Origin of the sequence: Nitrospirillum bahiense, assembly GCF_007828025.1 — a bacterium.
GTDB lineage: Bacteria > Pseudomonadota > Alphaproteobacteria > Azospirillales > Azospirillaceae > Nitrospirillum > Nitrospirillum amazonense.
This window is the reverse complement of record NZ_VITO01000013.1, coordinates 145,529-200,257: the sequence shown is the minus strand read 5'-3', so window position 1 is coordinate 200,257 and position 54,729 is coordinate 145,529. Positions and strand designations below refer to the sequence as shown.

Here is a 54,729-nt window from a genome sequence, read left to right as displayed (position 1 = left end):
ACTACATCGTGAAGCCGTTCAACGCCGAAACGCTGAAAAAGAAGATCGAGAGCGTCCTCGGCACGCTGGAGTAACCCGCATGGGCCAGAAGACGGGTGTGGTTGAAACGGCGGCCATCACGGCCGCCGATTACACGGCCATTGAGGCCGAGCTGCTGAACGATCCGCGGACCCGCGCCTTTCTGGAAAAGCGCGACGCCCACATGCGGAATCTGGGCGCCTCGGCGGGCGGTGACCTGCTGGGCGCGTTACGGGCCGAGGTCGGCAAGCTGCAGTCCATGAGCCATCAGCTGAGCGACGGCAGCATCGCCATCGCCGGCCAGCATCCGCACATGCACATGATGCGGCAGGAACTGCGGCAGCTGTCCTCGCACATCGAGCAGACCAAGCAGGAAATCGCCCAGATGGTGCCCAAGGATTCGGCCAACAGCCGTATCCTGGCCGCCACCTCGGAGCTGGACGCCATCGTCACCGCCACGGAACGGGCGACCAGCGACATCCTGTCCGCCGCAGAGGCCATCCAGGCCACCACCGAACGTCTGGCCCGCACCGGCCACATCGACGTGATCGAAATCGCCACCGATATCGAAAACCACGTCATGTCCATTCTGCTGGCCTGCAGCTTCCAGGACATCACCGGCCAGCGCACCACCAAGGTGGTGAACACGCTGCGCTATATCGAGCATCGCGTGGCCGCGATGATCGGCATCTGGGGGGTGGAAGGCAACGGCGACCCGATGATGTCCACCAAGCCCGGCGACACCCGCCCGGACGCCCACCTGCTGAATGGCCCGGCCCTGACGGACGTCAGCCAGGACAACATCGACGCCCTGTTCAACGCCACCGGTGGCGAGGCGCCCAAGCCGGCCAAGCCCGCTGGTCCCAGCAGCCAATCGGACATCGACGCCCTGTTTGATTGAGATTGCCGCCGCAGAGCGGCACGCCAGCGCCTGAACGTGTTGAAAGCGGTCCCTCAAAGGCCGCTTTCGCATTTTCGGGCCTTGCGATTTCATCGCCTTGGGCACACCCTGCGACTTGACCATTTGGTCAGGTTATGGCGGTGTCCCCATGCCACCCTGGTGGTATCGCCCTATCCCACCTTCCGCATCCCCGGATCAGGAGACGCCGACGGCCATGACCGCCCCCCCGCCCGCCCCGGCCCCCACACCGGCCCCCTCTGCGGCCCCCACTGCGGCCGTGCCTGAGCTGTTCGCCGCCGCCGCGGCCGCGCGCGGCCATGCCCATGCGCCCTATTCCCGTTTCCTGGTGGGGGCGGCCCTGCGCACGCCGGACGGCGCCGTCTTCGCCGGCGGCAATGTGGAGAACGCGGCCTATCCGCAGGGCCAGTGCGCGGAGGCCAGCGCCATCGGCGCCATGGTGGCGGGCGGAAAGAAGCGCATCGCCGAGATCGTGGTCATCGGCGCGCCGGCCGACCCGTCCGCCGACACGTCGGGCCTGTGCACACCCTGCGGCGGCTGCCGCCAGCGCCTGCGCGAATTCTCCACCCCCGACACCCTGATCCATGTGGCCGGGCTGGAGGGGGTGCGCGCCACCTTCACCATGGACCAGCTGCTGCCCTTCTCCTTTGGGCCGGACAACCTCAGTTTCTAATCTGGTAGCGCCATGACCGATCCCCAGTCGCCAGAAGGACAGGCCCTGGCCCGCCGCGCCCTGCCGCTGCTGGACCTGACCAGCCTGAACGAGGAAGAGGACGAGGCCACGACCGACGCGCTGTGCGCCCGGGCGGTCAGCCCCGCCGGCCGCGTGGCCGCCGTCTGCCTGTGGCCCAGCTTCGTCCCCCAGGCGCGCGCGCGGCTGGCCGGAACGGGGGTGCGCATCGCCACGGTCGTGAACTTCCCCGGCGGCAGCCTGTCACCGGAAAAGGTGGCGGAGCAGACATTGGCCGCCCTGGCCGACGGCGCCGACGAGATCGACGTGGTCATCCCCTATCACAGCATCATGCACTACCCCAACAGCACCCAGCCGGATGAGGTGCTGGCCGCCACGCGCGAGGCGGCGGGCGACGCCGTCATGAAGGTCATCCTGGAAACCGGCAGCCTGGCCAAGCCCGTCTTCATCGAAAAGGCGGTGGAGATCGCCGTGCGCAACGGTGCCGATTTCCTGAAGACCTCCACCGGCAAGGTGCAGATCGGCGCCACCCTGGGGGCCGCCCGCATCATGCTGGAGGCCTGCCGCGACAGCCTGACGCCCGACGACGACGGCAATCCCCGCCGGCCCGTGGGCTTCAAGGCCTCCGGCGGCATCCGCGACCTGGACGGGGCGCGGGACTATCTGGCGCTGGCCGACAAGATCTGCGGTCCCGGCTGGGTCAGCCCCGCCACCTTCCGCTTCGGCGCCTCGGGCCTGCTGGATGCCCTGCTGGCAGCCCTGGGCCAGGGCGACGGCCGGCCGGCGGCCACCAGCGGGTACTGAGCCCCCTTTCATCGACCTTCCGCGCCGCCCCTCCGGCGGACGCCCCCATACGCGAACGGACCATTCCATGCTTCCCCAAGAAATCATCCGCCAGAAGCGTGACGGCGGCCGCCTGGCCGCCGCGGACATCACCGACTTCGTGCGCGGCCTGACCGACGGCCGCGTCACCGAGGGCCAGGCCGCCGCCTTCGCCATGGCCGTCTATTTCCAAGGGCTGGAGATGGAGGAGCGCGTGGCCCTGACCCGCGCCATGACCCAGTCCGGCACGGTGATGGAATGGCGGTCGCAGAACCTGCCCGGCCCCATCCTGGACAAGCATTCCACCGGCGGCGTGGGCGACAAGGTCAGCCTGCTGCTGGCGCCCCTGGTGGCGGCCTGCGGCGGCTTCGTGCCCATGCTGTCCGGCCGGGGCCTGGGCCACACCGGCGGCACCTTCGACAAGATGGAAAGCATTCCCGGCTATGTCGTGCAGCCGGATCTGGAGAGGCTGCGCCAGGTGGTGCGCGAGGTCGGCTGCGCCGTCATCGGCGCCACCTCCGACCTGGCGCCGGCCGACCGGCGCCTCTATTCCATCCGCGACGTGACCGCGACGGTGGAAAGCATTGACCTCATCACCGCCAGCATCCTGTCCAAGAAGCTGGCCGCGGGGCTGGACGGCCTGGTCATGGACGTGAAGTTCGGCAGCGGCGCCTTCATGGCCAAGTACGATGACGCCCAGGCCCTGGCCCGCAGCATCGCCAGCGTGGCGCGCGGCGCCGGCCTGCCCACCGTGTCGCTGCTGACCGACATGAACGAGGTGCTGGGCACCACCGCCGGCAACGCGGTGGAGGTGGCGGAGTGCGTGGCCATCCTGAAGGGCGAGGCGCCGGAGGCCCGCCTGTGGGAAGTGACGCGGGAGCTGACGGCCGAGCTGGTGCTGCTGGGCGGTCTGGCCGCGGACCTGGATGAGGCGCGGGCCAAGGTGGACCGGGCCCTGGCCGACGGCAGCGCCGCCGACCGCTTCAGCCGCATGGTGACCGCCCTGGGGGGCCCGGCCGACTTCCTGGAGCGGTCCGACACCTATCTGGCCGCGGCACCGGTGGTGCGCGACATCCATGCGGCGGAAGCGGGCACCGTCATCGCCGTGGATACCCGCGCCGTCGGCATCGCCGTGGTGGCCCTGGGCGGCGGCCGCACCCGGCCGCAGGACGGCGTGGACCATCGCGTCGGCTTCACCGGCATCGTGGGATTGGGCGACCAGGTCGATCCAACCGGCCGGCCGCTGGCCCGCGTGCACGCCGCCACCGAGGCGGACGCCGATGCCGCCGTGGCGGCTTTGCGCCAGGCCTTCACCCTGGGCGCCGGACCGGCCACGCGCGGCCCCACGGTGACGGAACGCATCGTCGGCTGACCACCTGGCCGATGCCCCGTCCATCATTGGCTAAAGCGGGCGCCGCCCGGTGGCACCCATGTATCAGGGGGCGTGACCGTCCCCTGATTTCAGAACTCGCCGACGGGGAATACCAGCGGGTCTTGGCGGCTTGACCGCCACTATCGGGGGCATCCTTTCGGATCCGGCCGCCTGTTCTCGCATTTATTGCATTCTTGACGGTAAACGGCCATGATTCGCCCGCGTCGTTGGGCTGTCGGAATGACTACCCGCGACTCGCCCCCTGGTCCCCTGAGACGCCGGCCCGCCGGCCCTCGCCGCCTTGAAGTCCGCCGCCCCCATGGCCACCGATCTCAGCAAGATCCAGACCCTGCTGGTTGATGCCGACCTGAACACCCGGCGCATCCTGCGCGCCATGCTGGCCCGCATGGGCATGGACAAGGTGACGGAACACGCCAACCTGACCGACGCCGCCGGCAGCCCGGCCACCATAGACCTGGTCATCCTGGACGCCGACCAGGCGGAGGGGGCCGCCCTGCGCTGGATCCACGCCATCCGCCACGGCCTGACGACGCTGAACCCCTTCGTGGGCGCCATCGTCATGACCTGGAACCCCACCCAGCAGATGATGATCCGCTTCGCCGGTTCCGGCGCGGACGACATCCTGGTGAAGCCTTATTCGCCCAAGCAGGTGCAGGACCGGCTGGTCAACCTGATCGAGAACCGCAAGAAGTTCGTCGTCACCAGCGACTATATCGGGCCGGACCGCCGCCGCAGCCCCCGCGAGGGACAGGTGGTGCAGCTGATCGACGTGCCCAACCCCCTGCGCCTGAAGTGCACGGGGGAGTTCGACCGCGTGAACATCCATGAGCTGACGGCCCACGCCGCCCAGGTCATCGATTCGGAAAAGGTCATCCGCCACGGCTTCCAGGTGGCGTTCCTGGTTGAATTCGCCCTGCCCGGCCTGTCGGTGCACCCGCCGGAAAAGCGCGCCATGGACCACGCCCTGCGGGCGGCCCATGTGCTGGAAGACCTGGAGCGGCGCCTGCCCCCGGGGGAGCTGCGGCTGGAGGCCACCACCCACATACGCCGCATGGAAAACCTGCTGGGCATCCTGAAGACGCGCGGCGCCCTGCCCGCCGACGAGGTGGAGGCGCTGCGCCGCGAGGCCCACGCCCTGATGGGGCTGACCAGCCGGGTGGACGATCCGGAAAAGCGTATGAACGAGGTGCTGGCCGCCGTCGTCGGCTATCGCACCCGGCTGGACCAGCTGACCCTGGCCAAGACCACCGAGGCGGCGGCCTCTGCCGGCGGCGCCGGCGCGTAAGCCCCCTGCGGCCCCCGAGATCCCCTGCGGCATAAGCCCGCCGGGATCCAAGCCGGTGGCGCCCCTGGGCCCACCCACGCTATGGTTGCCGCCCGCCCCATCCCCGAGCCCGTCCCCGAAGCCCATGGCCCCGCACGACCACGACCATCCCAAGTCCGCCCCGGCGCAAGGCCATGACCATGGACATGAACACGGCCATGATCATGGCTGTACGGGGCATGACCATGGGCACGGCCATCATGACCACGGCCCCGGCGTGCATGATCATCAAGGCCATGATCACGGTCACGATGATGGACATGGCCACGACCATGACGGCCATGATCATGACCACCATGGCCACAGCCATGGGCTGGGCGGCCACCACCACGCCGCCCCGGCCGACGCCGGCACGGCCTTCGCCATCGGCATCGCCCTGAACCTGGCCTATGTCGGGGCGGAGGCATTCTACGGCTTCGTCAGCAACTCGCTGGCCCTGCTGGCCGACGCCGGCCACAACCTGTCCGACGTGCTGGGCCTGGCCGCCAGCTGGGTGGCGGTGATCCTGGCGCGGCGCCGGCCGTCCAGCCGCTACACCTATGGCCTGGGCGGCAGCTCCATCCTGGCGGCGCTGGCCAACGCGGTGGCGCTGTTGCTGGTCACCGGCGGCATCGCCTGGGAAGCGGTGCGCCGCTTCAGCGAACCAGAGCCCGCCGCCCCCACCATCATGATGTGGGTCGCGGCCGGCGGCATCCTGGTCAACGGCGGCACGGCCCTGCTGTTCATGCGCGGGTCGGAGCATGACCTGAACCTGCGCGGCGCCTTCCTGCACCTGGCGTCCGACGCCCTGGTCACGCTGGGCGTGGTCATCGCCGGCGCGTTGATCCTGTGGACGGGATGGAACTGGCTGGACCCGGTCATCAGCCTGGTGATCAGCGTGGTCATCGTGCTGGGCACCTGGTCGCTGCTGCGCGAATCGCTGAACCTGGCCCTGGACGCCGTGCCCGCCGGGGTGGACCTTGCCGCCGTGCGCGCCTACCTGGCGGCCCTGCCCGGCGTGGCCGAGGTGCACGACCTGCACGTCTGGGCGCTCAGCACCACCGACACGGCCCTGACCGCGCACCTGGTGCGCCCCGACAATCGCGACGGCGACCAACTGCTGGCGCAAGTCTGCCGCGAGTTGAAAACCCGCTTCCGCATCAACCACGCCACCGTGCAAGTGGAAACCGGCCACGGCGAACCCTGCGCCTTGGCGCCGGACAGCGTGGTGTGACGTGTTGCTTATAAAGAGCTATGGGCTGTAAAGGGCTTAATTGCGGCCAACTTCAGACACACCGATCGAAACACTGTGTGTGTGCCCGCTATCTTGGACGTATTCCTTCATGCTGATCCAGCAGGACCGCTGAATAAACCCGACATCCATTTTCTTTCCGCTTTTATATACAAACTCCAAGTGCCCCATAGATTTATAATTTTCATTGAAATTCACAGATAGACCTCTGAAAGACTCCCAATCCATCGCATAGAACTGTGGCCAGAAACGAAAAACTAGGCCGTCGTCCTCAAATTGCATCCCTTGCGTATTGCCCTTTTCTTGCCCGTCGAAGGCATCACGCATCGGCACGAACAAAATGCTCCCTTGCCGAGCGCACTCCGCTGACTGAATATATTTATGATAAAATAAGGGTCGCAAAGTTCCCCACAACACTGCCAAAATAAAAAGGAGAATAACAGACGCACCGAAGACTCGGGCCATCCTGAAATTAGACATCGGCACTCACTTATGATTCCTCATGGCACGACGCCTTGGTCGTGCCGCCAGCCTCGCACAGCATGCCGGTCGAGGATCTGAAGTTGCCGCCGGCCACGCGGCGCATGCTGACGCCGTTGCTGAACTGCACCCAGCTGCCGGCGCCCCAATGGGCGGTGATGCCGTTGGAGAAGGACAGGTTGCCATCGGGCAGGCGGGAGACCACCACGCCGTTGTCGTAGTGGATGACGCCCTTCTCCTCCGTCGCCGACAGGCCGTTGGTGCATTCCACCACCACTTGGTCCTTCTGCTCGCAGAAGAACGGGGTCTTGCCGCCGGTCAGAACCAGGGCGTAGACGGCGACCTCAAGGACGGTCATGGGGCCTCTTGCGGGAAGAAAAGGGGTGGACGCGCCATTTTCCGCCCAACCCCGTTTTCCGTCAATTTCAGCCCATCAAATTCAGCCCATCAAATTCAGGAAGCCCGGGTGGCCACGATGAACAGCCGGCGGAAGGGGAACAGCGTGCGGCCGTCGGCGCGGCGCGGGTAGGCGGCCGCCAGGGCGGCGCGGTAACGCTCCATGAAATCCGCCAGTTCGGCCCCCTGCAGCGTTTCCAGCACCGGCAGCATGGCGGTGGCCTTGGTCCATTCCAGGACGGGGTCGGGGCCATCGAGAACGTGCAGATACTCCGTCTCCCACACATCCACGTGGGCGGCGATGGGGGCCAGCCAGTCGTAATACTGGGCGGGGTCGTGCACCGGCGCCTCGCGCAGCTTGCCCGCCAGCGCCGCCGCCCAGGGGCCATCCTCCGCCACCTGGCGCAGCAGGGTGTGGGAGGGGGAGGCGAAGTTGCGCGGCATCTGCACCGCCATCACCCCGCCGGGCGCCACACCCCTGAGCAGGCGGGGGAACAGGGTCCCGTGCCCCTCCACCCACTGCAGGGCGGCGTTGGAAAACAGCACATCCACCGGCGCCTTGGGTGTCCAGTGGCGGATGTCGCCCAGTTCCCAGGCGACACGGGTGTCCAGCAGCGCGGCGCGTCCCAGCATGGCGGATGAGCTGTCGATGCCGGCCACCTCCGCCGCCGACCAGCGGTTGGCCAGCGCCATGGTCAGCTTGCCCGCGCCGCAGCCCAAATCCACCACGGTGGCGGGCTTGCACGGCGGCAAGGCCGCGATGAGGTCATGCCCCGGGCGGGCGCGCGCCGCCTCGAACAATCCATACTGCGCGGGATCCCAGGCCATGGGCGGCCCTCCTTCTTCTTGGTGTCTCTCTTATTAAGTGGGGCCCAATCGCCGAAACGCGACTCATCGGATCGCGACTCAGGCACCCCGCCGCCAATGGCGAATCGCCACCGGCACCAGGGCCAGCAGCACCAGCAGGACCAGGGGCCCGCCCACCTCGGGCCGCAGCACCAGCCCCAGGCCCGGCCGCTCCCCCGCCGCCAGCAGCGCCGGCAGCCGCGCGCCCAGCAAGGCATAGAGGAATTGCGGGGGATAGGCGCCAAGCCCCGTGCCGATGATGAAGATGGGGACCGGCATGCGAATCGCCGCCGCCAGCACGTTGATGGCGGAAAACGGCATGATCGGCAGCAGGCGCAGCACCAGGATGACGGCCCAGGGCCGGTCCGCGACCGGCCTCAGCCAGCCGGGCAGCCGCCTCGCCATCCCACCCACGCCGGCCCGGCGCAGGGCCAGGAAGACCAAGGTGCCGCCAAGGGTGCCGCCCGCCACGGAGAGCAGCGCGCCCAGGCCGGCACCGAAGGCATAACCCGCCGCCAGGCTGACCACCGTGGCCGCCGGCAGGGACAAGGCCGCCACGCCCAGCGCCACGCCGAACACCGCCGCCGCGGCCCAGGCGGGATGGCCGGCGACCAGGGCGGAGAGATCGCCCAAGCGCCCGGTCAAAGCCTCTACCGTCAACCAGTGGTGCCCGCCGGCCGCCAACACCACAATAAGTCCCGCCAGCAAAAGGCCAAGGGGCGCCAGCCGCCCTATCCAAGACATCAGCGGGCGGGCTGGACGGCCGGCGCCAGAGCTTTCATAATCGTCGGACGCCCTCTCCACAGGCAATGCGGCCATCCTTTCGACGTGGAACAGGCGCATTGACTCTGCGCCGGGCCGCCACTATACAACGCCCTTCCATTTTCCAGTTTTATATCCGGAGTATCAGTCGTGAAGCGTACGTTCCAGCCGAGCAAGCTCGTGCGTGCCCGCCGCCATGGCTTCCGCGCCCGCATGGCGACCCCCGGCGGTCGCAAGGTGCTGGCCCGCCGTCGCGCCCAGGGCCGCAAGCGTCTCTCCGCCTAAGGCAGGGAGATGGCGCCCCGGCGCATAGCCGTGGTGGGGCGCCTCTTGAAACGGTCGGAGTTTCTGGCCGTTGCCGGGGCGCGCCGTAAATGGGCAACCCCCGGCCTGATTTTGCAAGCCCGTGCCCACGACGATCGCCAGCGGCCAGCCGCCGGCGACGTTTTGGTGCGCGTGGGCTTCACCGCCAGCAAGAAGGTCGGCAACGCCGTCAAGCGCAACCGCGCCCGGCGACGCCTCCGCGCGGCCGTCCGTGCCGTGCTGGCCCTTCATGGCAAGCCCAACACCGATTTCGTCGTCATCGCGCGCAGCGAAACCGTCACCCGGCGCTACGCCGATCTGTTGGCTGACCTGATCCTGGCCTTGAAAAAGCTGGGCGCCTGGACCGAGGGCGCCCAGGCTTTCGTTGTGCCCGCAGGTCAGCCAGCCTCGCCGGATGCCGGCCCGGCGGCATCATGAGCCCGCTGGCCCGCGCCCTGCGCCTGCCCATCCATCTCTACCGGCTGTTGCTGGCGCCCCTGCTGGGCCCGCGCTGCCGGTTCGAGCCCAGTTGTTCGGCCTACGCGCTGGAGGCTTTGGCCGTGCACGGCGGGGTGAAGGGCGGCTGGCTGGCGGCGCGGCGCATCGCCCGCTGCCATCCCTGGAGCGACGGGGGACTGGATCCGGTGCCGCCAGCGAACCATATGCCGCCCGAATCATCGCATTTCCGGCGTCATTCGCCTGACATTCAATGCTGCCATATGGACGGGGGACGCGCGGCCCGTTAGGGTCCTGCCGCCGTTTGTTTCCAGAGTTGCCGCCGTGGCCGGCCCGGGTCGTGTGGGAAGTGAATACATGAGCGATCAGAAGAACCTGTTCATTACCATCGGCCTGTCGGCCGCCATCCTTCTGGGCTTCCACTTCTTCTATGAGGCGCCGCGCCAGCGCGCCCTGCAGGAGGCGAAGGCCAAGCAGGAAGCGGCGCAAGCCCTGGCCGCCCCGCCAGCCCCCGGGGCCGCGCCCACGGGCGCGCCGGGCGCCGTCGCCGCCGGCGGCGTGGCCGACGCCCTGCGCGACCGCGCCACGGTGCTGGGCGAAGGGCAGCGCATCACCATCCGCACCCCCCGCCTGGCCGGCAGCCTGAACCTGCGCGGCGGCCGCTTCGACGACCTCAGCCTGCAGGACTACCGCGAGACGGTGGACAAGAGCAGCCCGGCCGTCACCCTGCTGTCGCCCAGCGGCGCCCCCGGCGCCTTCTTCGCCGAATACGGCTGGACCGCCAACGGCGCCGCCGTTCCGGGCCCCACCACCGAGTGGCAGGCCGCCGACCAGGGTGAGCTGACGCCCGAGCATCCCGTCACCCTGCGCTGGGACAACGGCCAGGGCCTGACGTTCGAGCGCACGGTGGCGGTCGATGCCAACTACATGTTCAGCATCACCCAGAAGGTGACGAACAACGGCGCCGCCGCCGTCACCCTTTACCCCTACGCCCGCATCGCGCGGGCAAGCCACCCGACGCTGGTCGGTTCCTACATGCTGCACGAAGGCCCCATTGGCCTGATGGACGGCACGCTGAAGGAGATCAGCTACAAGGACGTGGCGGGCGAGACCTCCAAGTCCTTCGACACCAAGGGCGGCTGGCTGGGCATCACCGACAAGTACTGGCTGGTCAGCCTGGTGCCGGACCAGGCCAAGAGCCTGACGGCCCATGTCACCCACCAGGAGAAGGGTGACCTGTACCAGACCGACTATGCCGAGCCGTCGGTGACGCTGGAGGCCGGGCAGAGCACAGAGGGCACCGAACGCCTGTTCGCCGGCGCCAAGGAGATGAAGCTGCTGGACAGCTACCAGGATGACCAGCACATCCCGCTGTTCAACCGGGCCATCGACTTCGGCCACCTGTGGTTCCTGACCATGCCGTTCTCGCTGGCGCTGGACTTCTTCGGCCGCCTGCTGGGCAACTTCGGCCTGGGCATCATGCTGTTCACCATCTGCCTGCGCACGCTGATGTTCCCGCTGGCGCAGAAGCAGTTCCGCAGCGCCGCCAAGATGAAGAAGCTGCAGCCGCAGGTGGAGGCCATCCGCAAGCGCGCCGGCGACGACAAGCAGAAGGCGTCCATCGAGATGATGGCGCTGTACAAGAAGGAAGGCGCCAACCCCATGACGGGCTGCCTGCCCGTCCTGGTCCAGATGCCCATCTTCTGGTCGTTGTATAAGGTGCTGTCGGTCACCATCGAGATGCGGCACGCGCCCTTCTTCGGCTGGATCCACGACCTGTCGGCGCCCGATCCGACCAGCCTGTTCAACCTGTTCGGCCTGCTGCCCTTCACCCCGCCCACCTTCCTGCACCTGGGCGTCTGGCCCATCCTGCTGGGCTGCACCATGTTCCTGCTGCAGAAGATGACGCCCACCCCGGGCATGGATCCGACGCAGCAGAAGGTGATGATGACCATGCCCCTGGTCTTCACCTGGATGATGGGCTCCCTGCCCGCCGGCCTGGTGATCTACTATGTGTGGTCCAACCTGTTCAGCGTGACGCAGCAGTACGTGCTGATGCGCCGCATGGGTGTGAAGCCGACTTAAAGGCGCCCTCAAGCGCCGGGCGGCCGCATCCGCGGCCTTGGCTTCCTCGCTCCGCCCTGCGGTACGCGCTCCGGCGGACGCACTCGCGGCCTACAACGGCATGCGGCGTGGCCGCACACCGTTGATGTAAGACCTGTTTTCATACCGCCGGGGGCATGGGACAAGGTTCCATGCCCCCGCGCCATTTCCAGATCGTGAGAGAGTACGGCCCATGGCCATCCAGTTGCCCCCCCTGCCCGCACTGACCCCCATCTCGCCCGAGGCGCTGGAGCGGGGGCGCCTGCTGTTCGCCAAGGAGTGCGAATTCAAGTGGGGCGCCTCGGCCAAGGACAACCTGCCGCCGCAAGGCTTGCCGGAGGTGGCCTTCGCCGGCCGGTCCAACGTGGGCAAGTCCAGTCTGGTGAACGCCCTGACCGGCCGCAAGACCCTGGCCCGCACCTCCCACACGCCGGGCCGAACCCAGCAGCTGAACTTCTTCGACCTGGGCGACCGGCTGTCGCTGGTGGACATGCCGGGCTACGGCTACGCCAAGGAGAGCAAGGACAAGGTGGAGGCGTGGAACGAATTCGTGCGCGCCTACCTGAAGGGCCGGGTGACCCTGCGCCGCTGCTGCCTGTTGATCGACAGCCGCCACGGCTTCAAGCCCATCGACATGGAAGTCATGGGCATGCTGGACAACGCCGCCGTCGTCTACCAGGTGGTCCTGACCAAGACCGACAAGCTGACCCGCCTGGCCCTGAACCACGTGCATGCCGCCACCCAGGCCGCCATCAAGAAGCACCCGGCCGCCCATCCCGAAGTGCTGTTCACCAGCAGCGAGACGGGCCAGGGCGTGCCGGAACTGCGGGCCAGCCTGGCGGCTTTAGCCAATCCGTAACACGCACGAACGGCCGGCACCGCTATGCTGGTCCCCATCGCCGCACCGGCCGTAACGGGGGATTGCCCCAGGGCCGGGTCGGGTATAGATACGAACCGCCCTTCCATCCCGTGACACGGATCCCGAGCCGATGACCGCTGCCACCGCCGCTTCCTCCTCCCTGGCCGCCTCCCGCGAGGAATGGCTGGGCAAGGCCCTGACCCTGTCGGAAGCGCTGCCTTATATGCGCCGCTACGCCGGCCAGACCTTCGTCGTGAAGTATGGCGGCCACGCCATGGGCGACGAGCGCCTGGGCGAGATGTTCGCCCGCGACATCGTGTTGCTGAAGCAGGTGGGCATCAACCCCATCGTGGTGCACGGCGGTGGGCCGCAGATCGGCCAGATGCTGGACCGGCTGAAGATCAAGTCGGAATTCATCGACGGCCTGCGTGTCACCGACAAGGAGACGGTCGAGATCGTCGAGATGGTGCTGTCCGGCTCCATCAACAAGCAGCTGGTGCAGCTGATCAACGACCAGGGCGGCCAGGCCATCGGGCTGTCGGGCAAGGACGGCAACCTGATCGAGGCCCGCAAGGTCATGCGGACCAAGCGCGACCCCGACAGCAACATCGAGCGGGTGCTGGACCTGGGCTTCGTGGGTGATCCCTTCAACGTCAACCCGGGCATGATCCGCCGCATCCAGGACGCCGGCCTGATTCCCGTCATCGCCCCCATCGGCTTCGGCCCGCATGGCGAGACCTTCAACATCAATGCAGACACCGCCGCCGGCGCCGTGGCCGCCGCCATGAACGCCAAGCGCCTGCTGCTGCTGACCGACGTGGCCGGCGTGCTGACCAAGGACAAGGACCTGATCCCCGAGCTGTCGGTGGAACAGGCCAAGACCCTGATCACCGACGGCACCGCCAGCGGCGGCATGATCCCCAAGATCGAGACCTGCATCCAGGCGGTGGAAAAGGGCGTCGACGCCGCCGTCATCCTGGACGGCCGCGTGCCCCACGCGATCCTGATGGAAATCTTCACCGAGGGCGGCGCCGGAACGCTCATCGGGCACAAGTAAGCGCCGCGCAGGCCCTTGAAACGCAAGACGCCGGGTGGAGTGATCCGCCCGGCGTTTTCATTTGGAACAACATGGGTCAGGCCGTCACCTGGCTCCAGAACGACGCCTTGCGGCCATGGTCCTTGCGCACGCGCAAGGCGTAGGTGGTGTGGTTATCCAGGTCGGCATAGGTCTCGATGCGCGGCGCCAGGGCACCGAGACGGGCCAGGTACCGCGCGCCATGGCCGTAAGCGGCCGAGACACCGCGACCCAGGATGTCGTCCAGCAGCACACGATACAGAACGGTCGCCGCCAGGGGGAAGCCGTCCTCCAGCGCCACCGCCGCGTCGGAAAGCACGTCGTAGTAGGCGCCCCTCCACTCGCCACGCCGGGCAAAGACCAGGCTGGCCGCCAGGTCAAGGCGGGGCCAGCGGACGAAAAAGTCCAGCGCCCTGTGCGGATCCTTGCAGGCGGCAACGACGGCGAACGCCCGGTCCAACTCATCGAATTCCTGGAAGTCATCCAGCTTATTGATGTAATCGCGCAGGAGGCCGGCATCCAACGTGGCCTCGAAGCCCCGCCATCGCAGCGCCTGGGCAGCGGCGCGATCCTTCATGGCGTCCAGGATTTTGGCTTCCAACCGAATCTTGTCGGGGTGGAAGCCTCGCCGCTGCAGGGTACCGGCCATCAGCTCAGCCGTGGTCGCCACGATCAGCCGGTTGGGCTTGTCCTCGGTGCGAATCCATCTCAGCGCGTCCTCGTGCCGTCCCGCCGCCAGCAACCGCTCGGCCAGGCGCATGGGATTCTGACGCCACGACGGCAGTTGCGCCTCCAGCGCCATCACCGCGTCCATGTCGCCCCGGGCTTCGGCCAAGGCCTGGCGCACCTCCAGGGGCGCCGACCGGTCCCCGCGCATCTTGGCCAGCGCCGCTTCCCAATCCTTGCGCTGGGGGTCGGACAGCAGGGGCGCCAGGGCCAGGGCGACGCGCAGGAACAAGGAATAATCGTCTGATTCCAGCGCGGCGGTCAGCCACTCGGCAATCTGGGCCCGCTCCACCGGCTTCAGCCGCTCCAGCAGGCCATTCGCGGACTCCGCCGCCTCCCAATAGAGGTTGCCCATGCGTCCGCCGGAATCGGCGGTGCGCTCCAGCACATCCTCCTGCGTCCCCAGGAAACGCAACAGGCGGTTGACCGCGGCGAAGGCGTCCGCTGGCGCCAGTTCCTTGACGATGGTGTCCACCGTGGCCTGAAGGTCGGCGACGAAGGCCTTTTCCTTTTCCCAGGGGATCAAGGACTGCGCCCGCTCCAGCGCGCCCAGGCGGCGATCGATCAGCTTGGCCACCGCGTCCGGTCCCTTCAGGGCCGCCAGGGCGGCATTCACCCGCTTGCGGAAGGGGGCGCTGTCGGCCGCTTCATCCAGGATGATCTGCGCCAGTTTCTCCGGCCCCAGAGCGACCAGGGATTCCACGGACAGCGCGGGTTTACGCGCCATCACTCAACCCCGAAGAATTCCAGCTGCCATTTCATCTCGTCGTCGGTCATGGGGTACTTGGTGCCCTCGCGGGCGTTCAGCACATTGGAGGGGGGGATTTGGGCCAGGCGCATCTGCACCTGGCGGGCGGCGCGCATGGTCAGCTTGGCTTTCCAGCACAGGGCGGTGACACCGCGCGGGCTCTGGCCGGCGATGATCTTTTCCACGATGGGCTGGGGCAGGCCGGACAGCAGCGCCAGCGAGGCCATGACGAAGCCGCGGTCGCCCTGGCCCAGGGCCATGGTCACCGTATCCTCCGTCAGCTTCTTTTCCTTGTGCAGGCGCCGGGCCCGGTCAGCCGGGCGCTCCTTGGGCGCCTCCTCCTCATCCACCAGGCCGTTGCCGGTCGCGTTGCCCGCCTTCACGGCGGGCAGGCGCTGGCGCACGGCCTGGGTGATGGCTTGGCGGGTTTCCGCCGGCAGGTCGCTGCGGCTTTCCAGCACCTTGACCAGGCTGTCGGTGACGAAGCCGGCGATGCGCGCGGCCGCCGCCGGCGGCAGGTGGGGGCGGCGCACCAGCGGGGCGTGCCAGGGTTCATGCTTGGGCGCGAGATCCAGGATGCGGTCCAGCGTCTCTTCCCGGATCTGGGCGCTGGCGTTGCCCAGCAGGCTGGCCACCGCCGCCTCGCGCTCCGTCTGCACGATGGCGTCGGACACGGCGACGCTGACGTCGGCACGCTCGGCGATGGCGCACAGCCGCTCATCCTCCGGCGCCCCGGCGATGATCTCCAGCAGGTCGTCGTCGGTCAGGATGGGGGAATGGCGCAGGACGGGACCGGAAATGCTGGCATCCAGGTCGCGGGCCAGTTGCTGGATGACCGTGGGCGGGGCGTTGGGCATGTCCTTCAGCGCCGCCACCATGACGCCGCGCACCGCCACGGCCCGGTCGCGGGCCAGCGTCTCCAGGATCTGCAGGGTCATGCGCTCGATCTGCCCAACCCGGTCGGCGGACAGGCTGGGCACCAGGGCCGCGATCTTGGAGGCCAGGCCGCTGCGCACGCCCTCGTCCACGTCGGTGGACAGCAGCATGTCCGCCTGGCGGGGCGTGGCGCTGTTCAGCGCGATCTCCCGCCGCACCTCGGCGCTTTTGTCGGTCGCCAGCAGGTACAGGATTTCCGGCTGGGTCTCGGCGCGCGAGGCGACGAAACGCCGGTCGGCCGCGTCACCGGTGGCCAGCTTCTTGGCGGTATCGTAGTCCAGTCCGCCCATCACTCGTCCTTTTCCCCGGGACCCTCTTTCCCGGTGTCGTCACTGTAGGCGGGCGACAGGCAGCGATGGCCCTTGCCCAGACGTTTGGCGGCGTACATGCCCTGGTCGCCGCGGTCCACCAGGCTTTGCACCGGCTCGCCCCCACCGCCCAGGTGGACGGCCACGCCGATGGAAACGCCCAGCGGCTTCTCCGGGCCCGCGGATAGCGGCCGCAGGAATTCCGCCGCCTCGCGCAGCAGGCGGTCGGCCACGGACAGGGCCTGGGCCTCATCCACGCGATCGATCCACAGCACGAATTCGTCGCCGCCCAGGCGCCCCGCCAGGTCACCCGGCCGCGCCATGCGACGCAGCAGGTCGCCCACGGCGCGCAGCACATCGTCACCGGCGGTGTGGCCGCGCAGGTCGTTCACCGCCTTGAAGTTGTCCAGGTCGAAATACAGCAGGGCGGAGGCGCCACCGGTCTTGGCGCCCAGGCGCTGGCCCAGCAGTTCCATGACGGTGCGGCGGTTGTACAGGCCGGTCAGGCCGTCGCGCTCCGACAGGGTTTTCAGCCGTTCCTGGTAGCGGGCCTGGGCGATGGCGGCGCCGACATGGTCGGCGATGGTGCGGGCCATGGACAAATCGTCGGCCGACCAGCCGCCCTCTTTCGCGCCCACCCCAGGCCCATTGTCGGGGGCCGTTTCGGGCGTGGGCCGCCACACCAGGACGGCGCCGTTGACCTCATGCCGGAACAGGGTGCGGGCGGCCAGCACGTCATAACCGGCGGCGGTGACAGTCACCGGCCCCTCGCTTTCCGCCGCCCGGTGGGGCAATTCGGCCAGCGTCGCCTCCAGCTCCGCCGGGATGTTTTCCGCCACGCCCACGGGGACGTAGCTGTCCGCCCCCTCGACCCGGGCGCGCAGGGCGGACCCGGCGGCGCCGGTGGCGTTCACCGCCACGCCGGCCGCGATCTCCAGCGTGCGGGCGGGGTCGACGTCGTCACGGGTGGAGGAGACGATATAGCCCAGGTAGCGCTCGCGCAGGCGCACCTGCGCCAGTTCCATGGCGCGCAGCCGGGCGTCGGTGATGTCGCGGCAGGCGCCGCGGGCCCCGACCCATTGCCCGTCCGGCCCCGTCAGCGGCAGGGCGGAGGAGATGAGGCAGGCGGGGCGGCCATCGGCCGCGCGCAGCCAGACCTCCACCCGCTCGATGGCGTCCCGCGCCTCGAACGGCGACAGGCCGTCGTCGAACTCCGGCAGCAGGAAGTCGTTGGGGTGGCGGCCCACCAGGTCGTCCGGCCGATAGCCGATGGCTCCGGCGGGTGAGACGAAGGCGAAGCGTCCGTCCGGCCCGGTTTCCCAGGCGAAGTCGCTGGAGATTTCCACCAGGTCCTTATAGCGCTGGCGCGATTCCGTCAGCGCCTGGCGCAGGCGGCGTTCCAGGGTGGCCATGCGGCCCAGCAGCAGGTAGTGCGCGTGGCCCGCCCCATCGGGGGGCAGCGCCAGCGGCGTCCATTCCACCACCTCCTGGTCCGGCAGGGGGCTGGAGTGGGTGCCGGGCTGCAGCACGCCGCCATCCGCCACCCAGCGCGACAGCAGATCCAGCCAGCCGTCGTCACGCAGCAGCAGCTGGGCGCCCGCCGTGTTGGCGGCGATGACCCGGCCCTCGGGGTCGACCGCCAGCCCGGGACCGGCCCACCCCGTCAGCAACGCCTGGCCATCGATCAAATCGGAACCCATGCCCCCGCCTCGCGCGCCCAACAGCCGCCCGCCCATCCCAAGTCCTTGGGCTCAAACACCTGGGCCGGCAAGCCCGCCCCACCAAAGGAGTAGCTTACTCCCCGGATGGCGGCAACAGGCCCGGACGGGCACCCTGTGCCGCGTCGGGATAGGATGCGAGCCGCCCGTCGGCGGGCAGTCCCGGCTTGCCCGGAACGGGCGGCGGGCCCATGGTGGGGCCATGATGACCGATGCCAGCGCCCCCCTGACCGTCACCGCCGCCGACCATGCGCCCATGGGCAGCCCCTTCGCCCATATTGACACCTGGATCTTCGACCTGGACAACACGCTGTATCCGGCGGCGTGCAACCTGTTCGCCCAGGTCGACGTGCGCATCGGCGCCTATATCGCCAATGCCCTGGGGCTGGACGCCGACGCGGCCAAGCGCCTGCAGAAGGACTATTTCCGCCAGTACGGCACCAGCCTGCGCGGCCTGATGCTGAACCATGGGGTGCAGCCGGGGCCCTTCCTGGACTATGTCCACGACATCGACGTCAGCGCCATTCTGCCGCAGCCGGCCATGGCGGAAAGCCTGGCGGCCTTGCCGGGGCGCAAGATCATCTACACCAACGGCTCGGCCGGCCATGCGGAGAACGTGATGCGGCGCCTGGGCGTGGCCGACCAGTTCCACGCCGTGTTCGACATCGTGGCCGCCGACTTCACGCCCAAGCCCGATGCCTTGCCCTACACCACCCTTATCCAGCGGCACGGCATCGACCCCACCCGCGCCGTGATGGTGGAGGACATCGCCCGCAACCTGGAACCGGCCCGGGCGCTGGGCATGGCCACCGTGCTGGTGGAGACGGACTCGCCCTTTTCCCTGCCCAACCCCGATGCGCCGGCCGCGGCGCTGCCCTATGTGCAACACCGCATCACCGACGTGCCCGCCTGGCTGGCCCAGGTGGTGGCCGACCTGGCCGGCCCTAAGTAGGCCCGTCCACGCAAGAATATGTCCGGGAGAGGCTGCTAAAGTAGGGGCTGGCCTGCCGCCGGGGGCGTTGACAGGGGTCGAAGCCCCCCGCCATTGTCCCCCCGCTTAATCGGACACCTCCGCCCCCAAAGCCGCCGACCAGGCGCCATCCGGACGACGCCCCATGACCGCTTTCACCGACCTGCAGAGCCATATCGAGCAAGCGTGGGAAACCCGCGACACCCTGAACGCCAGCACCACCGGCGCCACCCGCGACGCGGTGAACGAGGCGCTGTCGGCCCTGGATCGGGGTGACCTGCGGGTGGCGGAAAAGGTGGACGGTGCCTGGGTGGTGAACCAGTGGCTGAAGAAGGCCGTGCTGCTGTCCTTCCGCCTGACGGACAGCGCGCCGATGCCCGGCGCGCCGGGGGGCAGCACCTGGTTCGACAAGGTGCCCACCAAGTTCGAGGGCTGGGACGACGCCCGCTTCCGCGCCGCCGGCTTCCGCGCCGTGCCCGGCGCCATTGTGCGCCGCAGCGCCTATATCGCCCCCGGCGTGGTGCTGATGCCCAGCTTCGTCAACATCGGCGCCCGCGTGGGCAAGGGCACCATGGTCGACACCTGGGCCACGGTGGGGTCCTGCGCCCAGATCGGTGCCAACGTCCACCTGTCGGGCGGTGTCGGCATCGGCGGCGTGCTGGAGCCGCTGCAGGCCGGCCCGGTGATCATCGAGGACAACTGCTTCATCGGCGCCCGGTCCGAGGTGGTCGAGGGCGTGGTGGTCGAGGAGGGCGCCGTCCTGTCCATGGGCGTCTACATCGGCGCCAGCACCAAGATCATCGACCGCGCCACCGGTGAGGTCTTCATCGGGCGGGTACCCGCCTACTCCGTCGTCGTGCCCGGCAGCATGCCCGGCAAGCCCCTGCCCGACGGCACCCCGGGCCCCAGCCTGTACTGCGCCGTCATCGTCAAGCGCGTGGATGAGCAGACCCGGGCCAAGACCTCGATCAACGACCTGCTGCGGGACTGATCCCCATGGCCGCCAGCCCCCTTTCCACGCCGTTGGACGCCACCGACCCGGTGGCGCTGACCCAGGCGCTGATCCGCTGCGCCAGCGTCACGCCGGCCGACGCCGGCGCCCTGGGCGTGCTGGAGGGGGTGCTGGAGGCCCTGGGCTTCACCTGCCACCGCCTGCCCTTCACGGAAGAAGGAACGGCGCCGGTGGAGAACCTGTATGCCCGGCTGGGCGACGCCGGCCCCAACTTCTGCTTCGCCGGCCACACCGACGTGGTGCCGGTGGGGGATGAGGCGGCGTGGACGGTGGCGCCCTTCGCCGGCGACATCATCGACGGCCGGCTGTTCGGCCGGGGCGCGTCCGACATGAAGGGGGCCATCGCCGCCTTCATTGCTGCCGTGGCGCGGCACAAGGCCGCCGGACTGCCCATGATGGGCAGCCTCAGCCTGTTGATTACCGGGGATGAGGAAGGCCCGTCCATCAACGGCACCCGCAAGGTGCTGGGCTGGCTGCGGGACCGTGGGGAGGCGCTGGACGCCTGCCTGGTGGGGGAACCCACCAACCCGCAGCGCCTGGGCCAGATGATGAAGATCGGCCGGCGGGGCAGCATCACCTTCACCATCACCAGCCTGGGCGCCCAGGGGCACGTGGCCTATCCCCACCTGGCCGACAACCCCCTGCCCCGTCTGGCCCAGGCCCTGAGCCGCCTGTCGGGCGAACCGCTGGACCAGGGAACGCCCCACTTCCAGCCCAGCAGCCTGCAGATCACCACCATCGACGTGGGCAATCCCACCACCAATATCATCCCGGCCAAGGGCACGGCGGTGTTCAACATCCGCTTCAACGACCTGCACAGCCCGGCCAGCCTGGAAGCGCACGTGCGCGGCGTCCTGGCCGAGGTGGGCGGATCATGGGACGTGAAGGTGGCGGTCAGCGGCGATGCCTTCCTGACGCCGCCGGGACAGCTGAGCGGTATCGTTTCGCAAGCGGTACGATCCATGACGGGGTTGGAGCCGGAGCTGAGCACCAGCGGCGGCACCTCCGACGCGCGCTTCATCAAGAACCACTGCCCGGTGGTGGAGTTCGGCGGCGTGGGCGCCAGCATGCACAAGGTGGATGAGCATATCGCCGTGGACGACCTGATCCGCCTGACCGACATCTACGCCCGCGTGCTGGCCGACTGGTTCGCGGCCCACGGCGCCGCCGCGTGATGGGGGAATTGGGCCGCAGCCTGGCCGGCGCCCTGCGTCTGGTCTTCCTGGACAAGACGGCCGCCGCCCGCTTCCCGGCCGACCGCGCGGGCGCACTGCGCAGCTTCTGGGTCTTCCTGGCCCTGCTGCCCGGCGTGGTGGCGCTGGACACGGTTGAGCGTTGGATGGGCCACCCGCTGACGCCGCTGGGCGACGGCGCGGCACTCGCCACCATCCCCGTGGCACGGGCCGTTCCCGCCACCCTGCTGGCCTACCTGATCGGCACCTTCGGCTATTTCCTGATGGTGGAGCGTATCCTGCATCTGCAGGGCAACGGCGCCTTGTTCCCCCGCTTCATCGCCGCCTTCAACTGGAGCGGCATCGTCGCCCTGCTGGTGGCGCTGCCCCTGGCGGTGCTGGCGCACAGCGGCCTTCTGTCCATGCCCATGGGGGCGGCCGTCATGGCGGTCACCTATTTCTGGAGCCTGTTCTACGAGGCCTACGTGACCCGCGCCGTGCTGGGCTGCGGCTGGCTGACCGCCACCGGCTTCGTGCTGCTGGACGTGGTCGTCAGCGACCTGACGACCACCCTGGTCCATGGGCCGCTGATGGCCGTCAGTTAGTTTTCCCATTCCCCGGAAACTTCCGCCCCGGAAACTTCCGGCGAACGCGGTCGCATCCTACTGCGGGAGGAGGCGCCGCCTCACCCCGCAGGGCTCTCATTCATACCACGCCTCGGTGAAGTACAGCCCGTCCGGCGGGGCGGTCTGGCCGGCGGCGGCGCGGTCACGGGCCTCCAGCGCCCGGGTCACGTCGTCGGGCGTCCACTTGCCCTCGCCCACGAGGCGCAGGGTGCCGATCATGTTGCGGATCTGGTGATGCAGGAAGGACCGGGCGCGGGCGACCATGTGGATCTCCTGCCCCATGCGGCTCACCGTCAGCAGGCTCAGCGTCTTCACCGGGCTCTTGGCCTGGCAGATGCTGGCGCGGAAGCTGGTGAAGTCGTGGTTGCCCACAAGGCGCTGGGCGCCTTCGTTCATGGCGTCGGCGTCCAGGACGGTGGGCACGTGCCAGGCGCGGCCGATGTCCAGCGCCAGCGGCGCCCGGCGATTGACGATGCGGTAGAGGTAGGCGCGGCCCTTGCACGACAGGCGGGCGTGGAAGTCGTCATCCACCGCCTCCGCCCTCACCACGGCGATAGGCTCCGGCCGCAGGTGGAAGTTCAGGGCGTCGCGTACCGTGTCGGGCTTGGTCGGCTTCTTCAGGTCGAAATGGCAGACCTGGCCCAGGGCGTGGACGCCGGCATCGGTGCGGCCGGCGGCATGCACCCGCACCACCTCACCGGAAAACCGCCGGATGGCCTCCTCCAGGCAGGCCTGGACGGACGGGCCGTGCGGCTGCAACTGCCAGCCCTGGTAGGGCCGGCCGTCATATTCGACGGTGAGTTTCCAGCGCGGCATGGGTCAGACGGCGGCGACGGGCTTGCCGACCGCGTGCGGGAAGCCGCGCAGGAAGGCCGCCCCCTCGACCGGGCCCTTGCCCGGACGCTGCACGGTGGTGAGACGCAAGGCACCCTCGCCGCAGGCCACGGTCAGGTTGGCATCCAGCAGGGTGCCGGGGGCCCCGGTGCCGGCCACGGGCTCGGCCGCCAGCACCTTGATCTTCTCAACCGTACCACCCTCAAGGGCCGCCTCGAACCAGGTGCCCGGCCGAGGGGTCAGCGCCCGCACCTGGCGGTCCAGCTCGGCCGCCGGCTTGGTGAAGTCCAGCAGCCCTTCCTCCTTGGTCAGCTTGGCGGCGTAGGTCACGCCCTCCTCCGGCTGCACCGTGGCCGGCAGGTCGCCGGCCGCCAGGCGGTCCAGCGCCGTGACGATCAGGCGGGCGCCCATGGCGGAGAGGCCGTCGTGCAGCTGGCTGGCGGTCATGCGCGGGGTGAGGGCGATGCGTTCCTCCAGCAGCGTGGGGCCGGTGTCCAGCCCTGCCTCCATCTGCATGATGGTGACGCCGCTCTCGGCGTCACCGGCCAGGATGGCGCGCTGGATGGGGGCGGCGCCGCGCCAGCGCGGCAGCAGCGAGGCATGGATGTTGAGACAGCCCAGGCGCGGCGCGTCCAGCACCGCCTGCGGCAGGATCAGGCCGTAGGCCACCACCACCGCCACGTCCAGGTTCAGCTCCCGGAACTCGGCCTGGGCCTCCTCCTTGCGCAGGGTGCGCGGCGTCCGCACCGGGATGCCCAGCGCCTGCGCCCGCGCGTGCACGGGGGTCGGCTGCTCCTTGTGCCCGCGCCCGGCGGGGCGGGGCGGCTGGCTGTAGACGCAGGCGACCTCATGCCCGGCCGCGACCAGGGCGTCCAGCACCGGAACGGAAAAGTCGGGCGTGCCCATGAAGGCTAGGCGCAGGCGGGTCATGGCGGCCTCAAAGGTGCAACCGATTTACAGGCCCGCGACTGCGGGCCCCGGAGCGAGCACCGCAGGGCGGAGCGAGGATAGCCAAGCGGCCGGATGGCCGCGCCGGCGCTTGAGGAAAACCAAATTACCGAGCCGCCTTGGACACCTTGCGCATGATCATGTTGCGCTTCAGGGACGACAGGTGGTCGATGAACAGCACGCCGTTCAGGTGATCAACCTCGTGCTGGATACAGCGGGCCAGCAGGTCGTCGCAATCGCGTTCCTGCACGCTGCCGTCGCGGTCGACGTAGCGCACGCGGATCTGCTTGGGCCGCACCACGTCGGCGTAGATCTCGGGGATGGAAAGGCAGCCCTCATTGTGCACGCAGGTCTCATCCGACAGCCACAGCAGCTCCGGATTGGCCATGGCGATGGGTTCCTTGGCGCCTTCCTTATGCTCGGACACATCGACGACGATGATGCGTTCCAGCAGGCCGATCTGCGGCGCGGCCAGGCCGATGCCGGGCGCCTTGTACATGGTCTCCAGCATGTCATCCATCAGCCTCACCACGCGGCCGTCGACGTTGGCGATGGGCGCGCACTTCTTCTTCAGGCGGGCGTCGGGAACGGTGAGGATGGGCAGGAGGGCCATGGGGGTCGTATCCGGATCAGGCGGCTGGTGAATAAGGGCGACGAGTATAAACGCTCGCCCATCTGCGAGATAGGGGAAGCCGGCCGCCAGGGCAAGGCCCGGTTGCGCCGCAGGGGGTATGCGGGCGGGCCAGGGATAGCAGCCACCCCGCACGCCCCAACGATTCCAAGGGCGACAATACTAGCCGTTTCTGCAACCATCGCGATGGTTCCTGGCCTCTCCGACATATTGACCCCATGCGCCCCGCTCTGTCCCGTACCCTCCCCGTCCGCTTTGTCGCGTCCCTCGCGTTGGCGCTGGCCGCCGGTTGTGCCCATCCCCAGCCGCCGGCACTGCCAACGCCCCAGTCCCACGTCGATTCCACTGCGCCGATAGCCGCCGATGGGCCGCGCCTGGATCCGGCGTCAATAATGAAGGCCATCCCCGACTTTCCCTGGGTGGCCGCCCAGCAGGGGGAGGCGGGCACGGTCGTCGTCGCCGTTCTGTGCGCCGCCGATGGACCCGTCACGGACGCGGAGGTGATGGAGGGCAGCGGGTCGGACCGGATGGACGCGGCCGTGCTGGCGGCCGGATTCAGCCACAAGTGGCGCTGCCTGCCCAGCCTAAATCCGCAAGCGCAACCCGCCCAGACGGGCCCCACCTGGATCACGCTGCGCTATGCCTTCAAGCAGGGCGACAGGAAGGATGATCCCCCTGCGCCGCCCCCGCCGCGCCTCGCGCTGGGCGCGCACATGGATACCGACACGGTCGTCCAACCACCCTATCCCGCCGAAGCGCTGCCGACGGAGGAATATGGCGACGTCCCCTTCACGTTCCTGTGCGGCGCCGATGGTGCCGTGCGGGAGGCGCGGCTGACCCAGCCCGGCCCGTCCGTCCATCCCCAGCTGGATGCGGCCGTCCTGGCGGCGGCGCGGGCAAGCGGCTGGCGCTGCCACCCCGCCAAGCATCCTGGCGACCGCCAGCCCATGGACTCCTGGGGATTCTACCGCCTGTCCTTCCCGGCCCCCGCCGGTGCCGGCCCCGCCCACGGCCTCAAGGCGGAAGCGGATGGGGCACAGATCGACCCCACCACACTGAGCCATCCCGACTACACCGTCGATGCCGCAAGGGCGGGGGAGGAGGGGGAGGTCATCATCGACTTCCTTTGCGGCGTCAACGGACGGCTGGGCGACTTCAAGATCGGCCAATCCTCCGGCCATCCCCGGCTGGACGCGGCGGCGCTGGCGGCCCTGCGGGCATCGCAGGTGCGCTGCGTGCCGGGCACCTCGGCGGAGGGCCGCATCCGGGTGACGCCCGGCGCCTACGGGATGGACTTCAAGTTATCCCCCCGGGCGCCCCAGCCGGGCGAGCCCCCCGTCCTGGACATCCGGTCGCTGGTCAACGCGCCGCCGGCCTATCCCCGCGGCGCCCTGGACCTGAAGGACCAGACCACCCTGACGGCCGCCATCCTGTGCGGCCCCGGGGGAACCCTGCTGGACAGCGCGTTGATGGAAAGCAGCGGCCACCCGGAACTGGACGCCGCCTTCATGGCGGCCACGGACTCCGGCCTGTGGCGCTGCCTTCCCGCCCAGCTGCGCGCCACCGGACAGCCAGTGGCCGCCTGGACGGCCTTCCGCCAGTATTTCGGCCGGGCCGCCGACGCCCCGCCGCCGGATGACGAGCCCGTAGGCGCGGCGGTGGACCCCGCGTCACTGGTCGCGCCGGGCCAGGCCCCGGCGGTGGCGATCCACAGCAAGAAACCCAAGGCCTGGCTGCGCTTCTGGTGCGATGCCAACGGCCACATCCTGACGCCCAGCCTGTTCCGCAGCTCCGGCGATCCACACCTGGACGCCGACCTGATGGCCCAGGCGCACGCCGGCAAATGGCGCTGCCTGCCCTATCAGCAGCCCGGCACCCACATCCCCGTGGCCGCCTGGGGCTTCTTCCCCTATAGCGGCCCCTCACCCGAGGGTGCGCCGCGCCCTTAAGGCCGCCGTCAGGGTGCCGTCGTCCAGATAGTCCAGTTCGCCGCCCACCGGCACGCCGTGGGCCAGGCGGCTGATGGCGACGTGCAGGCCGGAGAGGCGGTCGGTCAAGTAGTGGGCCGTGGTCTGGCCGCCGGCGGTGGCGTTCAGGGCCAGGATGACCTCGCGCACGGGCATGCCATCCGTGCCCTGGGCCACGCGGGCCAGCAGGCCGGGGACGGCCAGATCATCGGGGCCGATGCCGTCCAGGGCCGACAGGGTGCCGCCCAGCACATGGTAGAGGCCGCGATAGGCGCCCGTGCGCTCCAGCGCCCACAGGTCGCCCACCTCCTCCACCACGCACAGGATGGCGCGGTCGCGGGAGGCGTCGCGGCAGACGCCGCAGGGGTCGACCGTGTCCAGGTTGCCGCAGACGGGGCAGGTGCGGATGCGGGCGGCCGCCCCGGCCAGCGCCTCGGCCAGCGGGTCCATCAGCTGTTCGCGCTTCTTGATCAGGTGCAGGGCGGCGCGACGGGCCGAGCGCGGACCCAGGCCCGGCAGGCGCGACAACAGCTGTATCAGGCGGTCGATTTCAGGGCCGATCATGGCCCCAAGATAGGGGCTGTGCCGGCTTTGTTCCAGCCCTGCTTTGTTTTGAGTCCAGCCGGAAAAATGAAGACGCCGGGCCTGTCGCCAGGCCCGGCGTTCAAAACTGTACCCTGAGGGTCGGCGCGCCGATCAGAACGGCAGCTTCATGCCCGGCGGCAGCTTCAGGCCGCCCATGAGCTTGTTGGTCTCTTCGGCGATGTGCGCCTCGACCTTGCTCTTGGCGTCGTTGAAGGCGGCGACCAGCAGGTCCTCCAGCACCTCGATGTCCTCGGGGTCGACGACGGACTTGTCGAGCTTCACCTTCTTCAGCTCGCCCTTGCCGTTGACCACGACGCGGACCATGCCGGCGCCGGACTGGCCGTCGGCCTCGATCTCGCCCAGCTTGCCCTGCATTTCCTGCATCTTGGCCTGCATCTGCTGGGCCTGCTTCATCATCTGGCCGATGTTCTTCATGGCCTAAAAATCTCCTTCCCAGTCGCCGTCGCTCATGTCGGGCGGGGCGTCGAAATACGGGTTGTCGGGGGCATCCATACCGCCATCCTCGTAAGAAGGGAAGGCGGGGGTGAGAGCGGCCTCTTCGGCGGCGGCCTTGGCGGCCGCCGCGGCCAGCTGGTCCAGGTCGCGCACCGCCGCCATCCTGGCGCCGGGGAACGCGGCCATCAGGGCCTGCACCAGGGGGTTGGCCGCAGCCTGTTCGCGGGTGCGGTTCTCCGCCGCGCGGTCCTGGTCACTGAGCGTGGGTTCGCCGGGCGCGCTGGAGACGGTGACGATCCAGCGCCGGCCGGTCCATTCCGTCAGCAGCTGGCCCACGCGGCCGGCCAGGTTGGGCACCGCCATGGCGGTGGGCCGCAGCTCGATCAGCCCCGGCTCGAACTTCACCAGGTGCACCATGCTCAAGAGGTTGCCCTGCAGCATCCCCTCGCGCCGGGCGCCGAACAGCTCCGCCACCTCGCGGAAAGACTTGGGATCGGCCGGGGGCAGATCCGGAACGGGCTCCATCACGGGGGCGGGAGCGACCACGGGAGCCGCCTTCACCGCACCGGCCAGGCCGCCGCGCAGGACGGCCATGGGGGCGCCGTTTGGGCTGCCGCCACCGCCGGCCATGGCCATGCCGCGCGCCGTGGCGCCGCCGCCATTGCCACCACCGCCCATCGGCGCGCCGCCGCCCCCCGTGGGGGCACCGGTGGGCACGCCACCCTCCATCACCTTGCGCACCAAATCACCCGGGCTGGGCAGGTCGGCGGCGTAGGCCAGGCGGATCAGCACCATTTCCAGGGCCTGCATGGGCACCGGCGCCTGCTGCACCTCGCCCAGGCCCTTCAGCAGGATCTGCCAGGCGCGGGCCAGGGCCGGCATGCCCAGCTTGGCCGCCAGATCACCGCCGCGCACCCGCTCCATCTCCGGGATGCCCTGGTCCTGGGCCGTGCCGGGGACCACGCGGGCGCGGGTCAGGAAATGGGTGAAGTCCAGCAGGTCCTGGGCGATGACCACCGGGTCGGCGCCGCGCTTGTGCAGATCGTCCAGCACCGCCAGCGCGTCGGCCGGCTTGCCCGACAGGGTCGATTCGAACAGGTCAACCACTAGGGTGCGGTCGGCCAGGCCCAGCATGTCGCGGACCTGCAGGCCAGTGACCGCGCCGCCGCCCAGCGCGATGGCCTGATCCAGCAGCGACAGCCCGTCACGCACCGAGCCGTCGGCGGCGCGGGCGATCAGGCTCAGCGCCTCCGCCTCCACCGGCACCGATTCCTGCGCCGCGATACGGCCGAAATGAGCCTGCAGCGTACCCTGGTCCACCCGGCGCAGGTCGAAGCGCTGACAGCGCGACAGCACCGTCACCGGCACCTTGCGGATCTCGGTGGTGGCAAAGACGAACTTCACATGGGGCGGCGGCTCCTCCAGCGTCTTCAGCAGCGCGTTGAACGCGCTGCGCGACAGCATGTGGACCTCGTCGATGACGTAGACCTTGTAGCGCGCGCCGGCCGGGGCGTAGCGCACGCCCTCGATGATCTCGCGGATGTTGTCGACCGAGGTGTTGCTGGCCGCGTCCATCTCGATGACGTCGACATTGCGGTCCTGTGAGATGGACACGCACTGCTCACACACGCCGCAGGGGCTGACGGTGGGGCCGCCCTGGCCATCGGGGCCAATGCAGTTCAGCGCGCGGGCGATGATGCGGGCGGTGGTGGTCTTGCCCACGCCGCGCACGCCGGTCAGCATGTAGGCCTGATGGATGCGCCCCGACTGGATGGCGTTGCGCAGGGTGCGCACCAGGGCATCCTGCCCGATCAGCTCATCGAAATTGCGGGGGCGATATTTGCGGGCCAGGACCCGGTAAACGGCATTACCGGCGGCGGAGTCGTAAGCGGAGGAAAGCGGGCTTTGATCGGTCACGGGATCGCTCGACCCTTCCGGCGCTGGCAGGGACAGGGCGCGCCGGCGGCTAGCGCCGGGTGCCCGCCTAGGGGCTTCTCATTTTATGAGGTGGGAGGCTGGACATGCGACCCGCGCCGAAACTCGTTACGGCTGCTTCCTTCCGGACCTGACCGGGTTGGCGAGGGACACGTCCGCCGCCAACCTCCCGCCGCCATATATCGGCATCGCACCGCCCCATAGCAAGTGAAAAGGCGGCAGGGCCGACCCGCCCGTCCCGATGCGCCGCATGACGAGGGGTGCCTTGCCCGCTCCGGTCCCATCATGAGACGAATGGTGATCATGACGAACCGGTCTCAGAAAAACTTCTACACCGGCGCCGGCCTGGACCGCGCCACCGTCGCCCGCAAGCAGGCCGACTGGCTGGCCCAGCGCCTGGCGGCCCCCGAAAGCCGATTCCTGGCCGTCTGGCGCGGCCAGTTCCTGGTGGCGCCCGTGCCCGAGGGAACGGAAGCGCCGCCGGCCGTGCAGCCGGTCTACCTGGACGCCGGTTCTCCCTGGTGGCGCGAGGCCGCAACCCTGGCCCCCGCCTTCCTGGGCGTGGAGGGGGACGTCGCCCATTTCGCCGTCGACCTGTCGGGGCTGGAGGAAGGCCATCCGGACCTGGTGGGCCTGGGCACGCCGACCGAGCTGCGCACCCTGGCCCACCAGGTGGACCGGTCCACGGCCAGCCTGCTGGCCTATGTGCGCGGCCTGCTGGGCTGGCACCAGCGCCATCGTTTCTGCGGCGTCTGCGGCACGGTGACCGAGGTGATCGAGGGCGGGCATGTCCGCCGCTGCACCAACCCCGACTGCAAGACCCTGCACTTCCCCCGCACCGATCCGGCGGTGATCATGCTGGTGCATGACGGCGACCGCTGCGTCATGGGCCGGCAGGCCCGATTCGGCCAAGGCATGTATTCCACCCTGGCCGGCTTCGTGGAACCGGGCGAAAGCCTGGAGGAGGCGGTGGCGCGCGAGGTGATGGAGGAGGCGGGCATCCAGGTGACGGACGTGCGCTATCAGTCCTCCCAGCCGTGGCCCTTCCCCTCCTCCCTCATGCTGGGCTTCCACGCCCGCGCCGTGACCACGGAGCTGAAGGTGGATTTGGAGGAGCTGGAGGACGCGCGCTGGTTCACCCGGGATGAGGTGCGCGAGGCCAGCCTGCGCAACGGCCCCCCGGACGGCAGCTTGCGCATTCCCCCCGGCGACAGCATCGCCCGCCGCCTGATCGAGGATTGGCTGGAGGGTGAGGTTTAGGCGATCGACCAAATCGGGGGAAAGCACCATGTCGGGGGAAACGCAGACCAGCACCTGGCCGCTGCCCAAGTTCTATTTCTCAGTGCAGTTGGGCGGCACCATCGCAGCCACCTTCCAGGAAGTGACGGGGCTGGACACCGAGGCCACCGCCTCCGCCACGGGGCCGGTCTTGGGCAAGGTCGGAAACGTCACCCTGCGCAAGGGCGTCTTGGCAAACGACTCCGCCCTTTGGAATTGGGTCAACCAGATCCAGCTGAACACCATCGCGCGCCAGACGATGGTGATCGGCCTGCTGGACGAGACCGGCGCGCCCAAGAGGGTGTGGACCCTGAACAACGCCTGGCCGACCAAGCTCACCGGCACGGACCTGAAGTCCGAAGGCAACGAGGTGGCCGTGGAGTCGGTGGAGGTCGCCTACGAAACCCTGGTGATCTCCGCTCCTTAACGGGGTGCGGACTCAGGCGTCCCCGCCCATGATGGCCAGCGCCTGGGCATGCGCCCGGGCGTCGCCGGACGCCACCACCTCGCCCACCGCGCCCAGCACCAGGTCGCGGCCCTGCCAGTCGGTCATGCGGCCGCCGGCGCCCTCGACCACCGGCACCAGGGCCGCCCAGTCCCAGGGCGCCAGGTCGCGCTCCACCGAAATGTCCAGCCAGCCGTTGGCCACCTGGGCGTAGCCGTAACAATCGCTGCCGTAGACGACGTAGCGCGAGGCGGCTTTCAACTGGGCGAAGCGTTCCGCCTCCACGCCCTTGAACATGTCGGGGCTGGTGGTGGTCACCGTCGCCTCCGCCAGGGTGGCGCAGGCGCGGGTGCGCACGGGCGTGCCGTTGAAGCGGGTGGGGTGGCCCGCGCCGCCGATCCAACGCTCACCCAGGATGGGCTGGTCGATGACACCCAGTACCGGTCGGCCATGGCGCAGCAGGCCGATCAGGGTGCCGAAGATGGGCCGGCCGGTCATGAAGCTCTTGGTGCCGTCGATGGGGTCCAGCACCCAGACATATTCCCGGTCCAGGCCGTGGGTGCCCAGTTCCTCGCCCAGGATGCCGTCGTCGGGGCGCTCCGCCGCCAGCAGGGCGCGCAGGGCCTCTTCCGCCTGCCGGTCGGCGATGGTGACCGGCGTCAGGTTGGACTTGGCATCGATCTCCACATCCGCACGGAAATAGCGGCGGATGACGGCGCCCGCCGACTCGGCCATACGATGGACCAGGGCGATGAACTCTTCCGGAACGGGCGTCGTCATGGGTTCTTCCTGGGGTGCGGGAGATGCAAAGAGGGGCGGCCCCGGCCGGGACCGCCCCTGCTTTTATACCGGAGAGGCCGCCGCCTCAAACCCAAGGCGGCCGACTATCCCTTAAGCGCACCCGCCTCCTCAGGGCAGCGGGGCCGGGCTGTCGGCCTGGCTGCGCAGATAGGCGATGACGTCGGCGCGGTCCTTGACGGACTTGAAGCCGGCGAAGGTCATCTTGGTGCCCGGGGCGTAGGTCTTGGGGCTGGCCAGGAACTCGTTCAGCTTTTCGTAATCCCAGGTGCCACCCAGCTTCTTGATGGCGTCGGAGTAGGCGAAGCCCTCCATATGGCCCTGCTTGTTGCCAATGATGCCCCACAGGTTGGGGCCCACCTTGGCCGGGCCGCCCTTGTCGAAGGTGTGGCAGGCCTGGCAGACCTTGGTCAGCTTGGCGCCGTTGTCGGCGCTGGCAGCGGCCAGCAGCGGGCTGACCGGGTCCGGCTTGGCCGGCGCCGCCGGTTCGCCACCCGCGGCCGGGGCCGCCTCCACGCCTTCGATCTTGTACACGTTCTCGGTCAACATCGTCGGGTGCACGGCCTTCTTGGCGATGAACCCCGCCAGCAGGGCGATCAGCGCGCCCAACAGAATGGCCATGGAAATCTTGTTGAAGAAGCTACCCGCCATCAGATCAAGCCCTCATGTCCCACGCTGTTTGCCATTCGCGTGCTGGTTATGGTTCCTGCGCGTCCAGGTTAACGCCAGGTGGTGACGCTTGTCGATGCCCGGGGCCGTTATGGTCCGGCCATCATTCTCCCAAATTCCGGGCGACGATAAGCGGCCTGTTCAACCAGGGCAAGATAGTTCGGCGCCCTGCCTGCAAACCGGCTTGACCATGGGAGGTAAATGTCGCACGCCTGCCCCAGCCATGAGCCAAATCAAATCGTAGGCCGAAGCCCCATGTCTTCAAGCCCCGCCGCCTCTCCCCTGGGCGCGCCCAAAGCCCCCATCGTGATCATTCCGGCGCGGATGGCCTCCACCCGGCTGCCCAACAAGCCGCTGGCCGACATCGGCGGTGCCCCCATGATCGTGCAGGTGTGGCGGCGCGCGGCGGAGGCCGACATCGGACCGGTGCTGGTGGCGGCGGCGGAACAGGAAATCGTCGAGGCGGTGCGGGACACCGGCGGCCAGGCGGTGCTGACCAACCCCGACCACCCCTCCGGCTCCGACCGCATCCACGAGGCGCTGCGCCTGGTGGACCCGGAGGGGCGGCACGACGCCGTGGTCAACGTCCAGGGCGATTTGCCGACGGTGGAGCCGGCCACGGTGCGTGCCGCCTTCGGCCCGCTGGCCAACGGGCAAGTGGACATCGCCACCCTGGCGGTGGAGATCACCGTGGAGGAGGAGCGGCACAACCCCAACGTGGTCAAGGCGGTGATCGAGCTGGCACCGGGCGCCCGCGTGGGCCGCGCCCTGTACTTCACCCGCACCACCACCCCCTGGGGTGCCGGCCCGCACTATCACCACATCGGGCTTTATGCCTATCGCCGCGAGGCCCTGGCCCGCTTCGTCGCCCTGCCCCCCGCGGCCTTGGAACAGCGCGAGAAGCTGGAGCAGCTGCGGGCGCTGGCCAACGGCATGCGCATCGACGTGGCGGTGGTGGACGCCGTGCCCCTGGGCGTGGACACGCCGGAGGACCTGGAACGGGCGCGGGCCCTCATCAGCCGCATAGGCGCCCCCTGATTCCAACGGCATGAGCCTCGGCGCATGCCGTTGTAGGCTGCGACCGCATTTATACGTGAAAGGGCCGCCGCAGCTTTTTGGGAAGCAAAGCGGACTGAAAAGCGAAGAAGCCAAGCGGCCGGACGGCCGCGCCCGGCGTTTGAGGGAAAAAGAAGCAATGTCCAGCACCGCGGATAACAGCATCGCCTACCAGGGGGCGCCTGGCGCCAATTCCGACATGGCGTGCCGGCAGGTGTTTCCGGACATGGTCCCCCTGCCCTGCCATTCATTCGAGGACGCCTTCGCCGCCGTGACGGAGGGCCGCGCCCGCCTGGCCATGATTCCCATCGAGAATTCGGTGGCCGGCCGCGTGGCCGACATGCACCACCTGTTGCCCCAGGGCGGCCTGCACATCATCGGGGAGCATTTCCAGCGGGTGGTCCACTGCCTGGTGGCGCCCAAGGGGGCGACCATCGCCGGCCTAAAACAGGTGCATTCCCACATCCAGGCCCTGTCGCAGTGCCGGGGCTATCTGCGCGCCCACGGCATGGCGCCCATCACCCATGCCGACACGGCCGGCGCGGCCGCCGACGTGGCCAAGTGGGGCGACGTGACCCAGGGCGCCATCGCCTCGGAACTGGCCGCCCAGATTTATGGGCTGGAGGTGCTGGCGCGCGGCATCGAGGATGCGGAGCACAACACCACCCGCTTCCTGATCCTATCGCGGGAGCCCAAGCCGGCGCCGCGCGGGGCGGGCCCCATCATCACCAGCTTCGTCTTCCGGGTGCGCAGCGTGCCGGCGGCCCTGTACAAGGCCATGGGCGGCTTCGCCACCAACGGCATCAACATGACCAAGCTGGAAAGCTACATGGTGGGCGGCCGCTTCACCTCCACCCAGTTCTACGCCGACGTGGAAGGCCACCCCGAGGACCGGCCCCTGCGCCTGGCGCTGGAGGAGCTGGACTTCTTCGCCCGCGAACTGAAAATCCTCGGCGTCTATCCCGCCCACCCCTTCCGCTCCGAAAGCAGCCAGCGCGACGACGGGCAGGATTAAGGAGTCTTTTGATGGCCCTGCTGTTCGTCTCCGCCCACGACCACGCCGAGGACTGGGTGAACGAGCTGAACGCCCAAATGCCTGAGCTGGATGTGCGGGTGTGGCCGGAGGGCATGGGCGATCTGGCGGAGATCGACTACGCCCTGGTCTGGAAGCCGCCGGCGGGCCTGCTGGCCAGCCTGCCCAAGCTGAAGGTCATCTTCTCGCTGGGCGCCGGGGTCGATGCCCTGCTGGCCGACCCCACCCTGCCCGACCTGCCGCTGGTGCGCATGGTGGAGCCGGGCCTGACCGAGGGCATGACCGAGTATGTCTGCCTGCATGTGCTGCGCTGGCATCGCGACGCCCCCCTGTTCGAGGCGCAGCAGCGGGCGGCGCAGTGGAAGCAGCTGACCCACCAGCACCTGGCGCGGGAACGCAGGGTGGGCATCCTGGGCCTGGGCGCCCTGGGCAGCGACGCGGCGCAGGCCCTGAGGGCCCTGCGCTTCGACGTGGCCGGCTGGAGCCGCTCAGCCAAGCACCTGGACGGCATCGCGACCTATCATGGGGCCGGGGGCTTGGCGCCCTTCCTGGCGCGCACGGACATCCTGGTCTGCCTGTTGCCCCTGACGCCGGACACGGAGAACATCCTGGACGCGGGCCTGTTCGCCCAGCTGCCCCGGGGTGCCGTGGTCATCAACGCGGCCCGGGGGCGCCATCTGGTGGAGGAGGATCTGCTGGCGGCGCTGGACAGCGGCCACTTGGCCGGTGCCACACTGGACGTGTTCCGCACGGAACCGTTGCCGGCCGACCATCCCTTCTGGACCCACCCCAGGGTGACCGTCACCCCCCACGTCGCCGCCATTACCCAAGCGCGCACGGCGGTGGAACAGGTGGTGGGCGGGCTGAAGCGCCTGGCCGCCGGCCAGCCGCTGATCAACCTGGTGGACCGGCGTCGCGGCTATTGAATGAGGCCGGACTGGCCGCCGCCTTCGGACAAGTCGATCAAGGCCTCGACATCCACCAGTTCCACCATCTGGTCGGGCAACAGCCGGACGAGGTGGGCGGTCTTGAGCCTGGTGAAGGCGCGGGAGACCGTTTCCATGGTCAGCCCCAGGAAATCCGCGATGTCGGTGCGGGTCATGGGCAGCGGGATACGGCAATGGTCCTGAGGCTCGGGCGTCACCCGGCGGGCCTGGTGCAGCAGAAAGCTGGCCAGCCGCTCCGGCGCGGTCTTGCGGCCCAGCAGCAACATCTGCTCCTGCGCCACCTGCAGTTCGGTGGCGGTGGCCGCCAGCAGGCGCAGGCGCAGTTCCGGATCCCGTTCCAGCAGCGTGTCGAACTGCGTGCGGGACAGGCGCCGCAGGGTCACGGACGTGACAGCCTCGGCGGAATAGAGATAGGTGCCGCCCGGGGCCAACCCCAGCATGTCGCCGGGCTGCAGGAAGCCCACGATCTGCCGCCGGCCGTCAGCCATCATACGCAGGATGCGGACCATGCCGGAGGTGATGATGCGCACGCTGCTGGCCGTGTCGCCTTCCGAGAAGATCACCTGGTCCCGGCTGTAGGCGGAAGCCTCGTCCGCCCAGGGGGCGAACGGGCCGGCCGATGCGGCCCGGCTGGCGGACGGCGCCGGCAGGACGGTGAAGACGGCCGGGCTGGGCTGGCGGAGGGCGGCCGGGGCGGTGGCGAGCGATGGCGTCATCTGGGGGCTCCCGTTCGTGTCGGGCCTGAACCAGCCCGTCGTCGTTCCGTGAGAGAACCCTAGCGCCCAGCGTTCCGCCTGATGAGTTCGGTCTTCTACCTACGTAAAACCCCTTATCTGCGTAAAACCCCCTATGGGCGCAAGACCAGGGGCCGTCAGGCAGGGCCGCCCAGCAGCCGCCGCAATTCATCCAGCAGCCGGCCGGTATCGACGGGCTTGTCCAGGAAGCCGGCCACCCCCGCCCGAAGGGCCCGGTCGCGCGTCTCCGCCTCCATGTTCGCGGACATCATCAGGACAGGCACCTCGCGCAGCAGGGCGCGGTGCCCCTCGACGAACTCGACGCCCGTCATGCCGGGCATATGCTGGTCAAGCAGCAGGCACCCCGGACCGCCATCGAAATCGGCGGCGAAGTCCTGGCAGGAGGCGTGAAGGTCGACCTCGAAGCCGTACAGCCGCAGCAGAAACTTTAGGGAGTCGCGGACGGACTCGTCGTCATCGACGACATGGATCCGTCCCGCCGCGATGTCAGGCACATCAAATCTCCTACAGGCATCACACCGGCGACGGTGCCAACCCAGCCGCCTCCTTGAAATTAAGGTGTCGATGCCTACAGGAGTAATAAGGGTTTCCCCGTATTCCGGCCGGTTTTGACGCGGATCAACCCGCGTTCGGGCGAATACCTGCCGCCAGCGCCAGCCGCACCAGATGGGACAGGCTGCTGGCGCGCATCTTCTCCATCACCCGGGCGCGGTGGATTTCCACCGTGCGCGGACTGATGGACAGGTCGAAGGCGATGATCTTGTTGGGCTTGCCATCGACCAGCCCCTGCAACACATCCAGTTCCCGCGGCGTCAGCGCGTCCAGGCAGGCCAGCGCCTCCGGTGACGGCGTCTCCGCCCCGGCAGAGGGGGGGGCCGCGTCGGCCACGGCACGGGGCCGGGACAGCGCCGACTGGAGGGATGCGAGCAGCGTCTCCTCCTCGAACGGCTTTTCGATGAAGTCCAGGGCCCCGGCCTTCATCGCCGCCACCGCCAGGGGGACGTCGCCATGGCCGGTCATGACGATGACCGGAAGGGTGGATCCGCGCGCGACCAGCCGTTCCTGGACCTCCAGCCCGGTCAGGCCGGGCATGCGCACGTCCACAACCAGGCAGGCGCAGCGCGTGGGCGCGTCGGAGTCCAGGAACTCCAGGGGAGAGGAAAAGACCGCGACCTGGTAGCCCGACGCCATCAGCAACAGCCGCAGCGAATCCCGAACGGCGGCATCGTCATCCAGCACGGCGATGATCGGCTCAGGCGTCATGGTTTCTCTCGGTCTCAGGCAGCAGGGGCAGCGTGAAACGGAAGGTCGCGCCACCGTGTTCGTTACGTTCGGGCCACAGCCGCCCGCCATGGGCCTCGACGATGGACCGGCTGATCGACAGCCCAACCCCCATGCCCCGTTCCTTGCCGGAAACGAAGGGTTGGAACAGGCGGGCCATGGCGGCCTCATCCAACCCATGGCCGGTATCAGCCACCGCGATCTCCATGAACCCCGCGCCATCCGGGGCCGCCGAGGGGGCCGCCGTGATGGACAGGATGCGTTCCGTCTGACCCTCCATCGCCTCGACCGCGTTGCGGATGAGGTTGAGCAGCACCTGCTGAATCTGGATTTTGTCGATGACGGCGCGCAGGTCCTGCCGCTGCAGGCGCAATTCCATGCGCACGCCGCTTTCCCGCGCCCCGACCAGAGCCAGGGCGGCCGCCTCCTCGATCAGCCCATCCAGGCTTTCCGCACGCCGGTCGGTACCACCCTTGGCGATGAAGTCGCGCAGCCGCCGGATGATCTGCCCGGCCCGCAGGGCCTGCGCCGACGCCTTTTCCATGGCCTCCCGCGCCAGGGGCATATCGACGGTCTCCGTCCGCTCCAGCAGCCGCAGGGACGCCTTGATGTAATTGACCACCGCCGTCAGCGGCTGGTTCAGCTCATGCGCCAGGGCCGACGCCAGCTGCCCCATGACGCTGACCCGGCTGACGTGCAGCAGTTCCGCCTGCAACTGCTGCAGCCGCCGCTCCACCGCCTGGTGTTCCGTCAGGTCGTGGATGAAGCCGGTGAACAGACGCTCACCCTCCAGGTCCACGGCACCGACCGCCAGTTCCATGGGGAACACGGTTCCGTCGCGGCGCCGGCCGGAGACGATGCGGCCCACGCCGATGATGCGCTTCTCCCCCGTGGCGAGATAGCGGGCGATGTACTGGTCGTGCTGCTCCCGGTAGGGCGAGGGCATGAGCATGCTGACGTTCCGCCCCTGCACCTCGGCCTCGGCATAGCCGAACAGGCGCTGGGCGGCCGGGCTGAACGAGCGGATCAGCCCCTGGCCGTCGATGACGATGAGGGCGTCCGGGATGGTCTCGATGATGGAGGCCAGGCGCGCCTCGCGGTTGCGCAGGGCCTGTTCCGCCGCCCGCCGGTCGCTGATGTCGCGGATGATGCCGATATAGGCCGGCGGCCCGTCCTGCAGCGCCTCGCCCACCGACAGTTCCATGGGGAAGGTGGTGCCGTCCCGGCGCAGGCCCGTGACCTCGCGGCCGATACCGATGATGCGCTTTTCCCCCGTGGCGCGGTAGCGGGCCAGATACTGGTCGTGCTCGTCCTGGTAGGGGGCGGGCATCAGCATCTTGACGTTACGGCCCATCACCTCCGCCGCCGTCCAGCCGAACAGGCGTTCGCAGGCGGGGTTGAAGGATTGGATCGTGCCCTGGCCGTCGATGACGATCACGCCATCGGGCACGGTGTCCATCAACGCGCGGAAGTGGGGTGACAGCATGGGGATCTCCGTTCGTCACACCATATGTCGTGATCCGAACGTTTCCCATACCTAACAATTCCCCACCCCGAGCTGAGGTGGAAATACGCCGGGATATTCGCCGAAAGCGTGCCCTGGGAACGCCCTCACCCCAGGCGCTTGACCGCCGTAATGCCCTTACCCGCCGCCGCCCGCGCCAGGACGTCGGCCAGGGGTTCGCGCACCGTGGCCATGTGATGGGCGTTGGCATGCACCAGGTGGGTCTCATCCGCCATGATGCCGACATGGCCGGGGAAGAACACCAGATCGCCGCGCTGGTAGGTGTGGCCGACGCCATCGGCCGAAACCACGGTACCCAGCGCCGCCTGCTGCTGGTCGCTGTCGCGCGGGCACGGCAAGCCGGCCGCGTCCAGCGCCAACTGGATCAGGCCGGAGCAGTCGATGCCCACGCTGGTGCGCCCGCCCCACAGATAGGGCGTGCCCAGCAAGCGCAGGGCGGTGTCCACCGGGTCGGCCTTCACGGTCCCGATCTCCGCCACATGCACCAGGGGAACCCAGCCGCCGCCGGCCACGCCGGCGAAGCCATTGGCCTCTTCCACCACGCACAGCGGCGCGCCCAGGCTGATCATGTCCAGCGGCGGGGTCTTCAGGTCCGGCTCGGGATGGAAGAAGCTGCGCAGGGCCGTCAGCTTGTGCGTCGGCTCCGCCAGCTCGTCATCCAGGGCTTCCAGCTGCAGGTAGCCGACATAGCCGTCGGTGGCGTTCTGGCCCCAGACCCAGCCGTCCTTCTCCTCGAACACCGTGAACACCTCGCCAAACAGCAGCTGGCTGGACTGGCGGGCGGTGAAGGTGGGTTCTTCCTTCAGGCTGACATAGCCGGCGCGCACCTGGCAGGGCACGCCGTCGACATAGCGCTCGGCCGTGACCTTGCCGTAAAGGTGGGCGGAGGCGAGGTCGGAACGGTAAGGGTTCACGCGCGGGTCGAGAACCGGCGTGGTCTTGGGCTTGCTGGACATCTCACATCATACCGGTGCGGAAACCGGCTCCGAAGCTGACGGGGGGGCGACGGGGGTCGCGGCGGGGCGGGGGGCCGCGACGCGTGACCCGTCCAATGCGCCCTGCACGGCGCCCGCGTCAATCACCATCTGCCCGAACTCATGCAGGAAGACGGAGCCCTTGACCGTGCGCTGAACCAGGACGTTGCGCCGATCCTCCGCGTCACGCTTGCGCTTGGTGAAGCCCAGGCGGCCCAGCCGATCCAGAGCGCGGGTGATGGCGGGCTTGGACACGTTCAGCGTCGCCGCCAGGCCGCGCACCGTGTGGGGCGGCGGGGTCATGTAGACGGTCAGCAACAAAGCCAGCTGGCGGGCCGAGAGGTCCGGGCTGGCGGCCCGCACGCTTGCCACCAGCGCGCCGCGCCAGAGTTCCAGGGCTTCGAGATTACGCGACATGATGCCCCCCGCACCCGGAAACGTTTATCCGGCCCGCCCCTTGTTCCGGCCCCCGCCGTCATTCCGACAGCGTATCGGCCAGCCGCAACTGTCGGGAGTGTGCCGAAAGTCCCGCCCAGCGGCAAGGGCTTGCCACCCCCGAAGGGGTAGCGGAACGCTACATAATTATTTTTTATCCAAGCGGGCACCTCCCGGTCATTTCCCCAGGAGGCGCCGGTGATTTCAGGCCTGGGCCGGGTACCGGCGGCTCAGCATGGCGAAGGCGGCGCGCAGGCCCATGGCCTCGCCCCCCTCCGGCCGGCCGGGCTTCGCGCTGGCGTTCCAGGCCATCAGGTCGATGTGGGCCCAGGGCGTGCCCTTGGTGACGAAGCGCTCCAGGTACAGGGCCGCCGTGATGGCGCCGCCATAGCCGCCGCCGGGCGCGTTGTTCAGGTCGGCGATCTTGCTGTCCAGCTGCTTGGCATAGCCCTGCCACAGCGGCATGCGCCACAGCGGGTCGCCCGTTTCCTTGGCGGCCGCCAGGATGTCGTCGGCCAGCTGGTCGTCGTTGGCGAACAGGGCCGGCAGGTCGGTGCCCAGCGCGATGCGGGCGGCGCCCGTCAAGGTGGCGAAGTCCAGGATCAGGGCGGGCTTGGCGCTGTCGGCTTCCGCCAGGGCGTCGCACAGGATCAGCCGGCCCTCGGCATCCGTGTTGCCGATCTCCACCGTCAGGCCCTTGCGGGTGGTGATGATGTCCATGGGGCGGAAGGCGTTGCCGGAGATGGCGTTCTCCACCGCCGGCACCAGCACGCGCAGGCGCACCGGCAGCTTGGCCGCCATGACCAGGCGCGCCAGGCCCAGCACATGGGCGGCGCCGCCCATGTCCTTCTTCATCAGCAGCATGCCGCCCGCCGCCTTGATGTCCAGGCCGCCGCTGTCGAAGCACACGCCCTTGCCCACCAGGCAGACCAGCGGGTTGGCGGCGTCGCCCCAGGTGAGGTCGATGAAATGAGGCTTCTTGTCCGCCGCCCGGCCCACGGCATGGACGGTGGGGTAGTTGGCGGCCAGCAGGTCGTCGCCGACGATGACCGAGACCTCGGCGCCAAACTCCGCCCCCAGTTCCTTGGCGGTGGCGGCCAGGTCGGCCGGCCCCATGTCCTCCGCCGGGGTGTTGATGAGGTCGCGCACCAGGTAGACGGCGCGGGCCATGCTGTCCACAGCCGCCGCGTCCGCGCCGGCGGGCAGCACCAGGCGCGGCAGGTCCTTCGTCGCCTTGCGATAGCGGGTGAAGCGGTAGCTGGCCAGCGCCCAGCCGGTGGCGGCGGCCGTCGCCTGCTCAGGCGTCAGGCTGTCGTCCAGGGCGTAGCTGGCGCCAGCCCCTTTTGCCCCGGCGGGCAGCGTCGTGGGCAAGCCGGCGAAGCTCCACAGGTCCAGCGTCTCGCCCACGCCCACCAGCACCCGGTCCAACTGCCCGTCGGCCGAGGGCAGCAGCGCGGTGGCGCCAGGCTCGGCCGTGAAGCCGACGCTGCGCACCCAGGCGGCGGTGGCAGCCGGGGCCGTTTCCAGCCAGGCGTCCAGCCCGTCCTTGCGCACGGGGATCAGGGTGACGGTGTCGGCGGCCTTCTGGGCCAGGAAGCAGGACAGCACGGGCGGAACCTTTCGGCTTCGGAAAGTCAGGCGCGCAGGGTTCCACATCCGGGTCCCGGTTTCAAACGCGGCGGCGTCACACCGGCGGTGACACCGCTGGCGCGACGGGGCAACCCCCGCTACCCTCACCCGTCCGTCGCTACCGATCCCGAGGGACCAGCCCCATGTCCGCCGACCTCACCCTGATCCTGGGCAGCAAGACCTACTCCTCGTGGTCGCTGCGCCCCTACCTGGCGCTGCGCCACGCCGGCCTGGCCTTCGAGGAGGTGGTGATCCCCCTGCGGCAAACGGACAGCAAGGCGCGCATGCTGGCCCACAGCCCGGCGGGCAAGGTGCCGGCCCTGATCCACCGCACGGGACCCCACCGCGCCGCCGGCGGCGACATCACGGTGTGGGACAGCCTGGCCATCTGCGAATACGCCGCCGAGCTGGCGCCCGACGCCCGGCTGTGGCCGCAGGACGCCGGTGCCCGCGCCCATGCGCGGTCCATCAGTGCCGAGATGCACTCCGGCTTCATGGACGTGCGCCGCAACCTGTTCATGGATCTGGGCCGCACCATCGACCGGCCGGAGCGTCTGGCCAAGGCCGCCAGCGACATCACCCGCATCCAGGCCATCTGGGCCGACTGCCTGGACCGCTATGGCGGCCCCTTCCTGTTCGGCGCCTTCACCATCGCCGACGCCATGTACGCCCCGGTCGTCACCCGCTTCCAGACCTGGAAGGTACCGCTGAGCGAGGCGTCCCAGGCCTATGTCGACGCCATCGAGGCCCTGCCCGCCATGAAGGATTGGCGCGCGGACGCGGCGAAGGAAACCGTCGTCCTGGACATGCTGCTGGATTAAGGGGTCAACCCGACGCGGGTCAACCCGACGTGGCCAGGGTCACGTCGAAGCCCTGCTCCCGGTAATAGCGTGCGGCCCCCGGGTGCAGGGGCACGGCCAGACCGGTCAGCGCCGCCTCCTTGCGGATGCTGTCGCCCCGGGGATGGCCCGCCACCAGCAAGCGGCGGGTGTTGGGGTGCCACAGCGCCTTGACGATGCCGTAGGCCAGCTCATCCGGCAGGGCGGTGGTGGTCAGCCATTGGGCGCCCACGCCCAGGGTCTTGGTCTCCGGCACGCCGACATAGGCGCCGTCGCCGCCGATGGTGGTCTCGGTGAACAGGGGCAGGCCGGGGCTGAGGCGCGGCAGGCGGGCGTCGATGATGGAGATGAGGCGCACCGGCAGGCGCGCCGCCACGTCGGCCACCGCCGGCAGGGGATAGCCGCCGATGATGAAGAAGGCGTCCAGCTGGCCGGAGGCCAGGCGGTCCCCCGCCGTGCCGGGGTTGAGGTAGAAGGGCTGCACCGTCTTTTCCGACAGGTCGTGCGCCTGCAGGATCAACAGCGCGGTGGGCAGGGTGCCGGAGCCCTTCTCACCCAGCGCCACCCGCCGGCCCTTGAGATCATTCACCGTCTTGATGGGACTGTCGCCCCGCACCACCAGGTGCACCGTCTCGCTGTACAGGTTGGCCAGGGCCCGCAGCTCGGTGAAGGGCGGCTTGCCGGCGTAGGGGCCCTTGCCCTTGTAGGCCAGGAAGCCGATGTCGGCCTGCACCAGCCCCGTCTCGTACCGGGCGGCGCGCAGGGCCTCGATATTCTCCACCGCGCCGGAGGTGGTTTGCGCCACGGCGATGACGCCGGGAATGCCGCAGCTGCCGCCCCGGTCGCATCCCGGGCTGCCCGGCGGGTTGCTGATGGCGTTGGCCAGGATGCCGCCAATGGGGAAGTAGGTGCCGCCGGTCGTGCCGGTGCCAATGGTCAGGAAGCGGATGGATTCGGCGTGGCCGCCCCGGCCGCCGCCGCCCCAGCCCAGCCCAGCCGCCGCCAGCGCGCCCAGTCCCCCCACCAGCAGACGCCGGCGCGAGGGGGCGCCGGCGGGTGGAACGGACCCCACGCGACCCGCCCCTGGGCCCTCCCCTGATGACGGGACGGGATGCCGGCTGTCAGGGACCTCGGACACGGGGAAACATCCTTCGGCGGATGGCACGGCGGCACCGGGAAACGGGGCACGCTCGGGTAATTATTATCGCGCCCGAGGTAGGTCCCGCGCAACGTTCGAATGCCGCGACCGCACGCTTCCTTCGGTCAGTGTGGCCTTAAAGCGCCACCAGCCGCAGTTCGCGGCGCAGCAGGCGGGCGCGATCCTGGAACACCCGCAGCCGCACCTTGAAGTTCTCCGGCGTCGGCTGGTAGTGCATGACGATGGCCAGCCGGTCCAGGCTGCCGTCGGCGCCCTGGAAGGGCAGGCCGATGCGCGGCACGTGGTACATCACACCCTCATCCGTGCCCACCTGGTCCTGGCCGAAGATGGGCTGGGCGTCGCGCACGATGGCCGCCTGGAATCCCAGCGCCGCCTCCAGCATGTCAGGCGGATAGAATTCGTCGAAATAGCGGCCCGTGGGGTCACTGCCGGCGGCCAACGCGGAGAGGGAACCGCAAAACACCACCCGCACCCGGCCATCCGCGCGGAAGGCCGTGGTCACCGCCAGATGGGGCAGGAAGCTGTCCGGCACCGCCGCCAGATCCAATGCCGCCGAGGGCGGCGGCACAGCCCCACCCCCCAGCCCCCGCCACCACGCGTAGGCGTGGGCGATGGGTCCGTCGGGCAATTCATCGGCACGGATGAAACCCGCGATATCCGGCAAGGGTTGGCAGGCATTCAGTGGCATAATGGAATGACCATACCGTCCGGCCCCGCTGACCGCCAGCCGCAAGACCATCATGCCTGGTCCACCTTTACGGTTAGAGGAGACAGCCCTTGAAACTTTACGGCGCCGCCCTGTCCCCCTATTCCGCCCGCGTCGTGCTGGCCATCCGCGCCAAGGGCCTGGAAATTCCCCTGGTGGATCCCCCCGGCGGCCAGAAATCGGCCGCCTTCCAGGCCATCAACCCGCTGGGGAAGACCCCGGTGCTGGACGCCGATGGCGCCCACATCCTGGAGTCCGCCGTCATTTGTGAATTTTTGGAGGATGCGTTCCCCAAGCCAGCGCTGCTGCCGGCCGATCCGGTGGCGCGGGCGGCCCAGCGCACGGTGGCGCGCCTACTGGACCTGTATGTCCTGCCGCCGCTGCTGTCGCTGATGGCCCAGGGGGGAACCACCCAGACCGGCGACGGCGCCGCCAGCGCCAACCGGGTGGCGGACCTGACCCGGGGTCTGGACGCGCTGGAGGTGGTGGTGGACCGGGGGCCGCTGCCGGCACCCTCATCCGGCACGCTGGGCCTGGCCGATTGCGCCCTGGCCCCCACCCTGATCTTCCTGGCGCGCTTCCTGCCCCGCTACACGCCGCAAGACATGCTGGAAAGGCGCCCAGCGCTGGCGGCCCTATGGACCGCCTACGCCGCACACCCTTTGGTCACCCCCATCGCGCGCGAGATGGAGGACGCGCTGGAGGCGTTCCGTCAGCGGCGGGGCTGACGCCCCGACCGCCATTGAGGAGCGTTACTTCGCATTCATGCGCACGGCGCCATCCAGGCGGATGGTCTCGCCGTTCAGCATGACGTTGCGGACGATGGTCAGGGCCAGTTCCGCATATTCCTCCGGCTTGCCCAGGCGCTTGGGGAAGGGGATGGAGGCCGCCAGGCTGTCCTGCACCTCCTGCGTGAAGCCCGCCACCATGGGGGTCCAGAAGATGCCGGGGGCAATGGTCATGATGCGCACGCCCACGCGGGCCAGTTCACGGGCGATGGGCAGGGCCATGGCGTGCACGCCGCCCTTGGACGCGCTGTAGGCGGCCTGGCCCACCTGGCCGTCGAAGGCGGCGACCGAGGCGGTGTTGATGATCACGCCGCGCTCGCCATCCTCCAGCGGGTCCAGCGTGCTCATGTCGGCGGCCGCCAGGCGCAGGATGTTGAAGCTGCCGATCAGGTTGATCTCGATGACCTTGCGGAAGGCGTCCAGGGCCAGCGGGCCCTCACGGCCCAGCACGCGGCCGGCGGTGGCGACGCCGGCGCAGTTCACGGCGATGCGGGCGGCGCCGTGGGCCTCGCGCGCGGCGGCGATGGCCGCGGTGGCGCTGTCGGCGCTGGTGACGTCACAGCTGAGCGCCAGGCCGCCGATCTCGGCGGCTACCGCTTCCGCCGCGGCCAGGTTCACGTCCAGCAGGGCGACCTTGGCGCCCTCGGCCGCCAGCCGGCGCGCCGTGGCGGCGCCCAGACCCGAACCACCACCGGTGATGATGGCGGCAACACCTTGAACCTGCATGCTTCTCTCCCAATGGTTAGGCGGGTGACCAGTCTTCCCCGGCTTTTACCCGCCTTTCTGGCAAGGATGGGCCCCCGCGTCCAGCGGGCATCCGGCACGCCGGCTGTGCGCGGGACCACATGCGACCTGGCCCATGCGTACGCACGGTTGAAGAAACCCCTTGCCATTCCGTACGGCACGGCGCAAAGGCACCGATGGGGGATCAAAGCGCGACGACGGCGATGGGGGAAGGTGCCATGCGGGTTTTCAGCATGCGGCGGCGCATGGCGGCAGCCTTGGCCGGCCTGGGTCTGCTGGCGTACAGCCATGCCGGGGCGCCCCCGGCACGGGCGGCTACGCCCGCCCCCTTCCCCACGGCGCAAGCGCCCGAGGTGGTGCGCCTGCTGGACCAGAACTGGCCGCAGTCGGTGCGCCAAGGCTTCTACACCACCAGCCAAGGCTCGCAGCTGATGCCGTACAGCTGGTTCAAGGCGCTGGAGCGGCCGGCCTCGACCGAGCTGTTCTTCGCCGACCGGCTGGCGCGCTTCAACTACCTGCCCAACGACGTCTCGGCGCAGAACCCCGAAGGCCTGCCCGTGGGCTTCGCCCTGGACCGGGGCACCGGCCCCACCTCTATCGGCATGACCTGCGCCGCCTGCCACACCGGGCAGATCACCTACAAGGGCACGGCCCTGCGCGTGGACGGCGGCCCGGCCGACGCCGACTTCCAGGGCTTCCTGGTGGAGCTGTCGGCCGCCCTGGCTGATACGGTGTCTGACCCGGCCAAGTTCAACCGCTTCGCCGCCCGCGTCGGCGGCGACAAGGCCGCGTTGAAGGCCAGCCTGGCCGCCTTCTCCACCGCCTGGGGCGGGTTCTTCAGCGCCGCCCTGGACGGGCAGGCGTGGGGCCCGGCGCGGCTGGACGCCTTCAGCATGATCTTCAACCGCCTGACCGGCCTGGATTTCCGCGTGCCGTCCAACGTGCTGCCGGCCCATGCCCCGGTCAGCTACCCCTTCCTGTGGAATGCCCACCAGCAGGATGCGGTGCAGTGGAACCTGTCCGCCCCCAACGGCAACTACATCAAGGCGCTGGCCCGCAACACGGGGGAGGTGCTGGGCGTGTTCGGCGCGCTGAACGTCTGCGTCGCCGGCAAGGACCTCGCGGGGCAAAGCTGCCCGGGCGACCGGCGGCGCTTCGCCTCCAGGCTGTTTCCGCACATCCCCTTCTACGACACCTCCATCAGCGTTCCGGGCCTGATGAAGCTGGAATGGGCCATCACCCAGCTGGCGCCGCCCGCCTGGCCGTCCACCGTCTTCGGCGCGATCGACGCCGGCAAGGCGGAACAGGGGCGCCAGCTGTTCAACGAGGTCTGCGCCGACTGCCACCACATGACCAAGGCAGCCCTGAGCCAGGATGTGTGGCCGGTGATGGACCAGCGCCCCACCGACACCGACCCCACCACGTACCGCAACGCCCTGCGCTGGGCGAAGACCGGGCCGCTGCAGGGCACCCGCGCCCTGCTGTTCGGCGACGGCGGATCGGTCAGCGTGGGCGACATGCCGGCCGACGCCCAGGCCGTCAGCGTCCTGACCAACGGCGTCATCGGCAGCGTGGTGGACGGCCTGCTGAACCAGAAGGGTGGCACGTTGAACCATGACGACTACGCCAACCTGGGCCTGACGCCACTGAGCCTGATCAAGCTGGCCATCGACCAGAAGACCGGCTCGGTCAACGATGTCGAACAGGCCATGGGACCGGCCTTCAGGGCCGTGCCGCCCGCCGGCCCGCCGGCGCACAAGACGTCCTGCGTCACCAGTGACGGCGCGGCAGGCGACCAGACGCCGCCGGTCTATGAGGCGCGGCCCCTGTTCGGCATCTGGGCCACCGCTCCCTACCTGCACAACGGGTCAGTCCCCACCCTGTGGGGGGTGCTGAAATCCTCGGCCCGGCCCGAGGCCTTTGCCGTGGGCAGCAGGGAGTTCGACCCCGTGCAGGTGGGCTACGTGAGTGCAGTGGGCACGCCGGGCACCGCGCAAACTTGGGTCTATGACACGACCCTGCCCGGCAACTGCAACCGCGGCCACGACGATTATCGCCGCGCCGACGGCAGCCCGCTGACGGACGACCAGTTGTGGGCCATCCTGGAATTCCTGAAGATGCTGACCACCAAGGATCAGCTTTGGACCAGCGTGTACTGAGGATACGGGTGCGCCGCCGGGCCCTATGCCGGGCGGCTTACCCCTGAGGGAAAGCCCCTCCTCCGGCCCCTTTCCGTGCCCCCGTCGCCGCCTTAGTTCATCCGCCGTAACCGGCTGAACCAGAGGCGGGAGGGGCGGTGCCTGACAGCTTTTCCAGTCACGCGCCCTTCGCGGCGTCAGCGCCGGGCCAGGCCATGCGTGGCTGGGTCGAGGCCGCCATCCCCGAAGGCCGGCTGCTGATCGGCCCTACCCTGGCCGTGCCCGCCGGGATGCGCCGCTACGCCATCACCGTGCCCTTCCGCCCCTGGCAGGACAATCGCGTCATCCAAGCCCTGAACAGCCTGGATGAGTTCGGGCGCCAGCGGCTGCGCCTGGTGGTGGACGGCGTGGACCATCGCTGCAGCACCGGGCAGTTGATGGGCCGGGTCATGGCCGACTTCGCCAACGGCAGCCTCAGCGCCTATCTCATCCCCCACGCCACGCCGCCCATATCCCCGCCCACCACGCCCCCGCCCCATTCCGGCGCGTATGGACAGCCGGAGGGCGACCCGCCGGGCCAGCCGGCGCAATGGTCGATGATCCAGCGCGTGGTGGGTATGCTCCGCCGCAGCATCCCCCACCTGCCGCGCGACATGCAGCAGGCGGCGAGAAGCCTGTTCACGCTGGAGACGCTGTACTGGCTGGCGGGTTTCCTGGCCGCCTGGGCGGTGGGCCACGCCGCCGGCTATGGCGAGGCCATCGACGTCGTCCTGCTGGGCGTGGGCTATGCCATGGTGGGCTGGTCGGTGTTCGGCGGTCTGAACGGCCTGGGCCACGGCGTGGCCATGGCCACCACCGCCAAGACCGAGCACGACCTGGACGAGGCCGCGAAACGCACCGCCGCCGGCCTGACCGTGCTGACCATCAACGCCATCATTGCCCTCATCGCCAAGGTGAAGCCGGCCTCCGGCGGCAAGCGCCCGCCGGTGGTCGAGGAAGAACCGCCGCCACCACCTCCTCCGCCAGACCCGCCGGTGAAGCCGGTTGAGCCGGCGCCTAAGGCCCCGGTCTATCCTGAAAAGCCCACCGCCTATAGCGTGGCTTATGAAATGAAGCTGGACCCAAGCGACTTTGGCAAAAGCCGCTCAGTGCAGTTCAACCGAGCCAATGCGGCGCTGGACAACGCCCTTAAGAGCGATCCTGAATTCGCGGGGCAGATGGAGGAATTGATCCCCGGCGTGCAAAAGAGCGTCTCTTCCGTAGGTGGTAGGGCGACTCCGAAGGATTGGGTTTGGGAACACGCATCAACATCTACCGCCTCGGGACAACAGGGGGTCATGAGACTGGTGCCTGATTTCCAACACACCCCTGGGTCACCTTGGTGGCGCGTCCTGCATCCTGACCCTGGCGCCTCCGGTGGTTATTCCGAGTGGGCGATTCCCAATGGTGCGCCAAAGAACTAAGGATAGGTCATGGATATCAAACGCCTGAACATCAACTTTGGTGGCACTCCCTCCCCTGGCTATCAGGGGGGCGACGCCGCTATCAATGACGTGGCGGCGCTGGTTCATAGCGCGCTGCCCTCCAGCTACATCAATTTTATAAAAGAAGCGGATGGTGGCCATCCGGAAATCGGAAGCTTCGCGCCAGTGGGCGGTGATGCCGGCAATCTGTTCGACATCGACCTGTTCTATTCATTCGGCGATAGCCGGGGGACGAACATCAAAGCTGCTCTCGCTCGTTGGGGCAGTATCCTTGGCCAGAACGCCCTTCCCATTGGGCGGGACGGGGGCGGCAATCAAATTTACATCGATCTGACGAATGGCGGCCAATCGGTCTGGATTTTTCTGCACGACGAAGAAAATCATAGACTTAAGATAGCCAATGATTTTGAAGCCTTTATCGGTCTTCTGCAGGAAAATCCGGACTTCATCTAGAGGAAGACGATGGACAGATACACCGGCAAGCCATTTCTACGCCTGATCGAGTGCTACATTCTGGATCTTATAGATCAGCTTGAAGACAAGCAGCGGGCGACGTTGAAGGCGATGGAGCCCAACCTGCAAAAGACCTACAACGCGCAAGGAACGTGGCAGGAAATCGTGGCCGCTCAAATGGCGTTTACCGAGTCATTCAACGCACAAGTTCGCACGTTCTGGAACGGATATCTAAACCATGCGAGGGCCAATCACGCCTCCGTACATCCGGAGGAGTTCGTAATCTCCCTAGTCGATCAGAACTTCAACTCTGATCAATCACCCCGCTGAAACAGCGCCCCCGAATGACGACAGAGGGTGATCAATTCCAGTTCTGGCTGATGGATATGAGTGATGCGATCGAGCGCTTCCTTCAGTCCGTCCCCACGCAGGTCGCTACGCGGCTGGACTATTCGCCCGAATCGCTGAACGTGATCGAAAAGTACATCCTGGACAGATACCCCACGATCAACGACATCAAAAAGCAGAGCGAAGCCAAGACCATCGACGGCATGGCACGCTATGTCGGCCAAGTGTTTCGCGAGCACTTCGGCGGGAAATGGATCATCGATTATTCTGACAAGAAGAATGCGTTCTACGGCCTTCCCCAGTTGTGGGGCATGCAAGAACAGCGGACGGCGTCTTGCCCGCTGACCCTGGTGACGGCGTCCACCGACCGGCGGACGGGGAAATTCATTCGGACGGTCTTTGAAAACTATCGCCAGCGGATCGCCCAGGCCCCGGAATGAACGACGCAGCATCAACGCTGGTCATCGACCTCGTACAGGAATTCATCGCCTTCCTGAATAGCCACAGCCCCGGCTGGATCAAAGGCTATTACCGGTTTCGGGCGGAGGAAGCCCGGCATGGCGCCAACGCCTCCTACACCACCGCTTCGGACGTCCAGCTCATCGGCGCGGTGAAGGCCAGCCCGCTTTAGGCCGCGATGAACGAAACGGGAGCTGCGCTGCTCCGCGCCCTGGGGAAGGAAACGGGTGTCTTCCTGCTGACGGTGGATACCGGCGCTCAATACGACATCCGGTTCGACTGGGATGATCTGGACCGGTGGCGGATCACCAAGCTGGACGGCGGCACGGGTTTGCCAGCGGGGGCGTGACGCCCCCGCCCTCAGCTCGGGTCCTCAATAAAGGCGATCAGCGGGGCCCAGTCCTGGCGCAGGTCGGCCAGGCGCTTGGCCTTCTGGTCGAACAGGCTGAGGCCGGCGGCGGCCGCGTCGGGGTAGGCCTGGCTGTCGCGCAGGCGGGTCACCACGCGATGGCCCACCGTGCCCAGGAAAGTGTCCAGCCGGTCGGCGGCGCGGGTGCGGGCGCGCACGCGGTTGCCCACCACCGCCACGGCCTTGCGGCTTTTGCGGATGGGCTTCAGCTCGTCCAGCTTCCTCAGGAAGCGTTCCGTCGCCTGCTCGTCGAAGGCGCCGGGCAGCAGGGGCAGCACGATCACGTCGGCCTCGGCCACCAGCTGCTCCACCTCCTTGGGCTTCAGGGCGGCGGGCGCGTCGATGACCAGCACCTCGGCCCCCTTGGGCACGCTGTCGATCTCCTTGGTCCAGTCAAGGGCGGCGATGACCGGGGCGGTGACCGGCCGGCGGGCCAGCCAGCCCAAGGACGATTTCTGCCGGTCCACATCGGCCAGCACGGTCTGCCGGCCGTCGGCGGCGAAGGCGGCGGCCAGATGGGTCGCGACCGTGGTCTTGCCGACGCCGCCCTTGATGTTGGCCACGAGGATGGAAAGCATGGGGTGCCAGTTCCTTGAAATGCAGCGGTGAGGAGGGTCAGGAGGGCGGGTGCGGCCAGTGGTCCACCGGCGTCCAGAAGGGGTCAGCGTCCAGGAAGTCGTCCACCGCGCGGCAGAGCGCATCCTCCCCCACGGCCATGTGGGCGGCGTGCCAGCCCAGCACCAGGCCGGCGCCCATATCCCAGCCGGCGGGGCTCACGTCCTTGGCGGCGGCCAGGTCGGCCCGCAGCTCCCGGATCAGCGCGTCCATGGTGGCGACGTCGTTCAGGTGGCCCAGCCCGTCCTGCAGGCCGGACAGCCGTTCCAGGTACTTGCGCACGGCCTTTTGCGGGTACAACTCGCGGAAGAAATCCACGGCGTAGCGCAGCTTCTTCATGGCGATGCGCAGGCCGTGGCGGGCGGGCGCGTCCAACCGTTCGAAATGGCGGCTGCGCTTGGCGGCACGGTGGCGCTGCCGGGTCAGCACGGCATCGGCGAAGGGCAGCAGCGGCTGGCCCAGCCAGGCCAGGCGGTCGGCCGGGGCATCGTCGCGCCAGCAGCGCCCATCCACCCAGCGGCCCAGGGTCAGCAGCAGCTCGGTGTAGCCCGGGCCCGACACGGCGGCCCGCGCCGCCGTATGGCCCCGGCCCCGCGCCCCTTGCGCCGCCACGGCCAGCGCCTGCAGGCTCTCCTGTTCCGGCATGGCCGCCGCCACCGGCGCCAGCAGTTCCTCCAGGAACACGTCCCAGGACCGGGCCGGCCCCACGGCATCGGCCAGGCCCTTCAGCGCCGTCTTCAGGGTGGCGGCCTGTGGCTCGGGCAGGATGGCCTTGAACAGGGTGAGGGCGGAGCGCAGGCGCCGCACCGCCACCCGCAGTTGGTGCACGCCCGAGGGGTCGCCGGCCAGCACCGCGCCCTCGTTCGCCGCCATATGATGCAGGCAGGCGCGCGCCACGCCGGCCAGCGCCGCCTCCACCGTGTCATCGGGATGGAAGTTCAGGGGGCCGGCCTTCACCGCCTTAGGCGCCGCCGCCTCGCCGCGCGCCAGGGCGTAGCCACGCTCCGCCTTGGTGCGCAGCTCCAGGCGCAGGGGCACGGCACGGTGCAGGGCCAGCGCCAGGTCATAGAGCACGCGGCGGTCCTGGCCCTCGGCCAATTCCAGCTCCAGCTCCGCGATCGGCTCTTCCCGGCCGTCGGCCGCGCGGGTGACGCCCTGGTCCACCGCCACGTCCACCGCCAGGCCGGCGGCCATGGGCAGGGTGCGGGTCCAGCGCTTGACCTCGTTGCTGAACACGGGGCCCAGGTGGCGCAGGTCGATACCGTCCAGCAGGACCTGGGCGGCGGCGTCGGTGAAGGCCTGGGGCACCAGATGCCCATCCGGCGCCGGGATTTCCCATTCCGACCGGGCCAGGGCCATGCCCCCGCCGGCCGACGGGCCCTTCAGGGTCTGCAGCACCTTAGCGCCCGAATGCCGCAGGCGCAGGCTGACGCCCCGGGCGGCGAGGTCGCCCTCCGGCGTGTCGAAATAGGTGTTGCGCAGCGTCTTGGTGACGGCGCGCGGGCCGGCCAGAACCGGTGCCGTCTTCAGCCGGGCCAGATGCTTGGGATCGACCGCGAGCTTCAGCTCGATCTCCTGCGGGGCGGCCGCAAGCACGGAAACGGGCGCACCCTCCGCTGGATTGGCGGGGGGAACGGGTGACGTCGACTGGGATTCGGGCATCTAGGCGGGGTCCGGCATTGCCAGGGGCGGCGGCCGCTGGGGGCGCGCCCTTGTCCCCCAACGCTATAGGACACCCCGGGCGGCGACAATATGGTGAATGGTTAAACTTTGAGCGCTCACAGGTGCACCCATTACAAGTGACCATGCCGCACGATGGCCAGGTTGATGGCCAGGTGCACCACCACCGTCAGCACGAACCACAGCGTCCGCGCCGCCGGATACGTCGCCCGCACCGCCCACAGCTGGCCGAAGGACAGCGCCACATGCAGCAGGCTGGGCACCGACCGCGCCACCAGCACCGTGCCCAGGGCCAGCAGGGGCGGGAAGCCCAGGCTGAGACAATGGACATTGCCGGCCGCGCACAGCGGCAGCATGCCGCGCGCCAGCGCCCAGACGGCCACGCCCAGCTCCCACGCCGCCCAGGCATAGCCGGCGCTGACCGCCGCCCGGGTGTCGCGGTTGCTGAGCGACAGCAGCAGGTAGCGCCCCGCCTCCTCCATGCAGGCCCCCAGGATCAGCAGCAGGGTCACGGGCCCGACATGGCCGCCGGACAGGCCCAGGGCGCCCAGGTCGCGGGCGAACCAATCCTCCATGGCCGTGACCCCGGGCAGGACCAGCAGGCCGGCGGTCAGCACCCGCCCCTCCAGCACGCCCCGGCGGGCCAGCACCAGGGTCACCAGGGCCAGGATGACCAGGAAGAGGATGTAATAGATCACGCGGGCGTTCCCATTTGTTCGAGCGCCAATGAGGTAAAGCGGGCTCCGCCTTTCGGCCAGAGTGGTGTAGCGGGGCGGCTTGTGCGGTTGCAACAGGGTCCCGCCTATGCTTCCTTGGCCCCGTCTCACGCCAT

At 69.0% G+C, this 54,729-nt stretch carries 60 protein-coding genes and 1 other RNA gene (1 of these 61 running past the window's edge); 32 read left to right on the top strand and 29 right to left on the bottom strand.

What is annotated here, in order from left to right; translation table 11 throughout:
- The 7 genes from FBZ88_RS19480 to FBZ88_RS19450 form a co-directional block, all read left to right on the top strand.
- Positions 1-74: the final stretch of a response regulator gene (locus FBZ88_RS19480; protein ID WP_004272313.1), read on the top strand. It extends 316 nt beyond the left edge of the window; the window shows 74 of its 390 coding nt (coding positions 317-390); its start codon lies off the left edge, out of view; the stop codon is at positions 72-74.
- A gap of 5 nt (positions 75-79) precedes the next feature.
- Positions 80-919: a protein phosphatase CheZ gene (locus tag FBZ88_RS19475; RefSeq protein WP_145618824.1), complete on the top strand. Its 840-nt coding sequence runs from the start codon at positions 80-82 to the stop codon at positions 917-919.
- A gap of 214 nt (positions 920-1,133) precedes the next feature.
- Positions 1,134-1,610, top strand: coding sequence for a cytidine deaminase (gene cdd, locus FBZ88_RS19470; protein WP_145618823.1), 477 nt, complete (start codon positions 1,134-1,136; stop codon positions 1,608-1,610).
- Between the two features lie 12 nt (positions 1,611-1,622).
- Complete coding sequence (deoC, locus tag FBZ88_RS19465; RefSeq protein WP_145618822.1) at positions 1,623-2,432, top strand: deoxyribose-phosphate aldolase; 810 nt, start codon at positions 1,623-1,625, stop codon at positions 2,430-2,432.
- A 67-nt stretch (positions 2,433-2,499) separates the two neighbouring features.
- The gene (deoA, locus tag FBZ88_RS19460; RefSeq protein WP_145618821.1) at positions 2,500-3,822 is read left to right on the top strand and encodes a thymidine phosphorylase; all 1,323 of its coding nucleotides are present in this window, start codon (positions 2,500-2,502) and stop codon (positions 3,820-3,822) included.
- 319 nt (positions 3,823-4,141) lie between these two features.
- Positions 4,142-5,128 (top strand): response regulator, encoded by a 987-nt coding sequence (locus FBZ88_RS19455; protein WP_145618820.1) that lies wholly within the window; start codon positions 4,142-4,144, stop codon positions 5,126-5,128.
- Between the two features lie 124 nt (positions 5,129-5,252).
- Positions 5,253-6,380, top strand: a complete 1,128-nt coding sequence (locus tag FBZ88_RS19450) for a cation diffusion facilitator family transporter (RefSeq protein WP_145618819.1) — start codon at positions 5,253-5,255, stop codon at positions 6,378-6,380.
- A gap of 36 nt (positions 6,381-6,416) precedes the next feature.
- On the opposite strand, the gene FBZ88_RS19445 is transcribed toward FBZ88_RS19450, so the two are convergent.
- The 4 genes from FBZ88_RS19445 to FBZ88_RS19430 all read right to left on the bottom strand — a co-directional run bounded on the left by FBZ88_RS19445 (position 6,417) and on the right by FBZ88_RS19430 (position 8,753).
- The gene (locus tag FBZ88_RS19445) at positions 6,417-6,731 is read right to left on the bottom strand and encodes a hypothetical protein (RefSeq protein WP_145618818.1); all 315 of its coding nucleotides are present in this window, start codon (positions 6,729-6,731) and stop codon (positions 6,417-6,419) included.
- Between the two features lie 157 nt (positions 6,732-6,888).
- Complete coding sequence (locus tag FBZ88_RS19440; RefSeq protein WP_145618817.1) at positions 6,889-7,236, bottom strand: hypothetical protein; 348 nt, start codon at positions 7,234-7,236, stop codon at positions 6,889-6,891.
- Positions 7,237-7,331: 95 nt separating this feature from the next.
- Positions 7,332-8,102 carry a methyltransferase domain-containing protein gene (locus FBZ88_RS19435; RefSeq protein ID WP_145618816.1) on the bottom strand — a complete coding sequence of 257 codons (771 nt, stop codon included), beginning with the start codon at positions 8,100-8,102 and terminating at the stop codon, positions 7,332-7,334.
- 78 nt (positions 8,103-8,180) lie between these two features.
- Entirely contained in the window at positions 8,181-8,753 is a 573-nt protein-coding gene (locus FBZ88_RS19430; protein ID WP_186464492.1) for a TVP38/TMEM64 family protein, read from the bottom strand.
- A gap of 279 nt (positions 8,754-9,032) precedes the next feature.
- On the opposite strand from FBZ88_RS19430, the gene rpmH reads away from it, so the two are divergent.
- The 6 genes from rpmH (at position 9,033) to argB (ending at position 13,660) form a co-directional block, all read left to right on the top strand.
- Positions 9,033-9,167, top strand: a complete 135-nt coding sequence (gene rpmH / locus FBZ88_RS19425; RefSeq protein ID WP_044558639.1) for a 50S ribosomal protein L34 — start codon at positions 9,033-9,035, stop codon at positions 9,165-9,167.
- A gap of 9 nt (positions 9,168-9,176) precedes the next feature.
- On the top strand, positions 9,177-9,623 hold the full coding sequence (rnpA, locus tag FBZ88_RS19420) for a ribonuclease P protein component (RefSeq protein WP_145618814.1): 447 nt from the start codon (positions 9,177-9,179) through the stop codon (positions 9,621-9,623).
- Complete coding sequence (yidD, locus tag FBZ88_RS19415) at positions 9,620-9,931, top strand: membrane protein insertion efficiency factor YidD (protein ID WP_145618813.1); 312 nt, start codon at positions 9,620-9,622, stop codon at positions 9,929-9,931. The genes rnpA and yidD overlap by 4 nt, the downstream gene beginning before the upstream one ends.
- Positions 9,932-9,998: 67 nt before the next feature.
- On the top strand, positions 9,999-11,726 hold the full coding sequence (gene yidC / locus FBZ88_RS19410) for a membrane protein insertase YidC (RefSeq protein ID WP_145618812.1): 1,728 nt from the start codon (positions 9,999-10,001) through the stop codon (positions 11,724-11,726).
- Positions 11,727-11,937: 211 nt separating this feature from the next.
- On the top strand, positions 11,938-12,603 hold the full coding sequence (gene yihA, locus FBZ88_RS19405; protein WP_145618811.1) for a ribosome biogenesis GTP-binding protein YihA/YsxC: 666 nt from the start codon (positions 11,938-11,940) through the stop codon (positions 12,601-12,603).
- 130 nt (positions 12,604-12,733) lie between these two features.
- Positions 12,734-13,660, top strand: a complete 927-nt coding sequence (argB, locus tag FBZ88_RS19400) for an acetylglutamate kinase (RefSeq protein WP_145618810.1) — start codon at positions 12,734-12,736, stop codon at positions 13,658-13,660.
- 76 nt (positions 13,661-13,736) lie between these two features.
- Here argB and FBZ88_RS19395 read toward each other — a convergent pair whose 3' ends face one another.
- The 3 genes from FBZ88_RS19395 to FBZ88_RS19385 are packed head-to-tail and all read right to left on the bottom strand — an operon-like array spanning position 13,737 to position 18,096.
- On the bottom strand, positions 13,737-15,131 hold the full coding sequence (locus FBZ88_RS19395; protein ID WP_145618809.1) for a DUF6880 family protein: 1,395 nt from the start codon (positions 15,129-15,131) through the stop codon (positions 13,737-13,739).
- Positions 15,131-16,378: a DUF2336 domain-containing protein gene (locus tag FBZ88_RS19390; RefSeq protein WP_145618836.1), complete on the bottom strand. Its 1,248-nt coding sequence runs from the start codon at positions 16,376-16,378 to the stop codon at positions 15,131-15,133. The genes FBZ88_RS19395 and FBZ88_RS19390 overlap by 1 nt, the downstream gene beginning before the upstream one ends.
- Entirely contained in the window at positions 16,378-18,096 is a 1,719-nt protein-coding gene (locus FBZ88_RS19385; RefSeq protein ID WP_186464491.1) for a sensor domain-containing diguanylate cyclase, read from the bottom strand. The genes FBZ88_RS19390 and FBZ88_RS19385 overlap by 1 nt, the downstream gene beginning before the upstream one ends.
- 220 nt (positions 18,097-18,316) lie before the next feature.
- On the opposite strand from FBZ88_RS19385, the gene FBZ88_RS19380 reads away from it, so the two are divergent.
- The 4 genes from FBZ88_RS19380 to FBZ88_RS19365 all read left to right on the top strand — a co-directional run bounded on the left by FBZ88_RS19380 (position 18,317) and on the right by FBZ88_RS19365 (position 21,873).
- Positions 18,317-19,066 (top strand): pyrimidine 5'-nucleotidase, encoded by a 750-nt coding sequence (locus FBZ88_RS19380; protein WP_145618807.1) that lies wholly within the window; start codon positions 18,317-18,319, stop codon positions 19,064-19,066.
- 163 nt (positions 19,067-19,229) lie between these two features.
- Positions 19,230-20,075 (top strand): 2,3,4,5-tetrahydropyridine-2,6-dicarboxylate N-succinyltransferase, encoded by an 846-nt coding sequence (dapD, locus tag FBZ88_RS19375; protein WP_145610558.1) that lies wholly within the window; start codon positions 19,230-19,232, stop codon positions 20,073-20,075.
- A gap of 5 nt (positions 20,076-20,080) precedes the next feature.
- Positions 20,081-21,271, top strand: coding sequence for a succinyl-diaminopimelate desuccinylase (gene dapE, locus FBZ88_RS19370; RefSeq protein ID WP_145618806.1), 1,191 nt, complete (start codon positions 20,081-20,083; stop codon positions 21,269-21,271).
- Entirely contained in the window at positions 21,268-21,873 is a 606-nt protein-coding gene (locus tag FBZ88_RS19365; protein WP_145618805.1) for a hypothetical protein, read from the top strand. Before dapE ends, FBZ88_RS19365 begins: the two co-directional genes overlap by 4 nt.
- Before the next feature lie 96 nt (positions 21,874-21,969).
- Here the strand turns inward: FBZ88_RS19365 and truA are convergent, their stop codons facing one another.
- From truA to def, 3 genes are all read right to left on the bottom strand, one after another.
- Positions 21,970-22,710, bottom strand: coding sequence for a tRNA pseudouridine(38-40) synthase TruA (gene truA, locus FBZ88_RS19360; protein WP_145618804.1), 741 nt, complete (start codon positions 22,708-22,710; stop codon positions 21,970-21,972).
- Between the two features lie 3 nt (positions 22,711-22,713).
- Positions 22,714-23,658 carry a methionyl-tRNA formyltransferase gene (gene fmt, locus FBZ88_RS19355; protein ID WP_145618803.1) on the bottom strand — a complete coding sequence of 315 codons (945 nt, stop codon included), beginning with the start codon at positions 23,656-23,658 and terminating at the stop codon, positions 22,714-22,716.
- Positions 23,659-23,782: 124 nt separating this feature from the next.
- A complete protein-coding gene (gene def / locus FBZ88_RS19350) occupies positions 23,783-24,289 on the bottom strand; it encodes a peptide deformylase (RefSeq protein ID WP_145618802.1) in 507 nt (168 codons plus the stop codon).
- Between the two features lie 410 nt (positions 24,290-24,699).
- On the opposite strand from def, the gene FBZ88_RS19345 reads away from it, so the two are divergent.
- Entirely contained in the window at positions 24,700-26,256 is a 1,557-nt protein-coding gene (locus FBZ88_RS19345) for a TonB family protein (protein ID WP_186464490.1), read from the top strand.
- Here FBZ88_RS19345 and recR read toward each other — a convergent pair.
- The 4 genes from recR to ffs form a co-directional block, all read right to left on the bottom strand.
- Positions 26,230-26,838, bottom strand: a complete 609-nt coding sequence (gene recR / locus FBZ88_RS19340) for a recombination mediator RecR (protein WP_145618800.1) — start codon at positions 26,836-26,838, stop codon at positions 26,230-26,232. The two genes, FBZ88_RS19345 and recR, sit on opposite strands and share 27 nt — an antisense overlap.
- Before the next feature lie 132 nt (positions 26,839-26,970).
- Positions 26,971-27,294: a YbaB/EbfC family nucleoid-associated protein gene (locus FBZ88_RS19335; RefSeq protein WP_040842623.1), complete on the bottom strand. Its 324-nt coding sequence runs from the start codon at positions 27,292-27,294 to the stop codon at positions 26,971-26,973.
- Positions 27,295-27,297: 3 nt separating this feature from the next.
- Positions 27,298-29,232 (bottom strand): DNA polymerase III subunit gamma/tau, encoded by a 1,935-nt coding sequence (locus tag FBZ88_RS19330; protein ID WP_145618799.1) that lies wholly within the window; start codon positions 29,230-29,232, stop codon positions 27,298-27,300.
- A 90-nt stretch (positions 29,233-29,322) separates the two neighbouring features.
- An RNA gene (gene ffs / locus FBZ88_RS19325) (signal recognition particle sRNA small type) lies at positions 29,323-29,420 on the bottom strand.
- Between the two features lie 133 nt (positions 29,421-29,553).
- Here ffs and nudC point away from each other — a divergent pair.
- The gene (gene nudC, locus FBZ88_RS19320) at positions 29,554-30,510 is read left to right on the top strand and encodes an NAD(+) diphosphatase (protein WP_411861218.1); all 957 of its coding nucleotides are present in this window, start codon (positions 29,554-29,556) and stop codon (positions 30,508-30,510) included.
- A gap of 28 nt (positions 30,511-30,538) precedes the next feature.
- Positions 30,539-30,955, top strand: a complete 417-nt coding sequence (locus tag FBZ88_RS19315; protein WP_088870675.1) for a phage tail protein — start codon at positions 30,539-30,541, stop codon at positions 30,953-30,955.
- 12 nt (positions 30,956-30,967) lie between these two features.
- Here the strand turns inward: FBZ88_RS19315 and hisN are convergent, their stop codons facing one another.
- Together hisN and FBZ88_RS19305 are read right to left on the bottom strand one after the other, a co-directional pair.
- Entirely contained in the window at positions 30,968-31,753 is a 786-nt protein-coding gene (gene hisN / locus FBZ88_RS19310) for a histidinol-phosphatase (protein ID WP_145618797.1), read from the bottom strand.
- A gap of 129 nt (positions 31,754-31,882) precedes the next feature.
- Positions 31,883-32,422, bottom strand: a complete 540-nt coding sequence (locus FBZ88_RS19305) for a c-type cytochrome (protein ID WP_145618796.1) — start codon at positions 32,420-32,422, stop codon at positions 31,883-31,885.
- 273 nt (positions 32,423-32,695) lie between these two features.
- Between FBZ88_RS19305 and FBZ88_RS19300 the strand changes: the two genes are divergently transcribed.
- The 3 genes from FBZ88_RS19300 (at position 32,696) to FBZ88_RS19290 (ending at position 35,455) form a co-directional block, all read left to right on the top strand.
- Entirely contained in the window at positions 32,696-33,478 is a 783-nt protein-coding gene (locus tag FBZ88_RS19300) for a 3-deoxy-manno-octulosonate cytidylyltransferase (protein WP_145618795.1), read from the top strand.
- Between the two features lie 157 nt (positions 33,479-33,635).
- Positions 33,636-34,511: a prephenate dehydratase gene (locus FBZ88_RS19295; RefSeq protein ID WP_145618794.1), complete on the top strand. Its 876-nt coding sequence runs from the start codon at positions 33,636-33,638 to the stop codon at positions 34,509-34,511.
- Positions 34,512-34,522: 11 nt separating this feature from the next.
- The gene (locus FBZ88_RS19290) at positions 34,523-35,455 is read left to right on the top strand and encodes a 2-hydroxyacid dehydrogenase (protein WP_145618793.1); all 933 of its coding nucleotides are present in this window, start codon (positions 34,523-34,525) and stop codon (positions 35,453-35,455) included.
- Here FBZ88_RS19290 and FBZ88_RS19285 read toward each other — a convergent pair.
- The 7 genes from FBZ88_RS19285 to FBZ88_RS19255 all read right to left on the bottom strand — a co-directional run bounded on the left by FBZ88_RS19285 (position 35,449) and on the right by FBZ88_RS19255 (position 42,054).
- Entirely contained in the window at positions 35,449-36,192 is a 744-nt protein-coding gene (locus FBZ88_RS19285; RefSeq protein ID WP_145618792.1) for a cyclic nucleotide-binding domain-containing protein, read from the bottom strand. The genes FBZ88_RS19290 and FBZ88_RS19285 overlap by 7 nt on opposite strands.
- A gap of 155 nt (positions 36,193-36,347) precedes the next feature.
- Entirely contained in the window at positions 36,348-36,725 is a 378-nt protein-coding gene (locus FBZ88_RS19280; protein ID WP_145618791.1) for a response regulator transcription factor, read from the bottom strand.
- Positions 36,726-36,849: 124 nt separating this feature from the next.
- The gene (locus tag FBZ88_RS19275; RefSeq protein WP_145618790.1) at positions 36,850-37,494 is read right to left on the bottom strand and encodes a response regulator transcription factor; all 645 of its coding nucleotides are present in this window, start codon (positions 37,492-37,494) and stop codon (positions 36,850-36,852) included.
- The gene (locus FBZ88_RS19270) at positions 37,484-38,998 is read right to left on the bottom strand and encodes a PAS domain-containing sensor histidine kinase (RefSeq protein ID WP_246138747.1); all 1,515 of its coding nucleotides are present in this window, start codon (positions 38,996-38,998) and stop codon (positions 37,484-37,486) included. Before FBZ88_RS19270 ends, FBZ88_RS19275 begins: the two co-directional genes overlap by 11 nt.
- A 125-nt stretch (positions 38,999-39,123) precedes the next feature.
- Positions 39,124-39,993: a C40 family peptidase gene (locus tag FBZ88_RS19265; RefSeq protein ID WP_145618788.1), complete on the bottom strand. Its 870-nt coding sequence runs from the start codon at positions 39,991-39,993 to the stop codon at positions 39,124-39,126.
- A 6-nt stretch (positions 39,994-39,999) separates the two neighbouring features.
- Positions 40,000-40,428 carry a MarR family transcriptional regulator gene (locus FBZ88_RS19260; RefSeq protein ID WP_145618787.1) on the bottom strand — a complete coding sequence of 143 codons (429 nt, stop codon included), beginning with the start codon at positions 40,426-40,428 and terminating at the stop codon, positions 40,000-40,002.
- A 222-nt stretch (positions 40,429-40,650) separates the two neighbouring features.
- A complete protein-coding gene (locus tag FBZ88_RS19255; RefSeq protein WP_145618786.1) occupies positions 40,651-42,054 on the bottom strand; it encodes a leucyl aminopeptidase family protein in 1,404 nt (467 codons plus the stop codon).
- Between the two features lie 164 nt (positions 42,055-42,218).
- On the opposite strand from FBZ88_RS19255, the gene FBZ88_RS19250 reads away from it, so the two are divergent.
- Positions 42,219-42,896, top strand: coding sequence for a glutathione S-transferase family protein (locus tag FBZ88_RS19250; protein ID WP_145618785.1), 678 nt, complete (start codon positions 42,219-42,221; stop codon positions 42,894-42,896).
- A 19-nt stretch (positions 42,897-42,915) separates the two neighbouring features.
- Here FBZ88_RS19250 and FBZ88_RS19245 read toward each other — a convergent pair whose 3' ends face one another.
- Both FBZ88_RS19245 and FBZ88_RS19240 read right to left on the bottom strand, forming a co-directional pair.
- Complete coding sequence (locus FBZ88_RS19245) at positions 42,916-43,986, bottom strand: TAXI family TRAP transporter solute-binding subunit (RefSeq protein ID WP_145618784.1); 1,071 nt, start codon at positions 43,984-43,986, stop codon at positions 42,916-42,918.
- Between the two features lie 202 nt (positions 43,987-44,188).
- Positions 44,189-44,737: a PAS domain-containing protein gene (locus tag FBZ88_RS19240; protein ID WP_145618783.1), complete on the bottom strand. Its 549-nt coding sequence runs from the start codon at positions 44,735-44,737 to the stop codon at positions 44,189-44,191.
- Positions 44,738-44,850: 113 nt separating this feature from the next.
- On the opposite strand from FBZ88_RS19240, the gene FBZ88_RS31390 reads away from it, so the two are divergent.
- A complete protein-coding gene (locus FBZ88_RS31390; protein WP_145618782.1) occupies positions 44,851-45,507 on the top strand; it encodes a glutathione S-transferase family protein in 657 nt (218 codons plus the stop codon).
- Positions 45,508-45,531: 24 nt separating this feature from the next.
- On the opposite strand, the gene FBZ88_RS19230 is transcribed toward FBZ88_RS31390, so the two are convergent.
- Complete coding sequence (locus tag FBZ88_RS19230) at positions 45,532-46,293, bottom strand: SDR family NAD(P)-dependent oxidoreductase (RefSeq protein ID WP_088870663.1); 762 nt, start codon at positions 46,291-46,293, stop codon at positions 45,532-45,534.
- A gap of 236 nt (positions 46,294-46,529) precedes the next feature.
- On the opposite strand from FBZ88_RS19230, the gene FBZ88_RS19225 reads away from it, so the two are divergent.
- From FBZ88_RS19225 to FBZ88_RS30345, 7 genes are all read left to right on the top strand, one after another.
- Positions 46,530-48,470, top strand: a complete 1,941-nt coding sequence (locus tag FBZ88_RS19225) for a di-heme-cytochrome C peroxidase (RefSeq protein ID WP_145618781.1) — start codon at positions 46,530-46,532, stop codon at positions 48,468-48,470.
- A gap of 137 nt (positions 48,471-48,607) precedes the next feature.
- Complete coding sequence (locus tag FBZ88_RS19220; RefSeq protein ID WP_145618780.1) at positions 48,608-49,912, top strand: hypothetical protein; 1,305 nt, start codon at positions 48,608-48,610, stop codon at positions 49,910-49,912.
- Between the two features lie 9 nt (positions 49,913-49,921).
- The gene (locus FBZ88_RS19215; RefSeq protein WP_145618779.1) at positions 49,922-50,386 is read left to right on the top strand and encodes an SMI1/KNR4 family protein; all 465 of its coding nucleotides are present in this window, start codon (positions 49,922-49,924) and stop codon (positions 50,384-50,386) included.
- 9 nt (positions 50,387-50,395) lie between these two features.
- Positions 50,396-50,716: a hypothetical protein gene (locus FBZ88_RS19210; RefSeq protein WP_145618778.1), complete on the top strand. Its 321-nt coding sequence runs from the start codon at positions 50,396-50,398 to the stop codon at positions 50,714-50,716.
- Positions 50,717-50,730: 14 nt separating this feature from the next.
- On the top strand, positions 50,731-51,174 hold the full coding sequence (locus FBZ88_RS19205; RefSeq protein WP_145618777.1) for a hypothetical protein: 444 nt from the start codon (positions 50,731-50,733) through the stop codon (positions 51,172-51,174).
- The gene (locus tag FBZ88_RS19200; RefSeq protein WP_145618776.1) at positions 51,171-51,365 is read left to right on the top strand and encodes a hypothetical protein; all 195 of its coding nucleotides are present in this window, start codon (positions 51,171-51,173) and stop codon (positions 51,363-51,365) included. The genes FBZ88_RS19205 and FBZ88_RS19200 overlap by 4 nt, the downstream gene beginning before the upstream one ends.
- A gap of 6 nt (positions 51,366-51,371) precedes the next feature.
- Entirely contained in the window at positions 51,372-51,542 is a 171-nt protein-coding gene (locus tag FBZ88_RS30345) for a hypothetical protein (protein WP_186464489.1), read from the top strand.
- A gap of 11 nt (positions 51,543-51,553) precedes the next feature.
- Here the strand turns inward: FBZ88_RS30345 and FBZ88_RS19195 are convergent, their stop codons facing one another.
- The 3 genes from FBZ88_RS19195 to FBZ88_RS19185 all read right to left on the bottom strand — a co-directional run bounded on the left by FBZ88_RS19195 (position 51,554) and on the right by FBZ88_RS19185 (position 54,595).
- Positions 51,554-52,180 carry a ParA family protein gene (locus FBZ88_RS19195; RefSeq protein ID WP_145618775.1) on the bottom strand — a complete coding sequence of 209 codons (627 nt, stop codon included), beginning with the start codon at positions 52,178-52,180 and terminating at the stop codon, positions 51,554-51,556.
- A 37-nt stretch (positions 52,181-52,217) separates the two neighbouring features.
- On the bottom strand, positions 52,218-53,813 hold the full coding sequence (locus FBZ88_RS19190; protein ID WP_186464488.1) for a CYTH and CHAD domain-containing protein: 1,596 nt from the start codon (positions 53,811-53,813) through the stop codon (positions 52,218-52,220).
- Between the two features lie 197 nt (positions 53,814-54,010).
- Entirely contained in the window at positions 54,011-54,595 is a 585-nt protein-coding gene (locus tag FBZ88_RS19185; protein ID WP_145618773.1) for a hypothetical protein, read from the bottom strand.
- Positions 54,596-54,729 lie beyond the last annotated feature (134 nt).

Bases quoted from the DNA above. Each gene is read 5' to 3' on its own strand.
- FBZ88_RS19475 (WP_145618824.1), top strand. From the start codon at position 80: ATGGGCCAGAAGACGGGTGTGGTTGAAACGGCGGCCATCACGGCCGCC.
- cdd (WP_145618823.1), top strand. From the start codon at position 1,134: ATGACCGCCCCCCCGCCCGCCCCGGCCCCCACACCGGCCCCCTCTGCG.
- deoC (WP_145618822.1), top strand. From the start codon at position 1,623: ATGACCGATCCCCAGTCGCCAGAAGGACAGGCCCTGGCCCGCCGCGCC.
- deoA (WP_145618821.1), top strand. From the start codon at position 2,500: ATGCTTCCCCAAGAAATCATCCGCCAGAAGCGTGACGGCGGCCGCCTG.
- FBZ88_RS19455 (WP_145618820.1), top strand. From the start codon at position 4,142: ATGGCCACCGATCTCAGCAAGATCCAGACCCTGCTGGTTGATGCCGAC.
- FBZ88_RS19450 (WP_145618819.1), top strand. From the start codon at position 5,253: ATGGCCCCGCACGACCACGACCATCCCAAGTCCGCCCCGGCGCAAGGC.
- FBZ88_RS19440 (WP_145618817.1), bottom strand. From the start codon at position 7,236: ATGACCGTCCTTGAGGTCGCCGTCTACGCCCTGGTTCTGACCGGCGGC.
- FBZ88_RS19435 (WP_145618816.1), bottom strand. From the start codon at position 8,102: ATGGCCTGGGATCCCGCGCAGTATGGATTGTTCGAGGCGGCGCGCGCC.
- rnpA (WP_145618814.1), top strand. From the start codon at position 9,177: ATGGCGCCCCGGCGCATAGCCGTGGTGGGGCGCCTCTTGAAACGGTCG.
- yidD (WP_145618813.1), top strand. From the start codon at position 9,620: ATGAGCCCGCTGGCCCGCGCCCTGCGCCTGCCCATCCATCTCTACCGG.
- yidC (WP_145618812.1), top strand. From the start codon at position 9,999: ATGAGCGATCAGAAGAACCTGTTCATTACCATCGGCCTGTCGGCCGCC.
- yihA (WP_145618811.1), top strand. From the start codon at position 11,938: ATGGCCATCCAGTTGCCCCCCCTGCCCGCACTGACCCCCATCTCGCCC.
- argB (WP_145618810.1), top strand. From the start codon at position 12,734: ATGACCGCTGCCACCGCCGCTTCCTCCTCCCTGGCCGCCTCCCGCGAG.
- FBZ88_RS19395 (WP_145618809.1), bottom strand. From the start codon at position 15,131: ATGGCGCGTAAACCCGCGCTGTCCGTGGAATCCCTGGTCGCTCTGGGG.
- FBZ88_RS19390 (WP_145618836.1), bottom strand. From the start codon at position 16,378: ATGGGCGGACTGGACTACGATACCGCCAAGAAGCTGGCCACCGGTGAC.
- FBZ88_RS19385 (WP_186464491.1), bottom strand. From the start codon at position 18,096: ATGGGTTCCGATTTGATCGATGGCCAGGCGTTGCTGACGGGGTGGGCC.
- FBZ88_RS19380 (WP_145618807.1), top strand. From the start codon at position 18,317: ATGATGACCGATGCCAGCGCCCCCCTGACCGTCACCGCCGCCGACCAT.
- dapD (WP_145610558.1), top strand. From the start codon at position 19,230: ATGACCGCTTTCACCGACCTGCAGAGCCATATCGAGCAAGCGTGGGAA.
- dapE (WP_145618806.1), top strand. From the start codon at position 20,081: ATGGCCGCCAGCCCCCTTTCCACGCCGTTGGACGCCACCGACCCGGTG.
- truA (WP_145618804.1), bottom strand. From the start codon at position 22,710: ATGCCGCGCTGGAAACTCACCGTCGAATATGACGGCCGGCCCTACCAG.
- fmt (WP_145618803.1), bottom strand. From the start codon at position 23,658: ATGACCCGCCTGCGCCTAGCCTTCATGGGCACGCCCGACTTTTCCGTT.
- def (WP_145618802.1), bottom strand. From the start codon at position 24,289: ATGGCCCTCCTGCCCATCCTCACCGTTCCCGACGCCCGCCTGAAGAAG.
- FBZ88_RS19345 (WP_186464490.1), top strand. From the start codon at position 24,700: ATGAAGGCCATCCCCGACTTTCCCTGGGTGGCCGCCCAGCAGGGGGAG.
- recR (WP_145618800.1), bottom strand. From the start codon at position 26,838: ATGATCGGCCCTGAAATCGACCGCCTGATACAGCTGTTGTCGCGCCTG.
- FBZ88_RS19335 (WP_040842623.1), bottom strand. From the start codon at position 27,294: ATGAAGAACATCGGCCAGATGATGAAGCAGGCCCAGCAGATGCAGGCC.
- nudC (WP_411861218.1), top strand. From the start codon at position 29,554: ATGACGAACCGGTCTCAGAAAAACTTCTACACCGGCGCCGGCCTGGAC.
- FBZ88_RS19315 (WP_088870675.1), top strand. From the start codon at position 30,539: ATGTCGGGGGAAACGCAGACCAGCACCTGGCCGCTGCCCAAGTTCTAT.
- hisN (WP_145618797.1), bottom strand. From the start codon at position 31,753: ATGACGACGCCCGTTCCGGAAGAGTTCATCGCCCTGGTCCATCGTATG.
- FBZ88_RS19305 (WP_145618796.1), bottom strand. From the start codon at position 32,422: ATGGCGGGTAGCTTCTTCAACAAGATTTCCATGGCCATTCTGTTGGGC.
- FBZ88_RS19300 (WP_145618795.1), top strand. From the start codon at position 32,696: ATGTCTTCAAGCCCCGCCGCCTCTCCCCTGGGCGCGCCCAAAGCCCCC.
- FBZ88_RS19295 (WP_145618794.1), top strand. From the start codon at position 33,636: ATGTCCAGCACCGCGGATAACAGCATCGCCTACCAGGGGGCGCCTGGC.
- FBZ88_RS19290 (WP_145618793.1), top strand. From the start codon at position 34,523: ATGGCCCTGCTGTTCGTCTCCGCCCACGACCACGCCGAGGACTGGGTG.
- FBZ88_RS19285 (WP_145618792.1), bottom strand. From the start codon at position 36,192: ATGACGCCATCGCTCGCCACCGCCCCGGCCGCCCTCCGCCAGCCCAGC.
- FBZ88_RS19275 (WP_145618790.1), bottom strand. From the start codon at position 37,494: ATGACGCCTGAGCCGATCATCGCCGTGCTGGATGACGATGCCGCCGTT.
- FBZ88_RS19270 (WP_246138747.1), bottom strand. From the start codon at position 38,998: ATGCTGTCACCCCACTTCCGCGCGTTGATGGACACCGTGCCCGATGGC.
- FBZ88_RS19265 (WP_145618788.1), bottom strand. From the start codon at position 39,993: ATGTCCAGCAAGCCCAAGACCACGCCGGTTCTCGACCCGCGCGTGAAC.
- FBZ88_RS19260 (WP_145618787.1), bottom strand. From the start codon at position 40,428: ATGTCGCGTAATCTCGAAGCCCTGGAACTCTGGCGCGGCGCGCTGGTG.
- FBZ88_RS19250 (WP_145618785.1), top strand. From the start codon at position 42,219: ATGTCCGCCGACCTCACCCTGATCCTGGGCAGCAAGACCTACTCCTCG.
- FBZ88_RS19230 (WP_088870663.1), bottom strand. From the start codon at position 46,293: ATGCAGGTTCAAGGTGTTGCCGCCATCATCACCGGTGGTGGTTCGGGT.
- FBZ88_RS19225 (WP_145618781.1), top strand. From the start codon at position 46,530: ATGCGGGTTTTCAGCATGCGGCGGCGCATGGCGGCAGCCTTGGCCGGC.
- FBZ88_RS19215 (WP_145618779.1), top strand. From the start codon at position 49,922: ATGGATATCAAACGCCTGAACATCAACTTTGGTGGCACTCCCTCCCCT.
- FBZ88_RS19210 (WP_145618778.1), top strand. From the start codon at position 50,396: ATGGACAGATACACCGGCAAGCCATTTCTACGCCTGATCGAGTGCTAC.
- FBZ88_RS19205 (WP_145618777.1), top strand. From the start codon at position 50,731: ATGACGACAGAGGGTGATCAATTCCAGTTCTGGCTGATGGATATGAGT.
- FBZ88_RS19200 (WP_145618776.1), top strand. From the start codon at position 51,171: ATGAACGACGCAGCATCAACGCTGGTCATCGACCTCGTACAGGAATTC.
- FBZ88_RS30345 (WP_186464489.1), top strand. From the start codon at position 51,372: ATGAACGAAACGGGAGCTGCGCTGCTCCGCGCCCTGGGGAAGGAAACG.
- FBZ88_RS19195 (WP_145618775.1), bottom strand. From the start codon at position 52,180: ATGCTTTCCATCCTCGTGGCCAACATCAAGGGCGGCGTCGGCAAGACC.